Annotated in this window: 51 protein-coding genes (1 of these 51 running past the window's edge); 25 read left to right on the forward strand and 26 right to left on the reverse strand. The window is 66.2% G+C overall.

What is annotated here, in order from left to right; all coding sequences use genetic code 11:
• The 10 genes from ACUY1T_RS13310 to ACUY1T_RS13355 all read left to right on the forward strand — a co-directional run.
• A partial coding sequence (locus tag ACUY1T_RS13310) for an IS3 family transposase (protein WP_446023547.1) occupies window positions 1-493 on the forward strand: 493 nt, incomplete at its 5' end.
• Window positions 494-763: 270 nt separating this feature from the next.
• The gene (pqqA, locus tag ACUY1T_RS13315; RefSeq protein WP_010627037.1) at window positions 764-835 is read left to right on the forward strand and encodes a pyrroloquinoline quinone precursor peptide PqqA; all 72 of its coding nucleotides are present in this window, start codon (window positions 764-766) and stop codon (window positions 833-835) included.
• Between the two features lie 72 nt (window positions 836-907).
• Window positions 908-1,837: a pyrroloquinoline quinone biosynthesis protein PqqB gene (gene pqqB, locus ACUY1T_RS13320; RefSeq protein WP_446023549.1), complete on the forward strand. Its 930-nt coding sequence runs from the start codon at window positions 908-910 to the stop codon at window positions 1,835-1,837.
• A gap of 60 nt (window positions 1,838-1,897) precedes the next feature.
• Window positions 1,898-2,665: a pyrroloquinoline-quinone synthase PqqC gene (gene pqqC, locus ACUY1T_RS13325; protein ID WP_446023551.1), complete on the forward strand. Its 768-nt coding sequence runs from the start codon at window positions 1,898-1,900 to the stop codon at window positions 2,663-2,665.
• The gene (gene pqqD / locus ACUY1T_RS13330) at window positions 2,662-2,937 is read left to right on the forward strand and encodes a pyrroloquinoline quinone biosynthesis peptide chaperone PqqD (RefSeq protein WP_446023552.1); all 276 of its coding nucleotides are present in this window, start codon (window positions 2,662-2,664) and stop codon (window positions 2,935-2,937) included. The genes pqqC and pqqD overlap by 4 nt, the downstream gene beginning before the upstream one ends.
• Window positions 2,934-4,073: a pyrroloquinoline quinone biosynthesis protein PqqE gene (gene pqqE, locus ACUY1T_RS13335; RefSeq protein ID WP_446023554.1), complete on the forward strand. Its 1,140-nt coding sequence runs from the start codon at window positions 2,934-2,936 to the stop codon at window positions 4,071-4,073. The genes pqqD and pqqE overlap by 4 nt, the downstream gene beginning before the upstream one ends.
• A 147-nt stretch (window positions 4,074-4,220) precedes the next feature.
• Window positions 4,221-5,384 carry an alcohol dehydrogenase-like regulatory protein ErcA gene (gene ercA / locus ACUY1T_RS13340; RefSeq protein ID WP_446023556.1) on the forward strand — a complete coding sequence of 388 codons (1,164 nt, stop codon included), beginning with the start codon at window positions 4,221-4,223 and terminating at the stop codon, window positions 5,382-5,384.
• A gap of 22 nt (window positions 5,385-5,406) precedes the next feature.
• Window positions 5,407-7,143: a NahK/ErcS family hybrid sensor histidine kinase/response regulator gene (locus tag ACUY1T_RS13345; RefSeq protein WP_446023558.1), complete on the forward strand. Its 1,737-nt coding sequence runs from the start codon at window positions 5,407-5,409 to the stop codon at window positions 7,141-7,143.
• A gap of 119 nt (window positions 7,144-7,262) precedes the next feature.
• Window positions 7,263-8,453, forward strand: coding sequence for a nitric oxide-sensing protein NosP (gene nosP, locus ACUY1T_RS13350; protein WP_446023559.1), 1,191 nt, complete (start codon window positions 7,263-7,265; stop codon window positions 8,451-8,453).
• Entirely contained in the window at window positions 8,443-11,001 is a 2,559-nt protein-coding gene (locus ACUY1T_RS13355) for a NahK/ErcS family hybrid sensor histidine kinase/response regulator (RefSeq protein ID WP_446023561.1), read from the forward strand. Before nosP ends, ACUY1T_RS13355 begins: the two co-directional genes overlap by 11 nt.
• Before the next feature lie 37 nt (window positions 11,002-11,038).
• On the opposite strand, the gene ACUY1T_RS13360 is transcribed toward ACUY1T_RS13355, so the two are convergent.
• Both ACUY1T_RS13360 and ACUY1T_RS13365 read right to left on the reverse strand, forming a co-directional pair.
• Complete coding sequence (locus ACUY1T_RS13360) at window positions 11,039-11,719, reverse strand: response regulator (RefSeq protein ID WP_446023563.1); 681 nt, start codon at window positions 11,717-11,719, stop codon at window positions 11,039-11,041.
• A 4-nt stretch (window positions 11,720-11,723) separates the two neighbouring features.
• A complete protein-coding gene (locus ACUY1T_RS13365; protein WP_446023565.1) occupies window positions 11,724-12,347 on the reverse strand; it encodes a rhodanese-like domain-containing protein in 624 nt (207 codons plus the stop codon).
• 132 nt (window positions 12,348-12,479) lie between these two features.
• Between ACUY1T_RS13365 and ACUY1T_RS13370 the strand changes: the two genes are divergently transcribed.
• From ACUY1T_RS13370 to ACUY1T_RS13380, 3 genes are read left to right on the forward strand one after another with little or no spacing between them, the layout of a single operon-like run.
• Window positions 12,480-13,466, forward strand: coding sequence for an ABC transporter substrate-binding protein (locus ACUY1T_RS13370; RefSeq protein ID WP_446023567.1), 987 nt, complete (start codon window positions 12,480-12,482; stop codon window positions 13,464-13,466).
• Window positions 13,463-14,224, forward strand: coding sequence for an ABC transporter permease (locus ACUY1T_RS13375; RefSeq protein ID WP_446023569.1), 762 nt, complete (start codon window positions 13,463-13,465; stop codon window positions 14,222-14,224). The genes ACUY1T_RS13370 and ACUY1T_RS13375 overlap by 4 nt, the downstream gene beginning before the upstream one ends.
• Complete coding sequence (locus ACUY1T_RS13380; protein WP_446023571.1) at window positions 14,217-14,873, forward strand: ABC transporter ATP-binding protein; 657 nt, start codon at window positions 14,217-14,219, stop codon at window positions 14,871-14,873. Before ACUY1T_RS13375 ends, ACUY1T_RS13380 begins: the two co-directional genes overlap by 8 nt.
• A 6-nt stretch (window positions 14,874-14,879) precedes the next feature.
• On the opposite strand, the gene ACUY1T_RS13385 is transcribed toward ACUY1T_RS13380, so the two are convergent.
• From ACUY1T_RS13385 to ACUY1T_RS13405, 5 genes are read right to left on the reverse strand one after another with little or no spacing between them, the layout of a single operon-like run.
• Window positions 14,880-15,686, reverse strand: a complete 807-nt coding sequence (locus ACUY1T_RS13385; protein WP_446023573.1) for an ABC transporter permease — start codon at window positions 15,684-15,686, stop codon at window positions 14,880-14,882.
• Window positions 15,683-16,411: an ATP-binding cassette domain-containing protein gene (locus ACUY1T_RS13390; protein WP_446023575.1), complete on the reverse strand. Its 729-nt coding sequence runs from the start codon at window positions 16,409-16,411 to the stop codon at window positions 15,683-15,685. The genes ACUY1T_RS13385 and ACUY1T_RS13390 overlap by 4 nt, the downstream gene beginning before the upstream one ends.
• On the reverse strand, window positions 16,408-17,391 hold the full coding sequence (locus ACUY1T_RS13395) for a YVTN family beta-propeller repeat protein (RefSeq protein WP_446023577.1): 984 nt from the start codon (window positions 17,389-17,391) through the stop codon (window positions 16,408-16,410). Before ACUY1T_RS13395 ends, ACUY1T_RS13390 begins: the two co-directional genes overlap by 4 nt.
• 33 nt (window positions 17,392-17,424) lie before the next feature.
• Window positions 17,425-18,609, reverse strand: coding sequence for an ABC transporter substrate-binding protein (locus ACUY1T_RS13400; RefSeq protein WP_446023579.1), 1,185 nt, complete (start codon window positions 18,607-18,609; stop codon window positions 17,425-17,427).
• Window positions 18,610-18,639: 30 nt separating this feature from the next.
• A complete protein-coding gene (locus tag ACUY1T_RS13405) occupies window positions 18,640-19,119 on the reverse strand; it encodes a copper-binding protein (RefSeq protein WP_446023580.1) in 480 nt (159 codons plus the stop codon).
• A 298-nt stretch (window positions 19,120-19,417) separates the two neighbouring features.
• Between ACUY1T_RS13405 and pedF the strand changes: the two genes are divergently transcribed.
• The 6 genes from pedF (at window position 19,418) to exaC (ending at window position 26,762) form a co-directional block, all read left to right on the forward strand.
• Window positions 19,418-19,876, forward strand: coding sequence for a cytochrome c-550 PedF (gene pedF, locus ACUY1T_RS13410; RefSeq protein WP_446023581.1), 459 nt, complete (start codon window positions 19,418-19,420; stop codon window positions 19,874-19,876).
• 312 nt (window positions 19,877-20,188) lie between these two features.
• Complete coding sequence (locus tag ACUY1T_RS13415) at window positions 20,189-21,169, forward strand: substrate-binding periplasmic protein (protein WP_446023582.1); 981 nt, start codon at window positions 20,189-20,191, stop codon at window positions 21,167-21,169.
• Between the two features lie 5 nt (window positions 21,170-21,174).
• The gene (locus tag ACUY1T_RS13420; RefSeq protein WP_446023584.1) at window positions 21,175-21,984 is read left to right on the forward strand and encodes a quinoprotein dehydrogenase-associated SoxYZ-like carrier; all 810 of its coding nucleotides are present in this window, start codon (window positions 21,175-21,177) and stop codon (window positions 21,982-21,984) included.
• 2 nt (window positions 21,985-21,986) lie between these two features.
• Window positions 21,987-22,931: a quinoprotein relay system zinc metallohydrolase 1 gene (locus tag ACUY1T_RS13425; protein ID WP_446023585.1), complete on the forward strand. Its 945-nt coding sequence runs from the start codon at window positions 21,987-21,989 to the stop codon at window positions 22,929-22,931.
• A gap of 275 nt (window positions 22,932-23,206) precedes the next feature.
• The gene (locus ACUY1T_RS13430) at window positions 23,207-24,985 is read left to right on the forward strand and encodes a PQQ-dependent methanol/ethanol family dehydrogenase (protein ID WP_446023586.1); all 1,779 of its coding nucleotides are present in this window, start codon (window positions 23,207-23,209) and stop codon (window positions 24,983-24,985) included.
• 256 nt (window positions 24,986-25,241) lie between these two features.
• Complete coding sequence (gene exaC / locus ACUY1T_RS13435; RefSeq protein WP_446023588.1) at window positions 25,242-26,762, forward strand: acetaldehyde dehydrogenase ExaC; 1,521 nt, start codon at window positions 25,242-25,244, stop codon at window positions 26,760-26,762.
• A gap of 164 nt (window positions 26,763-26,926) precedes the next feature.
• On the opposite strand, the gene ACUY1T_RS13440 is transcribed toward exaC, so the two are convergent.
• From ACUY1T_RS13440 to ACUY1T_RS13450, 3 genes are read right to left on the reverse strand one after another with little or no spacing between them, the layout of a single operon-like run.
• Complete coding sequence (locus ACUY1T_RS13440) at window positions 26,927-28,180, reverse strand: MerC family mercury resistance protein (protein ID WP_446023590.1); 1,254 nt, start codon at window positions 28,178-28,180, stop codon at window positions 26,927-26,929.
• Window positions 28,181-28,199: 19 nt separating this feature from the next.
• Window positions 28,200-28,457, reverse strand: a complete 258-nt coding sequence (locus ACUY1T_RS13445) for an anti-sigma factor family protein (RefSeq protein WP_446023591.1) — start codon at window positions 28,455-28,457, stop codon at window positions 28,200-28,202.
• Window positions 28,454-29,077 carry a sigma-70 family RNA polymerase sigma factor gene (locus ACUY1T_RS13450; protein ID WP_446023593.1) on the reverse strand — a complete coding sequence of 208 codons (624 nt, stop codon included), beginning with the start codon at window positions 29,075-29,077 and terminating at the stop codon, window positions 28,454-28,456. The genes ACUY1T_RS13445 and ACUY1T_RS13450 overlap by 4 nt, the downstream gene beginning before the upstream one ends.
• A gap of 254 nt (window positions 29,078-29,331) precedes the next feature.
• Here ACUY1T_RS13450 and ACUY1T_RS13455 point away from each other — a divergent pair, with 254 nt between their 5' ends.
• The 3 genes from ACUY1T_RS13455 (at window position 29,332) to ACUY1T_RS13465 (ending at window position 31,173) form a co-directional block, all read left to right on the forward strand.
• Complete coding sequence (locus ACUY1T_RS13455; protein ID WP_446023595.1) at window positions 29,332-30,123, forward strand: methyltransferase domain-containing protein; 792 nt, start codon at window positions 29,332-29,334, stop codon at window positions 30,121-30,123.
• 36 nt (window positions 30,124-30,159) lie between these two features.
• Window positions 30,160-30,597, forward strand: coding sequence for a cupin domain-containing protein (locus tag ACUY1T_RS13460; RefSeq protein ID WP_446023597.1), 438 nt, complete (start codon window positions 30,160-30,162; stop codon window positions 30,595-30,597).
• A 156-nt stretch (window positions 30,598-30,753) separates the two neighbouring features.
• On the forward strand, window positions 30,754-31,173 hold the full coding sequence (locus ACUY1T_RS13465; protein ID WP_446023599.1) for a secondary thiamine-phosphate synthase enzyme YjbQ: 420 nt from the start codon (window positions 30,754-30,756) through the stop codon (window positions 31,171-31,173).
• 8 nt (window positions 31,174-31,181) lie between these two features.
• Here ACUY1T_RS13465 and dauA read toward each other — a convergent pair whose 3' ends face one another.
• Together dauA and betT are read right to left on the reverse strand one after the other, a co-directional pair.
• Window positions 31,182-32,927 carry a C4-dicarboxylic acid transporter DauA gene (gene dauA, locus ACUY1T_RS13470; protein WP_446023601.1) on the reverse strand — a complete coding sequence of 582 codons (1,746 nt, stop codon included), beginning with the start codon at window positions 32,925-32,927 and terminating at the stop codon, window positions 31,182-31,184.
• Window positions 32,928-33,063: 136 nt separating this feature from the next.
• A complete protein-coding gene (gene betT / locus ACUY1T_RS13475) occupies window positions 33,064-35,109 on the reverse strand; it encodes a choline BCCT transporter BetT (RefSeq protein WP_446023603.1) in 2,046 nt (681 codons plus the stop codon).
• Window positions 35,110-35,597: 488 nt separating this feature from the next.
• Here betT and ACUY1T_RS13480 point away from each other — a divergent pair, with 488 nt between their 5' ends.
• The 3 genes from ACUY1T_RS13480 (at window position 35,598) to ACUY1T_RS13490 (ending at window position 38,838) form a co-directional block, all read left to right on the forward strand.
• On the forward strand, window positions 35,598-36,809 hold the full coding sequence (locus ACUY1T_RS13480) for a TRAP transporter substrate-binding protein (protein WP_446023604.1): 1,212 nt from the start codon (window positions 35,598-35,600) through the stop codon (window positions 36,807-36,809).
• A 116-nt stretch (window positions 36,810-36,925) separates the two neighbouring features.
• Complete coding sequence (locus ACUY1T_RS13485) at window positions 36,926-37,522, forward strand: TRAP transporter small permease subunit (RefSeq protein WP_446023969.1); 597 nt, start codon at window positions 36,926-36,928, stop codon at window positions 37,520-37,522.
• Entirely contained in the window at window positions 37,519-38,838 is a 1,320-nt protein-coding gene (locus tag ACUY1T_RS13490; protein WP_446023606.1) for a TRAP transporter large permease, read from the forward strand. Before ACUY1T_RS13485 ends, ACUY1T_RS13490 begins: the two co-directional genes overlap by 4 nt.
• 75 nt (window positions 38,839-38,913) lie before the next feature.
• On the opposite strand, the gene ACUY1T_RS13495 is transcribed toward ACUY1T_RS13490, so the two are convergent.
• The 14 genes from ACUY1T_RS13495 to ACUY1T_RS13560 all read right to left on the reverse strand — a co-directional run.
• Entirely contained in the window at window positions 38,914-39,573 is a 660-nt protein-coding gene (locus ACUY1T_RS13495; RefSeq protein WP_446023608.1) for a hypothetical protein, read from the reverse strand.
• An 85-nt stretch (window positions 39,574-39,658) separates the two neighbouring features.
• Window positions 39,659-40,378: a response regulator gene (locus ACUY1T_RS13500; protein WP_446023610.1), complete on the reverse strand. Its 720-nt coding sequence runs from the start codon at window positions 40,376-40,378 to the stop codon at window positions 39,659-39,661.
• Between the two features lie 12 nt (window positions 40,379-40,390).
• Window positions 40,391-41,815, reverse strand: a complete 1,425-nt coding sequence (locus ACUY1T_RS13505) for an ATP-binding protein (protein WP_446023612.1) — start codon at window positions 41,813-41,815, stop codon at window positions 40,391-40,393.
• The gene (locus ACUY1T_RS13510; RefSeq protein ID WP_446023614.1) at window positions 41,812-44,919 is read right to left on the reverse strand and encodes an efflux RND transporter permease subunit; all 3,108 of its coding nucleotides are present in this window, start codon (window positions 44,917-44,919) and stop codon (window positions 41,812-41,814) included. Before ACUY1T_RS13510 ends, ACUY1T_RS13505 begins: the two co-directional genes overlap by 4 nt.
• A complete protein-coding gene (locus tag ACUY1T_RS13515) occupies window positions 44,916-46,169 on the reverse strand; it encodes an efflux RND transporter periplasmic adaptor subunit (RefSeq protein ID WP_446023616.1) in 1,254 nt (417 codons plus the stop codon). Before ACUY1T_RS13515 ends, ACUY1T_RS13510 begins: the two co-directional genes overlap by 4 nt.
• Window positions 46,170-46,332: 163 nt before the next feature.
• Window positions 46,333-47,388, reverse strand: a complete 1,056-nt coding sequence (locus ACUY1T_RS13520) for a LacI family DNA-binding transcriptional regulator (protein ID WP_446023617.1) — start codon at window positions 47,386-47,388, stop codon at window positions 46,333-46,335.
• A 94-nt stretch (window positions 47,389-47,482) separates the two neighbouring features.
• A complete protein-coding gene (locus ACUY1T_RS13525) occupies window positions 47,483-48,589 on the reverse strand; it encodes an ABC transporter ATP-binding protein (protein ID WP_446023619.1) in 1,107 nt (368 codons plus the stop codon).
• 68 nt (window positions 48,590-48,657) lie between these two features.
• Window positions 48,658-50,268 carry an alpha-glucosidase family protein gene (locus ACUY1T_RS13530; RefSeq protein WP_446023621.1) on the reverse strand — a complete coding sequence of 537 codons (1,611 nt, stop codon included), beginning with the start codon at window positions 50,266-50,268 and terminating at the stop codon, window positions 48,658-48,660.
• A gap of 78 nt (window positions 50,269-50,346) precedes the next feature.
• Window positions 50,347-51,189, reverse strand: coding sequence for a carbohydrate ABC transporter permease (locus ACUY1T_RS13535; RefSeq protein WP_446023623.1), 843 nt, complete (start codon window positions 51,187-51,189; stop codon window positions 50,347-50,349).
• A complete protein-coding gene (locus tag ACUY1T_RS13540; RefSeq protein WP_446023624.1) occupies window positions 51,189-52,166 on the reverse strand; it encodes a carbohydrate ABC transporter permease in 978 nt (325 codons plus the stop codon). Before ACUY1T_RS13540 ends, ACUY1T_RS13535 begins: the two co-directional genes overlap by 1 nt.
• Window positions 52,167-52,183: 17 nt before the next feature.
• The gene (locus ACUY1T_RS13545) at window positions 52,184-53,449 is read right to left on the reverse strand and encodes an ABC transporter substrate-binding protein (protein WP_446023626.1); all 1,266 of its coding nucleotides are present in this window, start codon (window positions 53,447-53,449) and stop codon (window positions 52,184-52,186) included.
• Between the two features lie 175 nt (window positions 53,450-53,624).
• Window positions 53,625-54,551, reverse strand: coding sequence for a lysine exporter LysO family protein (locus tag ACUY1T_RS13550; RefSeq protein WP_446023628.1), 927 nt, complete (start codon window positions 54,549-54,551; stop codon window positions 53,625-53,627).
• A 96-nt stretch (window positions 54,552-54,647) separates the two neighbouring features.
• Window positions 54,648-55,337 (reverse strand): hypothetical protein, encoded by a 690-nt coding sequence (locus ACUY1T_RS13555; protein WP_446023629.1) that lies wholly within the window; start codon window positions 55,335-55,337, stop codon window positions 54,648-54,650.
• Between the two features lie 94 nt (window positions 55,338-55,431).
• A protein-coding gene (locus ACUY1T_RS13560) for a nicotinate phosphoribosyltransferase (RefSeq protein WP_446023631.1) crosses the window boundary here: on the reverse strand, window positions 55,432-56,537 show its 3' portion. Its footprint extends 244 nt past the window's final position; only the last 1,106 of its 1,350 coding nucleotides appear in the window; the start codon falls outside the window, past its right edge; the stop codon is at window positions 55,432-55,434.

The raw sequence follows: 56,537 nt of genomic DNA on the forward strand, positions 1-56,537 counted from the left end.
TGAGCGATGGGCCACCGATCTGACACACGTCTGGTGTGGCAAGGATCGACGGGGCAGCCTGGCGGTGATCATCGATTGCTGCACGCGGGAGATCCTCGGCTGGCGATTATCGGACAATGGCAGCAGTAAGACAGCCGAGGCCGCGCTGGAAGAGGCCCTGGTGCATCGATTCGGCGCCTTGGGCCGAATTCATCAGCCCCTGGCACTGCGGTCCGATAACGGCCTGGTCTTCAGCAGTCGCCACTACACAGGCACGGTGAAGGCCTACGGACTGACGCAGGAGTTCACGACGCCGTACACACCGGAACAGAATGGGCTCGTAGAGCGCTTCTTCCGCTCCCTGAAGGAGGAGTGTATCTGGCTGCACCGGTTTGAGTCGCTGGGACAAGCCAGGGCAGTGATCAACCACTGGATCCGGTACTACAACGAAGAACGGCCACATCAGTCTCTGGACTATGTGGCACCCCGAGCACACCCTGCATTAGCTGCATAGGGTGTGCAGAAACTAGGGGGTCATTACATTGGTGAGCCCTACAGGGCTCGGCTCAGACAGCTGTCATGACTTGCCTGCGCCTTGGCCGCTGAGGCCATGACGTTATGGCAAATCACGCCCCTTGCCCCCCCGGCACAGAACCTGGGCCCAATGAAGGGCCGCTTCTCCTTCCAAAGTACAGCCCTCTGGCAGGGCCTCGGATGCTTTACTGGGCCTGCACCGCTGCCACGCGGCACGGTTGCCACTCACAAGACCAACAGGAGAGATGCCATGTGGACCAAGCCCAGCTTCCGTGACCTGCGCCTCGGCTTCGAGGTCACCCTCTATATTGCCAACCGCTGATCGTTCTACCCGGACCGTTCTACCTCTGAGCGGGGCCCAACGGCCCCGTTCGGGTTCAAGGGAGGGGAAGTCATGCAGGTATTGATACTCGGTTCGGCGGCCGGGGGCGGTTTTCCCCAGTGGAACTGCAACTGTGCCAACTGTCGTGGGGTGCGCCTTGGCCGTGCCAGCCTTCGCCCCAGGACCCAATCCTCGATTGCCATCAGCATGGATGGCGAGCGCTGGCTGCTGTGTAACGCCTCGCCCGACATTCGCGCCCAGCTCAATGCCTCTCCGGCGCTCTTCCCCAGGCGTGGCCTGCGCGACACCGGCATCGCCGAGGTGCTGCTGGTGGATGCGCAGATCGATCACGTCAGCGGGCTGCTGACGCTGCGCGAAGGCTGTCCGCTCGACGTCTGGTGCACGCCCAGCGTGCATGACGACCTCTCCAGCGGCTTTCCGCTGTTTCCCATGCTGTCCCACTGGAATGGTGGGCTCAACTGGCGTGAGATTCCCTTGTCGGACGACAAGCGGCGTTGCACCTTCCAGGTACCGAGCTGCCCGGAGCTGGAAATCACCGCGCTTTCGCTGCACTCCAATGCGCCACCTTATTCTCCCCGCCGTGGCTCGCCGGCCGTCGGCGACAACCTGGGGCTGCTGTTTCGCGACAGACTGACGGGCGGCTCGCTCTTCTATGGTCCCGGCCTGGGGCAGCCGAGCCATGAGGCGAGGGAACTGATGGCCAAGGCCGACTGCGTGCTGGTGGATGGCACCCTGTGGCACGACGACGAGATGGGGCGCCTTGGCATCGGCCACGCCACCGGACGCGAGATGGGCCATCTGGCGCTGGCCGGGGAGAGCGGCATGATCGCCGAACTCGATGCACTGCCAGAGACGACGCGGCGCATCCTCATCCATATCAACAACACCAATCCGGTGCTGGACGAAACCTCAGCCGAGCGCGCCGTGCTGGACCGGCACGGCATCGAAGTGGCCCACGATGGCATGCGGCTCACCCTGTAGCCATCCGCTGGACTACCGACAACAACAAGCAGGCACAACAAAGCACTAGGGGGACTCGCCATGAACGCCGTGCACACACTGCCGTCCGCCACACTCACGCCCGAGGCCTTTCGCCAGGCCCTGATGGCCAAGGGTGCCTATTACCACATTCACCATCCTTATCAGGTCGACATGGCCGAGGGGCGCGCCACGCCGGAGCAGATCCGTGGTTGGGTGGCCAACCGCTTCTACTACCAAGTGATGATCCCGCAGAAGGACGCCGCGCTGCTGGCCAATTGTCCGGACGCCGCCACCCGCCGCCGCTGGATCCAGCGCCTGCTCGACCATGACGGTCGCGATGACGATGCCGGCGGCATCGAGGCGTGGCTGACCCTGGGCGAGGCGGTGGGGCTGACCCGCGACGAGCTTTGGGCGCAGCAGCACGTCTTGCCTGGCGTGCGCTTCGCCGTCGACGCCTATGTCAACTTCGTGCGCCGGGCGAGCTGGCAGGAGGCGGCGATCTCCTCGCTGACCGAGCTGTTCGCGCCCCTGGCGCACCAGAGCCGGCTCGACACCTGGCCGGGCCACTACCCCTGGATCGATGAGGCCGGCTACGGCTACTTCCGCAAGCGCCTCAAGGAAGCGCGGCGCGACGTCGAGCACGGCCTGGAGGTGGCGCTCACGGTGTGCACCACCATGGAGACCCAGCAGCGCGCCCTCGATATCCTGCAGTTCAAGCTCGACGTGCTGTGGAGCATGCTCGATGCCATGACCCTGGCTTATCAGCTCGACCGGCCGCCCTACCACAGCGTGACCGACCGGGCCGTATTCCACCGGGGGCTGGCATGAACGCCCAGGTGGTGCCCGCTCTGCGACCCGGCTGGCGGCTGCAGTGGGAGGAGGCCCAGGGGTGCCATGTGCTGCTCTATCCCGAGGGTATGGTGCAGCTCAACGGGAGCGCTGGCGCGATCCTGGCCCTGGTCGATGGCCAGCGCCGCCAGGCGGACATCGTCGCGATGCTGGAGACGCACTTTCCCGAGGCGACCGGCATAGGTGACGACGTGGCAGAGTTTCTCGACGAAGCGCAGCGGCAAGGCTGGCTGGCAGCGGTGACGCCATGAGCGAGCGGCATGGTGTCGAAGCGATCGGTGCCCCCCTGTGGCTGCTGGCCGAGCTGACCTATCGCTGCCCGTTGCAGTGCCCCTACTGCTCCAACCCACTCGACTTCGCGCGCTACTGCGACGAACTCGATACCGACGCCTGGATCGACGTGCTGCGTCAGGCGCGGGCAATGGGCGCCGTGCAGCTTGGCTTCTCGGGCGGCGAACCGCTGGTGCGGCGCGACCTGGAGACGCTGGTCGCCGAGGCGAGGCGGCTCGGCTTCTACACCAACCTGATCACCTCCGGCGTGGGGCTGGATGGTGCCCGGATCGAGGCGCTGCGCGAGGCGGGGCTGGATCACATCCAGATCAGCCTGCAGGCGGCGGATCCCGAGATGGCCGCCGCCGTGGCGGGTTCGGCCAAGGCCCATGCCGGCAAGCTGGCCATGGCCCGCGCGGTCAAGGCGGCCGGCTACCCGATGGTGCTCAACGTGGTCCTGCATCGCCACAACATCGATGACATCGACCGGCTGATTGCCCTGTGCGACGAACTGGATGCCGATGCCGTGGAACTGGCCAGCTGCCAATACTACGGTTGGGCCAGGCTCAATCGTGCCGGCCTGCTGCCGAGCCGGGCCCAGGTCGAGCGCGCCGAGGCGGTCACCCGGGAGTGGCGCGAGCGCCTGGCTGCGCGAGGGCGCAACATGCGCTTGCTGTTCGTGGTGCCCGACTACTACGCCGAGCGTCCCAAGGCGTGCATGGGCGGCTGGGGAGCGATCTTCCTCACCGTGGCGCCGGACGGCGCAGTGCTGCCGTGTCACAGTGCGCGCGAGCTGCCCATTCGCTTTCCCAGCGTACGCGACGCATCGCTGAAGGAGATCTGGTACGTAAGCGAGGCCTTCAACCGCTTTCGCGGCGATACCTGGATGCGCGAGCCCTGTCGCGGCTGCAGCGAGCGCCACCAGGACCATGGCGGCTGTCGCTGCCAGGCCTATCTGCTGACCGGCGACCCGGCGGCTGCCGATCCGGTATGCAGCAAATCGCCGCGTCGCGACCTGATCGATCAGGCCTGTGCCGAGACAGCCCTAGAGCAGCCGGGGGGCGAGGCGCTGGTGCCGCGGCAGGCGAGGAACTCGCGCACCTTCTGGCACGGCTGAGAGGGTACACGACCAAGGGCGAAGGGCACCGCATCGGAGCAGCTCTTACCATGACCATAATGCGCCCGCGCTAGGCGACGATATAACAAGACACCGCTGATCTCGGCCGTACCTCGCTGCCGGGAAGCGTCGAGCGGGAGAACCTGCATGGCATCCAGTATCACCGAGCTGCGCAAGTTCGTGGCTCCCGAGATCATCTTCGGCGACGGCGCTCGCCGTGCCGTGGCCAACTATGTGGGTACCTTCGGTGCCGAGCGGGTGCTGCTGGTATCGGACCCCGGCGTCGTTTTGGCCGGCTGGGTCGAGGAGGTGGAGGCGGACCTGGCGTCCCAGGGCATCGCTAGCCAGCGATTCGTCTCCGTCTCGCCCAACCCCCGGGCCGAAGAGGTGATGGCGGGGGCCGCGGCGTATCGCGAGATGAGCGCCCAGGCCATCGTGGCCATCGGCGGCGGTAGTCCCATGGATTGCGCCAAGGGCATCGGCATCGTGGTTGCCCATGATGGCCATATCCTGGATTTCGAGGGCGTCGACACCCTGCGGTTGCCGATCCCGCCGCTGATCTTCGTGCCTACCACGGCGGGCACCTCGGCGGACATCTCCCAGTTTGCGATCATCTCCGATCAGCAGCGACGCATGAAATTCTCCATCGTCAGCAAGTCGGTGGTGCCGGACGTGTCGCTGATCGATCCCCAGGTCACCCTCACCATGAGCCCCTTCCTGACGGCCTGCACCGGTGTCGACGCCCTGGTGCACGCCATCGAGGCCTTCGTCTCCACCGGCAGCGGGCCGCTCACCGATGCCCACGCCCTGGAGGCCATGCGCCTGATCAACGGCCATCTCGTCGCGCTGGTGGCAGACCCGCAGAACCTCGAGCTGCGCTCCCAGGTGATGCTCGGCAGCATGCAGGCGGGGCTGGCGTTCTCCAATGCCATCCTCGGGGCGGTGCACGCCATGTCGCACAGCCTGGGCGGCTTCCTGGACCTGCCCCATGGGCTGTGCAACTCGCTGCTGCTGGAACATGTGGTGGCCTACAACTTCGAGGCCGCCCCGGAACGCTTTACCCGCATCGCCGAGACGCTGGGCATCGATTGTCGTGGATTGACTGGTCGACAGGTGCGCGCCCGGCTGATCGATCACCTGGTCGAGCTCAAGCGTGCCGTGGGGTTGACGGGCAGTCTCGGCAGGCTGGGCGTCAATACCAGCGACGTGCCCTTCCTGACCCGCCACGCCCTCGAGGACCCCTGCATCCTGACCAATCCGCGGCGCTCCGGCCCGCGAGACGTGCAGGTGGTCTTCGAGGAGGCGATGTGATGCGGGGCCGGGTGGGTATCCGATGAAGAAGGTGACCGATCCCGACGGCTACTCGGTCAGCCAACTGCTGGGGCTTGGCCAGCAGTCGGCGCGCAAGAGCTATTACCCCGAGCTGACGGCGCGCATGGCCGAGCTCGAGGCCGAGCGCAACCGCTACAAGTGGCTGTTCGAGAATGCCCTGCACGGCATCTTCCAGGCCTCGCTGGGTGGGCGCCTGCTGGCCGCCAACCCGGCCCTGGCGGCGATGCTGGGCGATGCCGACGTGGCGGCGACGCTGAACCGCTGTGCATCGCTCGAGGCGCTGTTCGCCGAACCCGGGGAGGCGCAGCGGGTGGCGTCGCTATTGCGCCGGCAGGGTCACCTGCAGGGGCACACCACCTGGCTTGCCGGAAGCGACGGCCGGCGGGTGCCGGTGGCCCTGACCCTGCTGCGCAAGCCGGACCAGGGCGAGGAGATCCTGGTCGAGGGATTCGTCGCCGACATCACCGAGCGCGAACGGGCTCGCCAGGAACTGCTGGCGCTCAATGCCCGCCTCGAGGCGCGCGTGCGCGAGCGCACCCAGCGCCTGGAGCAGCTCAATGCCGACCTGGCCGGCGAAGTGGCCGAGCGGCGGCTGATGGAAGAGCAGCTGCGCGCAGCCCGCGACCTGGCCCAGGAGGCCAACCGCAGCAAGGATCGCTACCTGGCGGCGGCCAGCCACGACCTGTTGCAGCCGCTCAACGCGGCGCGCTTGCTGGTGTCCACGCTGCGCGAGCGGGAACTCGATGGCGACAGCGGCCGCCTGGTCGACAGCATCCATCTCTCCCTGGAAGGCGCCGAGGAGCTGCTCACCGACCTGCTCGACATTGCGCGGCTCGACCAGGAGCGCATCCAGCCGCAGCTGGAGTGCTTTCCTCTCACGCGCCTGCTGTACGGCCTGGTGGCCGAGTATGCCCCGCGTGCCCAGCGCAAGGCGCTGCGCTTTCGCTGGGTGGAAGGCCGGGTGTGCGTCAACAGCGACTTCCGCCTGCTCGGCAGGGTGCTGCGCAATCTGCTCTCCAATGCCTGCCGCTATACCGAGTCGGGCAGCGTGCTGCTGGGCGTGCGGCGCCTTGGCGATGCCGTTTCCATCGAAGTTCACGACAGCGGCCCCGGCATCCCCGCCGATCAGCTCAAGGCGATCTTCGAGGAGTACCACCAGCTCAACGCCGAGCGGGCCCGGCATCGCCAGGGGGTGGGGCTGGGCCTGGCCATCGTCGAGCGGATCTGCCGGCGCCTGGGACTGGCGGTGACGGTGAATTCGACGCCGGGGCGCGGCTCGCGCTTTGCCGTACGGGTACCGGTCTGCACGCCCGTGCCGATGACGTACAGTGCCCCTGAAGTCTCGCCGCTCGAGTGCCCTTTGCAGGGCCGACGTATGCTGGTGGTGGACAACGACAGCCGCATTCTGCTGGGCATGCAGGCACTGCTCGAGCAATGGGGAATGGCGTGCCGTACGGCCCACGATCTCGAAGAGGTACTGGCGCAGCGGCTCGCCGCGCCCGACGTGCTGGTGGTCGACCTGCACCTGGACGGCGGCGAGACGGGCGATCGCCTGGTGGAGAAGCTGCGCCGGCACTGGCAGCAGCCCACGCTGCCGGCGGTGGTGGTCACCGCGGATCGCTCCGAAGCCTGGCGGCGAACCCTGGCCGACAGTGGCATTCCGCTACTGCACAAGCCGGTACGGCCGGGCAAACTGCGTGCCGTGTTGAGCCAACTGCTCGGGCGTGAGCGGCACTGAGGCCGGTCTACGACTTTGGTCCTGCCCCTATGGATTCGCATCGACACTCAAGTGCTATGTTGCTGCTTTGGGCCAGGGCGTAAACTGGAAACAAGATCCTGGATTGAGAGAGGCCAGCCATGCAAATGCCGTTAGCGGTCTCGGAAGTGGATGCCGAAACCTCGCCGTATTCGCCCCTGCGCGTGGCCCAATCCTCCGCTCACGATCCGGAACTGGCCGCCCAGTACCTGGCCAGCCAACTGCTGAACCCCTACCTCGAGGGGGTGTTGTTCTTCTGCTCCGCGGAGTACGACCTGCCGGCCCTGGCCGCTGCCCTTGAGGCCCACCTGGGGGGCGTGAAGCTGTGCGGCTGTACCACGGCGGGGGAGCTTGGCGTCGATGGCTATTCGCGCGGCTCCATCGTGGCGGTGGGCTTCGATAGTCGCGCCTTTGCCCTCGACTACCGCTTGATTCATGAGCTGGACCGCTTCACGTTGCTCGATGCCCAGCGCATCACCGATCAGTTGATGGATCACTGCGTGCGCTCGGGGGTGGCGCCGCTCAAGGGGCATACCTTCGCCATGACCCTGCTCGACGGCCTTTCGGCCTGTGAAGAGCAGGTGCTGCTGACCCTGACCTCGGTGCTGGCCGGCATTCCCCACTTCGGCGGTAGCGCCGGCGACGACAACCGCCTGACCGGGACGCATGTCTACGGTGAAGGCGCCTTTCACGACCAGGCGGCGGTCGTGCTGATGGTCAATACCGAGCTGGATTTCGAGGTGCTCTCGACCCACCACCTGCGGCCACGCGCCGAGAAATTGGTGGTGACCGCCGCCGACCGCGAGCGGCGCAGGGTATTCGAACTCAACGCCGAGCCCGCTGCACTGGAGTATGCGCGACTGGTGGGTTGCCCCGTCGAGGCGCTGACTCCGGAGGTGTTCGCCCGCCATCCGCTGGCCGTCAAGCTCCACGACAAGACCTACGTGCGTGCCATCCAGGGCGTGAATCCCGACCTCAGCCTGAACTTCTATTGCGCGGTGGAGACCGGCATCGTGATGACCGCCATGCAGGGTACCGACCTGCTGGCGGATCTCGGCCGCGAGATCGATACCATCGCCGAACGGCTAGGGCCTGCCGAATGCATTCTCGGCTGCGACTGCTTCCTGCGCCGCCTGGAGCTCGAGCAGGATGGCCTGCAAGCGGCCGCCAAGGCGTTCTACCGGCGACAGCGTATCCTGGGTTTCAATACCTACGGCGAACACTGCAGCGGCCTGCATCTGAACCAGACCTTCAGCGGGGTCTTCATCGGGCAATCCCGTCGTGGTCACTGAGCGTGAGCGCGAACTGGAGCGCCAGGTCGCCAAGCTCCAGCGCATCAATGCGGCGCTGATCGAGCGCGTCGAATCGAGCAACCTGCCGCGCACCGCGCCCTACGCCGCCTTCGAGCATGCCGCCCTGCTGGCCGAGCAGGTGCGCGAGCGCACCCTCGCACTCAACCAGACCCTGCACGAACTGCGTGCCAGTAACCGCCTGCTGGGCGAGGCCCGCAAGCGCGCCGAACAGGCCAACCAGTATCTGGTCGACGCCATCGAAAGCATTACCGATGCCTTCGTGCTGTTCGGTGCCGACCAGCGTATCCAGCACTTCAACAGCCGCTTCGCCGAGTTCTGGCGACCGGCAGGTATCGAGGTTCAGGCCGGCATGACGCTGGAGGAGCTTCGCCGGCTGGCACTCACCTCGGGGCTGGTGATCAACGAGCAGCTGAAGCAGCGCCAGGGGCGCACCATCTACCAGCTGCACGACGGCCGCTGGGTGCAGGTCAACCAGCGGCCGATACGCGGCGGGGGACGCGTGGTCCTCTACGTCGACATCACCGAACTCAAGCGCCATGAGCACGCCGAGCGCGAGCATGCCCTGGCCCAGAAGTCGCGGCTGCTGCAGGCCACGCTCGACAGCCTGTCCCAGGGCGTGGCGGTGATCACCCACGGTGGGCTGCTGGAAATGCACAACCAGCGCTTCTCGCAGCTCACCGGACTCGACGAATTGACGCTGCCGGTTCCGCTGGCGGCACTGGGTGCCACCAGCGAGCTGGTGGACCCCACGGATGCGCAGACCGTGCTGCCGGCCTGCGAGCGTCGCCTCAGCGATGGACGCGTGGTCGAGGTACGCGGCCACCCCATGCCAGGCGGTGGCCAGGTGCTCACCTATACCGACATCACCGAACGCATTCGACAGGCCGAGGCGCTGGCTGAGCGGGAGCGCTGGATTCGAACCATCACCGATCAGGTACCGGCGATGATCGCCTACCTGGACCGTGAATTGCGCTACGTCTTCACCAACCGCGTCTACGAGGAGTGGTACGGCTGGCCCCACGACCTGCTGCTGGGCTCGTCGCTGGGCGACCTGCATTCGGCGGAACACTGTGCGCGGCTGATGCCCTATCTCCAGCGCGTACTGGCGGGGGAGCGCATCAGCTTCGAGCTGCCCGAGCAGAACGCCAGCGGTGAGCAGCGCGTGTTGCTGCGGGCCTACGTGCCGCACCGCGACAGCGATGGCAGCGTGATCGGCTTCTTCGTGCTCATCCGCGACATCACCGAACAGCGCCGCACCTCCGAGGCCCTGCACCACGCCTACCAGAACCTCGAACAGCGGGTCCGCGAACGCACCGCGGAGCTGACCCGCGTCAACGCCCAATTGCGCGAGGAGATCGAGGAGCGCCTGGCGGCCGAGTGCCAGCTACGCGATGCCAAGACCGAGGCCGAGGCAGCCAATCTTTCCAAGACCAAGTTCCTGGCGGCGGTCAGCCACGACCTGCTGCAGCCGCTCAATGCCGCCAGGTTGTTCGTCGGAGCGCTGGTGGAGCAGGAGATGTCGGCGGCCAACCTGGAGTTGATCCAGCAGGTGGGTCACTCGCTCAAGGACGTGGAGACGCTGCTCGGCACCCTGGTCGACATCTCCAAGCTGGATGCCGGCGTGGTCAGTCCCGAGGTGACGCCCTTCGCCATCCGCGAGCTGCTCGATGGCCTGGCCCGCGAGTATCGCCAGGTCGCCGCCAGCGAAGGACTCGGCTTCCACTACGTTCCCTCATCGGCGATCGTCAGCAGCGACATCTCGCTGCTGGCCCGGGTGATCCGCAACCTGCTCAGCAACGCCGTGCGCTACACGCCCAGCGGGCACCTGCTGCTCGGCTGCCGGCGCCGCCGCGAAGGGCTGGAGATCCAGGTACTCGATACCGGTTGCGGTATCGCCGAGGAGGAGCGTGAACTGATCTTCCAGGAGTTTCGGCGGCTGCCGTCGGCCGTCTCTGCTCGGGATCGCGGCCTGGGACTCGGGTTATCCATCGTCGACAAGATTTCACGCATGCTGCAGCAGCCGGTGCGGGTGCGGTCGCGGGTCGGGCATGGCACGTTGTTCGGTGTGCTGCTGCCCTATGCGCAGCGTCTCCAGGCCGGCGAACCCCGCACGGCGGGACCCAGCGGCGCCGGCCGGGAGCTTGCCGGCCGGCGGCTGTGGGTGGTCGACAACGACCCGGCCATCTGCCTGGCCATGCGCCACCTGCTGGAGCGCTGGGACTGCCGGGTGGTGGTTGCCGAGAGCGAGGAACGCCTCGCCGAGCGGGTCTGCCTGGCCAGCGGCGACAGCGATGCCCTGATCGTCGACTACCACCTGGACCATGAGCGCAGCGGCCTGGCCTTGGCTCAGCGCATCAACGCCATGCGCGAATCGCCGCTGCCGGTGCTGGTGATCACCGCCGACCACAGCCGTGAGCTGCGCCAGCAGGTGCGCGAGCTGGGTTTCCAACTGCTCAACAAGCCGGTCAAACCACTGCGGCTACGCACCACACTGCAGCAACTGTACGCACCACACTGCAGCAACTGATGGCCGATGCCCCGCACGAAGCGGCCGAAGGGGACGTTCAGGGCCTGCGCAGATAGCGGCTGAAATCGATGTCGCTGGCCGAGAGGATGGCCTGGACCCGGTTGCTCACCCCCAGCTTGCGCAGGATCGCCGAGACGTGGGCCTTCACGGTGGTTTCGGCGATGTTGAGGTTGTAGGCGATCATCTTGTTGGACTCTCCGCGGGTCATGTGCTCCAGCACCTGCAACTGCTTGCGGGTCAGTGTCTCGAGCTGTTCCGCGGTGATGGTGCGCTCGTTCGGTTCCTGGGGGCGGGTGCTGCCGGCGCGCATGATTTCGGAGGGCAGGTAGATGTTGCCCTCCAGTATCTGGGCGATGGCCTTGATCAGCTGCTCCTTGGGCGAGGACTTGGTGAGAAAGCCTACCGCGCCGCAAGAGACCGCCTGCAGCATCACGTTCTTGTCCTCCTCGGCGGAGATGATCGCCACCGGAATGGTGGGGGCCTCGTTGCGCAACTGGATCAACCCGGTCAGCCCGCTCATGCCGGGCATGTTGAGATCGAGCAGGATCAGGTCGAGGTCCTCCTCGTCGGCGGTCACGGCCAGCGTCGCCTCGAGGTTCTCCGTCTCCAGCAGCTCGCTGCCGGGGAAGCCGTCGCCGACCACGCGTGAAATGGCATCACGGAACAGCGGATGGTCGTCGGCGATCAGGATTCGGTAGGTGGGGGCGTGCTCTTCCATCTTGTTATTGTCCTCGTGGCAGAGCCTTGTCGGGCTCGAAATGATAAGCGGCAAAAGGCGGTGGGCGAGGAGAAACGACCTCCAGCGGCAGGCCGGCGGCTTCCCAGCTGTCGATCCCATTACGATACCAGTAAAGTCGTTGAAAGCCCGCCTCGGCCAGGCGCTTGACGGCGTTCCACGAGAGCCAGCAGTCGGAGCGGCAGAGCACCACTACCGGGCGGCTCATGTCGCCGCCGCTGGCGCTTGTGACCGTATCGAGCAGGTAGCCCACCCAGTCGTGGCGGCTGTAGTACCAGTCGTCGTCGAGATGGCCGAGCCCCGTGTTGGGCAGCCACAGTGCTCCAGGTAGCGAGCGGTGAGGCTCGGTCTGCAGGAAGCGGCCGTCACGGAAGGTGAGATTGATCACATCGATCGCCAGTGCTGGTGGCGTCGCGCCCAGTAGGGCGCGTACCTCCTCGGTATCCACCGTGACGGCCCCGGGCGCCGACTGCGGTGTGGGGCTGCGATAGCGGTCGATGCGATAGCCGCGTTCCGAGAACAGCAGCGCATCGCCCGCTGGCGCTGCGACGGCGGCCGAGCCGAGAGTCGCCAGGAACATGACGAGCAGATGGCGTGGTGCGATCCTCATGCGAAGAAATTCCGTGGTCTCATGTCGCTATGGGACCGCCTTTTGGCGTGGTCCGGAATTGCACCTTTGTAGCGAAGCGTGAAGCACGAAAGTACTATTCTGCCGCGATGCAGGGGCGCCTAGGCTGACGACATGAGCCTACGCACCCTGCCAACGCTCCCGCTGCTGCTGCGCCTCGCGCTCTTCGTGCTGCTGCTGGGGGCTGCCGATTCCCTGCGTGCCGAGCTGCCGACGCTGCGGCTCAGCGTGCTGCAGTTCGGCACCGCGCACTGGGAACTCGACCATCTCGAGCGCCACGGTCTCGACGAGGCGGCGGGCTTCGATCTCGACGTGCGCCTGGTGGCCAACCTGCCGGCCTCGCGCATCGCCGTTTCCAGCGGCGACGTGGACGGCGCCGTGGTCGACCTGACCTGGGCCCAGGCGCGCCATGCCGCCGGGCAGTCCTACCGTTACCTGCCCTATTCCTCCCAGCTGGGCGACGTGCTGGCACCTCCGGGGGCGGCCATTCGCGACCTCGAAGACCTGCGCGGCAAGCGCATCGGCGTGGCGGGTGGCCCCGACAGCAAGAGCTGGGTGCTGCTGACGCGGGCGGCGCAGGCCGAGGGCGTTGCGCTCGAGCGCGAAGCCGAGGTGCAGTTCGGCGCACCACCGCTGCTCAGCCAGGCGCTAAGGCGCGGACAGCTCGACGTGCTGGTGACCTTCTGGCACTTTGCCGCCGAGCTCACCGCCGCCGGCGAGGCGGAGGTGGCGCTGCCCATGGCGTCGCTGCTGGCGCGCCTGGACATCCCCACGGGGCTGCCGATCCTCGGCTATGTCTTCCACGATGGGTGGGCGCGCGACCATGAAGCACTGGTGTCGCGCTTCGCCGAGGCCGTGGCGCAGGCCAAGCGGGAACTTCGCGATGAGCCGGAGCACTGGGCGACCCTGCGCCCGTTGATGCGCGCCAGCGACGACGCCCACTTCGAGGCGCTGCGCCAGGGTTACGTGCAGGGCATCCCCGAGCCGCTGGACGCACAGCGTATCCAGGCCCTGCAGCGATTGCTGGTGCTGACCGGGGTCGAACCGGACGCTGTGATGCCCGCGTCGCTGTTCGTCCAGGCCGCGGGAGTCGGGCGGTGAGGTCATCACCGCTCGCCTGCTGGGTCGTCCTGCCCCTGCTGGTGGCCTTCTGGGGGCTGCTGGCCTGGCAGCTCGACTCCTCGCTGCTGCCTTCGCCGCTGGCGGTGCTGGACACCCTGCAGCGGGAGGCAGCCAGCGGCGAACTGCAGCGCCATCTGGCGATAACCCTGCAGCGGGTGGCGATCAGCTTCGGCCTGGCCATGGCGCTGGGCGCCCTGATCGGCATCGCCATGGGCCGGCTGGCGCTGGTCAACGCGCTGCTCGACCCGCTGCTGGTGCTGTTGCTCAACCTGCCGGCACTGGTGCTGATCATCCTGCTCTACGTCTGGTTCGGCCTGGTGGAGGCCGCCGCGATCCTGGCGGTGGTGATCAACAAGGTACCCAACGTGGCCGTTACGCTGCGCGAGGGTGCGCGTAGCCTCGACCCGCGCCTGGAGCAGATGGCCCGGGTCTACGACTTCTCGCCCACCAAGCGGCTGCTGCACGTATGGCTGCCGCAGCTGTTTCCCTACCTGATGGCGGCGACCCGCGGCGGGCTGGCGCTGATCTGGAAGATCGTGCTGGTGGTCGAGCTGCTGGGCCGTTCCGACGGGGTCGGCTTCCAGCTGCACCTGGCGTTCCAGGTCTTCGACGTGGCCGGCCTGCTGGCCTACAGCCTGGCCTTCATCGCCATCGTGCAACTGATCGAGCTGGTCGTCCTGCAGCCCCTGGAACGGCGTGCCTCGCGCTGGCGCCGCTCGGGAGTCGAGCATGCTTGAATTCGCCGTTCCTCCCGGGCACCCCGTCCTGGCGCCCATGACACTGCATATTGCCCGGGGCGATCGCATCTGCCTGCTGGGCCCTTCCGGCATCGGCAAGACCACGCTGCTCAATCGCCTGGCCGGGCTGGAGCCGGGCCAGCCACACCCGGCGCTACGTATCGGCTACCTGTTCCAGGAGCATCGCCTGCTGCCCTGGCGTACGCTACGCGATAACCTGCGCCTGGTCGGCGTGAGCCGCGACCAGGTGGTCCCGCTGCTGGCGCGGGTAGGGCTCGGTAACGTCGCCGACCTCTTTCCCGACCAGCTCTCGCTGGGCATGGCCCGCCGTGCCGCCCTGGCGCGCTGCCTGGCCATTCGCCCCGAGCTACTGTTGCTGGACGAACCCTTCGCTTCCCTCGACTCCCATCGTGCCGTGGAACTCCAGGCGCTGATCCGCGAGTTGCTGCAGCAGACGCCGCACATGGCCATGATCTGCGTGACCCATGAGGTGCGCGACGCCGCGGCGCTGGCCAATCGCGTCTGGTACCTGGCGGGCCGCCCCGCCCGCCTGCGACACGACGGGCTCCTTGGCGACACGCCTGCCGAGGTCGCCGTCCTGGCCCGGCAACTGGAGGTGTTGGGCCAGGAGGCATCGAGCCCCGCCTAGCCCCACCTAACCCAGGCGCGTACCCAGAATGCGCGTACGCTGCGGACGAAAGCCGCCGATCGCCAGCGTGGCCAGCGCCAGTGTCACACCGAGGGTGATGGCGATCGCCTCGCCGTTCCACTGTCCGTAGAGCGCGAAGCGCAGCGTTTCCACTGCGTGGGTGAAGGGGTTGAGCCGGCACAACTGGTAGATCCAGGGGCTCGCCTCCTGCATCCGCCATAGCGGATAGAGCGCCGAGGAGAGAAAGAACATCGGGAAGATCACGAAGTTCATGACCCCGGCGAAGTTCTCCAACTGCTTGACCCAGGTGGCGATCAGCAGGCCCAGGGCGCCCAGCATCAGCGCGGCCAGCAGCAGGGCGGGGAGTATCGCGAGATAGCCCTCCAGCGGCGGGCGCACGCCCACGCCCCAGCGGGCGATCAGCAGGAACACGTAGACCTGTACCAGCGAGACGCTGCCCATGGCCAGCAGCTTGGTCAGCAGCAGGAAAGGGCGGGGCAGGGGGCTGGTGAGCAGCACCCGCATGGAGCCCAGTTCCCGGTCGTAGACCATGGAGAGCGCTCCCTGCATGGAGTTGAACAGGATGATCATGCCGCACAGGCCGGGGACGATATAGGTCTCGTAGGTGGTGTAGGTGACGTAGGGCGGGTTGATCGAGACCCCCAACGCCATGCGGAAACCGGCGGCGAACACCACCAGCCAGAGCAAGGGACGCACCAGGGCACTGGCGAAGCGTGTACGCTGCTGCCAGAAGCGCAGCCATTCGCGCTGCTGCACGCCGATGAAGCAGTACCAGTAGTCGCGCGGGTTCATGCTACGGCCTCCCGGGTCAGGGTGTTGAAGGTCTCCGTCAGGCTGGCACAGCCGTGGTGACGGCAGAGCGCCTCGCCCGACTCGGCGGCCAGCAGCCGCCCACGGTGCAGGATCAGCACCTGATCCTCGGCTTCGATCTCCTCGATCAAGTGGGTGGCCCACAGCACGGTGAGCCGACGCTCCCGGCACAGTGCACGAACGTGTGCGTTGAGCGCCGCCCGGCTGTCGAGGTCGAGGCCGGCGGTGGGCTCGTCGAGCAACAGCAGCGCGGGGCGATGCAGCAGCGCCCGGGCGATCTCCACCCGCCTGCGGTGGCCGCCGTTGAGGCGGCGCACCGGCGTGCGGGCGTGCTCGACGAGCTGCTGGCGCTCCAGCTCCTCGTCGCAGCGCAATCGTGCCTGGCGTGGCGACAGGCCGTGCAGCGCCGCGTGGTACCTGAGGTTCTGCGTCACGCTCAGGTCCAGGTCCAGGGCGTTGTGCTGGAAGACCACCCCCAGGTCACGCATCACCGCGGCGGGTTGGCGCTTGAGCGAGCGACCGCCCAGCAGCAGGTCGCCCTGCTGCAGAGCCAGCAGCCGGGTCATCAGGCCGAACAGGGTCGACTTGCCGGCGCCGTTGGGCCCCAGCAGGGCATGAAAACCGCCGGAGGCCAGCGTGAAGCTGACCTCCTGCAGGACCGGATGACACCGGTAGCGGTAGCCGATGTCCCGGGCTTCCACGTTCATGACTCGTGCCCCGAAGTGATTTTCACGCCCCAGGGAAAGCGGCCCACGTCGATGGACTTGACCACTTCCAGCTTGTCGACGTCGATCACCGAGACGTCACCGCTGACGCCGTTGGTGGTGAGCAGGACCTTCTCGTCGGGGCTCAGCGTCACCTGCCATACCCGGGCGCCCACCAGCAGGTAGTCGAGCACCTCGTAACTCTGCGCATCCACCACCGCGATGTGGTTGGCCGGCCCCAGGGCGACGAAGGCATAGCGGCCGTCCGAGGTGAGCTGGATGCCCACCGGCTGCACGCGATCCTGGTTTACCCCGGGAATGCGGAAGTCGATGGTATGGATCTCCTCGAGGCTCTCGACGTCGATGACGTGCACCGTGCCGCCGATTTCCGCCGAGGCCCACAGCAGGGCGTCGTCGTGGGTGAATTCCACGTGGCGTGGGCGGGCGCCGATGACGATGTTCTTCTCGATCTCCAGGGTCTCGGTGTTGATCCAGTGCAGCATGTTCGAGGTTTCGCTGGTGTTCACCGCCCAGCGTCCGTCGTGGCTCACCCCCATTCCTTCCGGCTCGATGCCCACTTCGATCTGCGCCAGCACGCGCTTGGTCTCCACGTCCAGCACGGTGACCAGGGCGTCATCCTCGTTGGCGATGTAGAGATGACGGCCATTGGGGTGCAGGGCGAACTGCTCCGGATCCTCGCCGGAGGGCAGGGTGTCGATCACCTTGCGCGTAGCGAGGTCGACCACCTGAACGGCGTCGTCGTCGCTGGCACAGACGTAGAGCAAACGCTCGTCAGGGGAGAGCAGGATACCGCGCGGGCGCTGGCCGACGGGGATGGTGTCGACCACCTCCAGCGAGGCCATGTCGAGGACCGAGATGGTGTTGTCGCGCTCGTTGGAGACATAGGCCAGGCTGGCGGCCCACAGCGGCGTGGAGAGGCCCAGCAACAGACCGAGGGCGGCAAGGCGTGCGGCAATGTTCATGATCGACTCCTGTATATTGGCAGGGGAGCGGTGTCAGTCGCTCAGGCGGCAGCGGCTTTCCGGGCGGTCGTAGCCCAGGGTGTCGAGTTCGGTATGCTGGTGAAGGAAGCCCTCGAAGGGGGCCATGGCCACCAGGCCGTTGGGGTGGGCGAGGGGCACCGGCTGGCGCAGTTGCCCATTCCAGTCGCGAAAGCTGAGCGGCCGGCCCTTGAACGCGGCCAGTTCGAACCGGTTGCCGAGCAGGTAGTCGCGCAGGGTCTGCATGTCGGCGCTCTCGGTACGGGTTACCGCCTCGCCCACGGCGCGGATCGCCGCCCAGGCGGCATAGTCGGTGCCGGTCATGTGGCGCTCGGCCTGTTTCTGGAAACGGTTCTGCAACTGGGTCGCACCCCAGGCTTCCACGGCGGGGTGCCAGGCGTCCGCTGCCATGCCCTGGGTGCCGACCACCGGCCGCGGCAACCAGGTGTTGAAGGGCACGAAATCGCCGAAGTCGTTGCGCTCGTCGGCCACCACCACCACGTCGTAATCGGGCCCCTGGGTGAACAGCGGCAGCTCGGCGGAGGCATTGCGACGCATGTCGGCCTCGAAGGTCCAGGCCTTGTCGGCGACGACATTCAGGCCGAACTTCCCCGCGGAGCGGCGAAAGGCGTCGGCCCAGGCCTGGTCGTCGTCGGTCTGGCCGCTGATCAGGAATACCGAGCGCCAGCGCCGCAAGTTGAGCCATTGGGCCAGGGCATCGGTCAGCATGGCGTGGCTGGGGGCCGTGTGCAGCAGATAGGGCGAGCAGTCGTCGAGCCGCAGCGATACATCACGCGCACCGGCATTGAACAGCAGGGCGCGATCGCCGCTGATCTCGGCTGCCTCGCGCAGGGTCGCTGCCGGGCTATTCAGCACGACCAGCTCGATGCCGTCGTCGAGCATGGCGCCGAGGGCTTCCAGCAGCGCCTCTTCGCTCTCGGCGATCACGCTCTCGAGTGCATGGTGCTGGCCGAGGAAACGGCCGGTACTCAGGTTATCGCTGATCGCCAGGCGGGCACCCTGCAAGCCGGCATCCCCGGGTTCGGGGGTCAACTGGGCCAATGCCGGGCCACGGTCGGGCTGCCACTGCAGGTAGCCGTAGCGAACGTCGAGGCCTTCGGCCTGGGCCAGTGGGGCCAGCAGCAACCCACCCAGGGCCAGGCCGGAAACGATACCGCGCATCTGCCGGGGAACGTTCATGTTGAGTTCCTCATCGTGAGTGGGCAGCGGTCACTGCACGACGAAGGTGCCGGTCACGCCGCGCTCTTCCAGACCGGCACAGGCCCACTCATAGGTGCCGGGACGGATGGGCACGAAGAACAGCTCGGCCTCGCCTTCACGCTCGAATTCCAACTCGGTCAGGGTGGGCGCCTTGATCTCGACGTTGCCAACCTCGACCTTGCGCAGCCAGGCGTTCTTGAAGAAGCCGGGTGCTTCCCAGGCGCACGCCTGCATGCCGGTGGCCTCGATCACCAGCCGGTACGATTGGCCGGTTTCCAGTTGATGCTCGCGCACCGACACACCAAGCATGCTCTCGCCGGTGCCGATCACCAGACGCTCCAGGCGTTCCGGCCGGTTGGCCAGGTCGCCGGCCGCCAGGGCCGCGCCACTGGCGAGGCTGAGCGCCACGGCCAGCAGTGTCTTGAAGGCAGGACGACGCGGGACAGGGTTCGGCCGCGTCACGGCAGGGGAGGTGTGAGCAAGGGTCATGTTGTTGTTCTCCTTCGGGTTGCAAGACCGCTGGCCGCATGGCCATGTCGACCAGTTCAGCACTTACCCCCACTCCCTCCCATGACACCATGGGGTCCTTGTTCTCGTTCCAAGGGCGTAAGACGGTAGCAGTGGGGGAAGAGGGGACTAGTACCAAGGGAGGACGGTGAGGAGTCGGAAAGTGGCGATGCGGGGGCGTCGATGCGCTGCCTAGACTCGACTCAACCTGCCGTGGGCCAGGCGCATCGCGGCAGCCCAGGGTGAATCGTCACGACAACGTCAATAAGCAGGTGCCCCCATGAACCCCACGACTACCCCAGCCGTCTCCCTGACCGCTTTTGTCCGACGCACCGCCGTCGCTTCGCTTCTCGGCCTGTCGCTGGGTGCCGCCAGCGTTGCCCTGGGGCATGGCGATGTTACGCCGCAGGAGGTCGACACCCAGGGGCTGCCCGACCTGGGCGAGGCGCCCCTGATGGAGAACCCGTTCCGGCCAGGCAATCAGCACGCAGAGGAGCATGACACGGCCGTCGCCGTGGGCGAGCGCGGCTATGCCGGCAACTGCGCCGTCTGCCACGGCATCCAGGCCAAGTCGGGCGGCCTGACCCCGGACCTGCGCGAACTCGAGGAGTGGGACGACGAGTACTTCCTGCAGCGCGTGCTCAACGGCACCGAGCGGGGCATGCCGTCGTTCAAGGCGAATCTCGACCAGACCGCTATTTGGGCGATCAAGACCTATATCGAATCGGTGTCGCCCTGACGGAAACACTGCACAAATGCCTGCGCGAGCGAATCGCTGCGTTGCGCGGTGCCGAAGCGTCGGACCGTCGGAATCCTCACATATACCCCATATGCTCCGGTTGACTCGAAACCTTCGGTTTCTCGCTCCTTCGGAGCCATCCAGGGGATGTTTGTCGCTTCGCTCGGTTCTGTGCTCCGTGCGCCTTGCGACCCACAGGGGTGTGGGAAGTGCGTTGGTTCGTCGGGAACGAACCTAGCCGCTTCATCTCGCTCGTCGATTTGTTCAGCGTTTCCTGAGGTAAATCACACCAGCGTCGGGAGGGAGTGCATCATGTGGAAGGGTTTTGTCTTTGCGCTAACGCTGCTGTGCCTGGGGCCGGCCTGGGGCACGGAGCTCTCGACGGTGGCACTGCGCGTCGCCGCCGTCGAGGTGGCGGGTGGCGAGTCGAGCGCCGAGCTGCTGCGCCGCCCGGCGCTGCGCGATCTCGATGAGGTGGTGGCATCGGGCCAGCTTAACGTCGGGCTGTACGAGAGCTTTCCTCCCTATTCCTATCGCGACGAACATGGTGAGGCGCGCGGCATCGATGCCGCGATCGGCCGTGCCATTGCCGATGGGCTGGGCGTGGAATTCCGGCCGTTCTGGATCACACCGGGCGAGAGTCTGGGACGGGACCTCGGCAACAACGTTTCACGCGGCCACTATCTGCGCCCAACTCAGGTGGCCGACGTCATGCTGCGCGTGCCTTACGACCGCAACTTCTCCTACCTGCGCGATTCCACCGGCGAGTACATCAACAAGAGCGTGGTGATGTTCGGCCCCTACCAGCAGGAGCAGTGGGCCATCGCCTACGACGCCGGACAACTGACGCAAGCGCCCACCCTGGGCAGCTTCCGCCAGGCGCGCATCGGCGCCGAGTACGACACCCTGCCGGCGACCTACCTGACGGCGACGATGGGCGGCCAGCTGCGCGACAACGTGCGTCACTATCGCGATGTCGGCGACGCCTTCGCCGCCATGGAGCGAGGCGAGGTGGCGGGGGTAATGGCCATGCGCGGCGAGCTGGAGCACTTCGTGGCGCAGTTCCCCGAGCGTGACTTTCGCCTTGCCGATGCGCTCTTCCCGGGCATCTCCCGCCAGCAGTGGGACATCGGCATGGCGGTGCGCGACAGCCACCGCCAACTGGGCTACGCCATCGAGGCGATCGTCGACCGGGCGGTACGCGACGGCAGCCTGAACGACATCTTCCAGGCCCACGGTCTCGTCTATCGCACCCCCGACTTCTACGCCGAGATCCTCGGCTCGGCGGAGTGATGCCCATGCTGCCCATACAGTTTGGTAGGCCAGGGCGGTACGCTTGGCTCCTCGGCGTGGCGTACCTGGTGGCGACGGTTGCCAACGCCGCCCCGCCTGACGACCCCTACCGCTCGCCGATGTGGCACTACAACCTGGCCCGCTACCTGGGTGAGGGCGCCGACATCCGCCACAGCGACCAAGTAGTGCTCAAGGTGCCGCACTTTGCCGAGGACGCGACCCAGGTGCCGCTGACCGTGGATCTCTCGGGCTTCGAGCATGAGGTGGCGGAGGTCGTTACCTGGATCGATCTCAACCCGGTGCCGCATCTCTTCACCCTGCGACCCGAGGCGGCGGCCGAGGTGCGCACTGTCGCGTTCAACTTTCGTATCCAGCAGGCCTCCACCGTGCGCGCTGCTGTACGCGACGAACAGGGCCGCTGGCACGTCGGCAGCGCTCACGTGGAGGCTGCCGGAGGCGGCTGTACCGCGCCCAGCGCCGCCGCCAGCAACCCCGATTGGGCGGCCAGCATCGGCCAGATCCATGGCGCCCTGTTCTCTCCGCTCGGCGGCCAGGCCGGCACCCGCGTCAAGCTCCAGGTCATGCATCCCATGGATTCCGGCATGGTCGGCAATGTCCCGCGTTTCAATATCGAAGAGCTGGAATTGCGCAATGCCGCCAGCCAGGCGCGTCTCGCCAGCATGACGCTATCCGAATCGGCTTCCGAGAACCCGCTGTTCGTCTTCGACCTGGAGCACGAAGGGAAGGAGGTCGGCATCGCGCTGTGGATGCGCGACAACGGTGGCAACGTCTTCGAGAGTCGGCTGGGAGGCTGAGCATGCGCTACCCGATCCTGCTGTTCACCGGCCTTGTCTTCGGCTGCCTCGAAGCCTTGGCCGATGGCTATCGGTACCACCTGGAGCCGGTGGAAATCGCCCAGGGCGTATGGGTCATCGAGGGTTCAACGGAGGACTTTTCGCGCGGCAATGGGGGCAATATCGTCAATACTGCCTTCATCATTGGCGAGCAGGGTGTGATCGTCTTCGACACCGGGCCTTCACGACGCTACGGCGAGGAGTTGCGCGAAGTGATTGCCTCGCTGACCGAGCTTCCCATCACGCACGTCTTCCTTTCCCACCACCATCCCGACCACGTGTTTGGCAACCAGGCCTTCGAACCACAAAGGCTCCATGCGCTGGACGATACTATCACACTGCTCAAGGCCCAGGGTGACGATTTCGCCGAAAATCTCTACCGAGCACTGGGTGACTGGATGCGGGGTAGCGAAGTCGTACTTCCCACCCAGCGCGTCACGCCCGGCCGGATGACCGTTGGCGGCCGCGATATCGAACTGATCGCCATGAGCGGTCATTCGGGGGCTGACCTGGTGCTGATGGATCATGCTTCCGGCGTACTGCTGGCCGCCGACATGGTGTTCTACCAGCGCGCGCCGACCACGCCGCACACCCCGGGCCTCGATATCTGGCGAGAGGAGTTGTACGAACTGGAAGCCCTCGATTTTCGCTACCTGGTGCCCGGCCACGGCCCGGTGGTGGAAGGCACGGCTCCCTTCGAGCAGATGCATGACTACCTCGGCTGGCTGGACGATACCCTGCGCGAGGCAGCCCGCCAGGGGCTGACCGCAAGCGAAGTCATGGCGCTGCTCATTCCCGAGCGATTCGACGAGATTGCCGTCGCTCGCCATGAGCTGATCCGTAGCGTCAGTCATCTTTATGGGCGCTATGAACGCGAGGCTCTCGCATTGATTTCCGAGGGAGGGTGAGCTGACGAAGAGCTGATTTTTTCTACCGCTTCATGTCGCGCATGGCTTGCCATTCTACTTTCATTTTTTCAATGAAAGAGGATGGCTTTTTTCATTAAAGCGGACTTTTCGTGATCTATTACGTGAGGTAGTACGACCAAGAGAGGAGGATATGTCGTCCCTGTTGGCCATGGCAGCTCAGTCAACGATGGCACAGATTGAGAGGCGAGGCGCCGGTTCGAAGGCGCTGGAACCCGAATAACAACCGTTGACTCACTGCCCCTTCGGAGAGCGTCATGATCCAGCCAATTCCCTTCGGCAAGCTGGCCAGGCCTTTTGCCCTGACGACCCTTGCCGTCGCCGTTTCCACCCAGGTCCAGGCCGTCAATTTCGACGACATGCTCAACGATCACCTGACCACCGATCAGGTCGTCACCAACGGCATGGGGCTGCACGGCCAGCGCTACAGCCCGCTGACGACCCTCAATACCGACAACGTCCATCAGTTGAGGCCGGTGTGGGCCTTCTCCTTCGGTGGCGAGAAGCAGCGCGGCCAGGAGTCGCAGCCGTTGGTCAAGGATGGCGTCATGTACATTACCGGCTCCTACTCGCGTATGTGGGCGGTGGATGCCCATACCGGCGAGGAGATCTGGCAGTACGAGGCGCGCCTGCCCGATGGCATCATGCCCTGCTGTGACGTGGTCAACCGCGGTGCGGCCATCTACGGCGACAAGGTCTATTTCGGCACGCTCGATGCGCGCCTGGTGGCCCTCGACCGCGAATCCGGCAACGTGCAGTGGATCAAGCGCGTGGCCGACTACCAGGCGGGCCACGCGATCTCGGCGGCACCCATCGTGATCGACGGCAAGCTCATCACCGGGGTGGCCGGGGGCGAGTTCGGCGTGGTGGGTACCGTCTATGCCTTCGATGCCGAGACCGGGGACGAGCTGTGGACCCGGCCGGTGATCGAGGGCCACATGGGCTACGTCTTCGAGAACGGCGAGGCGGTCGAGAACGGCATCACCGGAGGCGAGGCGGGGCAGACCTGGCCGGGCGACATGTGGCAGCAGGGCGGCGGTGCGCCCTGGCTGGGCGGCTTCTACGATGCCGACACCCACAGCCTGTTGATCGGTACCGGTAACCCGGGGCCGTGGAACTCGCACCTGCGCCCCGGCGATAACCTCTACACCTCGTCGCGGCTGGCCATCGATCCGGATGACGGCACCATCAAGTGGCACTTCCAGGCCACGCCCAACGACGGCTGGGACTACGACGGTGTCAACGAGGTGATCTCCTTCGACTACGAGGAGAACGGCAGCCTGATCAAGGCCGCGGCCACCGCGGATCGCAACGGCTTCTTCTACGTGCTCAACCGCGAGAGCGGCGAGTTCATTCGCGGCTTCCCGTTTGCCGACAAGATCAGCTGGGCCGAGGGTCTCGACGAGAACGGCCGCCCCATCTACAACCCCGCGGGGCGTCCGGGCAACCCGGCCGAAGCCGAGGGCGAGCGAGGCGAGGCGGTGGAGGCGTATCCGGCCTTCCTTGGGGCCAAGAACTGGAACCCCATGGCCTACAGCCAGGATACCGGCCTTTTCTACATTCCCTCCAACGAGTGGATGATGGACATCTGGAACGAGCCGGTCTCCTACCGCAAGGGGGCGGCCTATCTAGGGGCCGGCTTCACCATCCGGCCGATCAACGACGACTTCATCGGCGTGCTGCGGGCGGTCGATCCGCGCACCGGCGAGGAAGTGTGGCGCTACGAGAATCGTGCGCCGCTGTGGGGCGGCGTGATGACCACTGCCGGCAACCTGGTGTTCACCGGCACGCCTGAGGGTTACCTGAAGGCGTTCGATGCCACCACCGGCGAGGAGCTGTGGGGCTTCAACACCGGTTCGGGCGTGGTCGGCACGCCGATCACCTGGGAGATGGACGGCGAGCAGTACGTCTCGGTGGCCTCGGGCTGGGGCGGTGCGGTGCCGCTGTGGGGCGGCGAGGTCGCCGAGGTGATCAAGAACTTCAACCAGGGCGGCATGCTGTGGACCTTCAAGCTGCCGCGAGAGTACGCGCAGTAGGCCCAGTCTGCCGGGTCCGAAGCGGGCCCGGCAGCCTACTACCAAAGGACTCCTTCGACGCCTCCAAGGGAGAATAGGGCACTCTCCCGCAGGCTATCTACACTGCGATCAAGGCCGGCCAACACCGCCAGGCGAGCCGGTCGAGCGGAACCAGGGCGCCACTCTCGGCACCCGTTCGCAATACCGAGACGCAGGGCGAACTGCAGCAATCCGCCACCCAGCTGAGCAACAACAACGCCATCCAGGAGCTAGCACCATGATCTACGCCAATCCCGGTCAGTCCGGTTCCGTCATCACCTTCGAACAGCGCTACGGCAACTACATCGGCGGTGAGTTCGTACCCCCGGTGAAGGGCCAGTATTTCGACAACGTCAGCCCGGTCAACGGCGAGGTGTTCTGCCAGATCCCGCGCTCCACCGCCGAGGACATCGACAAGGCGCTGGACGCCGCCCATGCCGCCGCCCCCGCCTGGGGCAAGACCTCTGCCACCGAGCGCAGCAACATCCTGCTCAAGATCGCCGACCGCATCGAGCAGAACCTGGAAATGCTGGCCGTGGCCGAGACCTGGGACAACGGCAAGGCGGTGCGCGAGACCCTCAACGCCGACCTGCCGCTGGCCGTCGACCACTTCCGCTATTTCGCCGGCTGTATCCGCGCCCAGGAGGGCACGGCGGCCGACATCGACGCCAACACCGTCTCCTATCACTTCCACGAGCCGCTGGGCGTGGTGGGGCAGATCATCCCGTGGAACTTCCCGCTGCTGATGGCGGTGTGGAAGCTGGCCCCGGCGCTGGCCGCCGGCAACTGCGTGGTGCTCAAGCCCGCCGAGCAGACCCCGGCTTCCGTGCTCGAGCTGATGAAGCTGGTCGGCGACCTGCTGCCGCCGGGCGTGGTCAACGTGGTCAACGGCTACGGCGCCGAGGCGGGGCAGGCGCTGGCCACCAGCAAGCGCATCGCCAAGATCGCCTTCACCGGCTCCACCCCGGTGGGTGCGCACATCCTCAAGTGCGCCGCCGACAACATCATTCCCTCCACCGTGGAGCTGGGCGGCAAGTCGCCCAACATCTACTTCGCCGACATCATGGATGCCGAGCCGGCATTCATCGAGAAGGCCGCCGAAGGTCTGGTGCTGGCCTTCTTCAACCAGGGCGAGGTGTGCACCTGCCCGTCGCGGGCGCTGATTCAGGAGAGCATCTACGACGCCTTCATGGCCAAGGTCATGGAGCGGGTGCAAAAGATCAAGCGTGGCAACCCGCTGGATACCGACGTCCAGGTCGGCGCCCAGGCCTCCCAGGAGCAGTTCGACAAGATCATGTCCTACATGGACATCGCCCGCGAGGAGGGCGCCGAGTTCCTCACCGGTGGCGACAAGGAGAGCTTCGACCCGGCCTACGACAAGGGCTACTACATCCAGCCGACCCTGCTCAAGGGCAACAACAAGATGCGCGTGTTCCAGGAGGAGATCTTCGGCCCGGTGGTGGCGGTGACCACCTTCAAGGACGAGGCCGAGGCGCTGGCCATCGCCAACGACACCGAGTTCGGCCTCGGCGCTGGCGTGTGGAGCCGCGACATCAACGTTGCCTTCCGCATGGGTCGCGGCATCCAGGCCGGCCGCGTGTGGACCAACTGCTACCACCAGTACCCGGCGCATGCCGCCTTCGGTGGCTACAAGAAGTCCGGCGTCGGTCGCGAGACCCACAAGGTGGCGCTGGAGCACTACCAGCAGACCAAGAACCTGCTGGTGAGCTACGACATCAATCCGCTCGGCTTCTTCTGAGCTGCTGAATCACCCTGCCGCCCGGCCCGGCCCGGCCCGGCCTGGCCGGGCGGCACTTCGGCCCCTGGCCAATCGCTCGAGACCCAGGCGATGCCGCCGAGAAGAAGGGGGGCGACTTGGCCAACTGAAACGAATGCTCTCTCGTCGCCAATCGCTGGCGGCTTTCAGGCGCGACCCAAGTCGCGCTTTTTTTCTTCGCTATCCTTCACCCCCAGAACATTGGCTTCATGCCGTCGGCGCTGGCGGAGATCCCACGCCACGGCGGCGGCCAACAGCACGAAGCCGCTCAGCTCCTGCGCCATGGAGTAATCGACGAACAAGGCATGGAGGATGAGCAGCGAACCGACAGCTCCCACCAGAGTGGGCCAGGGAGTACGGTGCCGACGCATGCCGGCAGCCACGCTGGCCAGGGTGACCAGCGCCAGGGTGGCAATGGCGCCGGCCCAGAGCCCTTCGTCGAGGGCCAGGTGAATGCCCAGCAGTGGCAGCAGGACGACCAGCGCCAGGGTGCCGTAGCAGCTCAGTAACGCCAAGATGAGCGCCAGCATCCCGAACAGGCCACGGCGATACCAAAGCCGTAGCCAGCGTCGCGGATCGAGCCGCCGACGCCAACGCTGGGTCCAGGCGGGACTCGTAGCACCGCGGCGCATGCCGATTTCGACCGAGTGAGCACCGAAGCTGGCGGCGATCTCGCGGGTCTGAGGGCTGGGGCTCAGGGCGAAGTAGTCATGGCTGTCGACCACGCTGATGTCTTCGAAACCGGCTTCCTCGAACAGTGCCAGCAGCTCCTCCTTCACCGTGGCACCCACCACACACTCGACCCACAGGCGCGGGTCCTCGTGACAATCCACCGACACCGGGCGATGGATCACCACATCGGCCAACTGTACGCGCCCGTGTGGCTTGAGTACGCGAAACATTTCCTTCACAGCGCGGCGCTTGTCCGGTACCAGGTTGAGGGCGCCGTTGCTGGTGATGCTGTCGATGCTGGCATCGGGCAGTGGCAGCTGTTCGGCGGAGCCCTGCACCACGGCGAGCCCCTCGATGCCGTGGCGTTCGGTGGCCTGCTGGAGCCGGCGCGTCATGGCCGCGGTCAGGTCAAGAGCAATGACCCGGCCCTGGGGGCCGGCCAACTGGCGCGCGATCAGCGCATCGCCGCCTGCTCCGGCACCGATGTCGAGCACCCGGTCACCGCGACGGATGGCCTCCGCGCGAAAGGGATAACCGACGCCGGCAAAGGCATCGCATATCTCGGAGGGCAGCGCAGCCAGACGCTCGGGCGGATAGCCGAGGCGCCGGCTGGCCTCGCTGCCGACGGGAAAATGAAAGGGGGAGGCAGGGGAATCCGCCACCGCCGTATACATCTCCTGCACCGCAGCCAGGATCTGCGGACGGGAGTAACCTAGGATAGCCACCATGAGGCGTTCTCCTCACGGGTCAGCGGGTGGTGTCGGACTCGTCGAAACGATCGAGCAGGGTCCGAATGCGCTGGTGCAGCCGTGGCGGGGCCTTTGCCGTACCAGTGGCCACTACCCTGGCCCGTAGTCGTCGTTCGAATTCGGCGCGTGTGAAACAGTCGCGGCAACGACTCAGGTGCCATTCGATATTGGCCGTCTGCCGCGGGTCGAGCTCCCGGTCGAGGTAGTCGAAGAGACGCTCGATGACTTCTTCGCAGCTCATGGCTTTCGGGGTCATCTCTGCGCTCCTCCGTCTCCCTGGCCGAACGTCATGCCTGCCTCCCTGGCTTGCTCCCACAGCGACTTCTGCAACTGGGAGCGCGCCCGGCTCAAGCGCGAGCGTACGGTACCGAGCGGGACACCGAGCAGGCTCGCGACTTCTTCATACGTATAGCCCTGCACCTCGACCAGCACAATCGTCACCCGATAGGCATCGGGCAGGGCATCCAGTGCCCGCTCCAGGTCCTCCTGCAGCAGGCCGTTGAAAAACTGCTCCTCGAGGCTGCCCCACCACAGCAGGAAAGGCTGATGCAGCTGCTGGAACAGCGTGAAGCTGGCGCTGTCGAGTTCGCTGGGCTCGGTGGTCTCGCCCGAGCAAGCCGGTGGACGGCAGCGCCGCTTGCGCCATTCGCTGATGAAGGTGTTGGTGAGGATATGGAACAGCCAGCCTTCGAAGCGCTGGGGATCGCGCAGACGATCGAGCTGCGTCCAGGCCTTGGCCACCGTCTCTGCCACGATATCCTCGGCGTCGGCGGGGTGGCGAGTGAGCCGCAGCGCCGTGCCGTAGAGGCGGTCCATCAGCGGTGCCAGGCGCTGCTCGAACCACTCCCGCCGGCTGGCGGTTTCGTCGAAACGCATGGTGGCCCCCGTGGCGTCCCGGTAACGGGCGCGTGGCTGCAACCGTGGATGGCAAAAGAGTGAACCTGCCAACGACATGGCGACACCTCTTCGAGCATGGTCCGCTCGCCCTCGCTGGGCAAGTGGCTGGGCATGGCAGGGACGCAGCAACGAGACTTTCGGTTCCCGTCGGGAACTCTTTGGCAGAGGGCTGCGTCCTGGCGCACACGGCACCGCTCGGTGTCGTCGTGAAGTCGAATGAGGAGGGAGCAAACATGACCATCACGGCACCACTTTCATCCACCGGCGTGGATCGGCAAGAACTCGAATCCCGGGTCAAGGCGATGTATCACGATGTGGCCGAATCGCCGCAGGGCGACTTCCATTTCGAGATGGGTCGAGCCCTTGCCGAAAGGCTGGGCTATGACCCGCGCGCGCTGGACCGCATCCCCGCCGCCGCCATCGAATCGTTTGCCGGCGTTGGCCATTTTCTCGATCTGGCCGCCATTCAGCCCGGCGAGACGGTGCTCGACCTGGGCAGCGGTTCCGGCATGGACAGCCTGTTGGCGGCACTGGCGACCGGGCCTGGCGGTAAGGTGCTGGGGCTCGACATGACTGCCGCGCAGCGCGACAAGGCCACGCGGCTGGCGCGCGAGGCGGGTTTCGGTCAGGTCACTTTCCATGACGGCTACATCGAGGCGCCGCCCTTTGCCGACGCCAGCGTCGATGTGGTGATCAGCAATGGCGTGATCAACCTGTCGGCCGACAAGCCGAAAGTCTTTGCCGAGGCGGCACGGGTCCTGCGGGCCGGCGGGCGGCTGGCGCTGGCCGACATCGTCACCGAATCGGCCCTGCCCGAGAGCGTCTCCTGCAATGCCACCCTGTGGGCCGCCTGCATCGGCGGTGCCCTGCAGCAGGACGACTATCGTGCGGCCATCGAGGCGGCGGGCCTCGTCATCGAAACCTGGCGCGAGCATCCCGAGTACCGTTTCCTGACCGACTCGGCGCAGAAAGCCAGCGGTACCTACGGGGTCAAGAGCATCTCGCTGCTAGCCGTCAAGCGCTGAGCACGAGGCCTTCACATCGCAGAGGAGTGACGCGACATGAAAACAATCATCACACCGATCGCACTGACCGTTGGGCTGGTTGCGGCCATCCCCATCGGTGCATTCGCCCAGGACGATGCCCTGCCGGCAGGGTTCGAGACCGAAGCGGTGCTGAAGACGACCGAAACCCGAGACGGCGATGCCATCGCTTGGCCCGACGGAGCGCCGGAGATCGTCTCCGTGATCGGCACCATCGAGCCTGGCGGCCGGACGCCACTGCACCAGCACCCGGTACCCGCCTACGTCTACGTTCTCGAGGGTGAGGTCGAGCTGCGCACCGAAGGCGGCGACCCGTACACCTACCGTACGGGAGAGGCCTACATCGAGGCGCTCAACCGGGATCATCAGCTCTTCAACGTGACCGATAGCGAGGCCAGGGTCCTGGTGGTGTTCGCCGCGGCCCAGGGCCAGCCCACCACGGTGGCAAGCGAATAACCCCCTAGGTGCGGTTGCGCGGAGTCAAGGCGACTTCGTACAACCGCACCGTCCGGTACAGAGCCGGCGTGACTCGTCGGGGATGGGGACGGTGCGCCTTGCGATGGCGAGGCAGCACGCTAGCATGGCGGGTAATCCCTCACAAGGAACTCGACCATGTGGCATCAGCAGGAACTGCGCCTGGCACCGCGTTCGCGCGGCTTTCATCTGATCACCGATGAGGTGACGGCAGCCGTCACCGAGTTGCGTAACGTGAGCGTAGGGCTGCTGCACCTGCAGCTATTGCATACCTCGGCCTCGCTGACGCTCAACGAGAACGCCGACCCCGACGTGCGCCACGACCTCGACGCCTTCCTGCGCGAGCGCATCCCGGGGGACCTGCCCTATTTCCGCCACACCCTGGAGGGGCCGGACGACATGCCCGCTCATGTCTGCTTCAGCCTGCTTGGCACCCAGCTTACCCTGGCGGTGCGCGATGGACGCCTGGCACTGGGCACCTGGCAGGGTATCTGGCTCGGCGAGCATCGTGACCACGGCGGGGCGCGGCGGCTGATTGCCACGCTACAGGGCGAGTAGCGGACCCATCAGCTAGCCATGGCGGCCAGCCAGCGCTCGGCCAGCCGCCGGGCCTGGGCCAGGTGACGCACGGCGGACAACTGGCCCGGCTGGCGCCTGACGCCGGCACGCCTGAGTTTGAGCACCATGCGCGCCGGCATGCCGATGAAGATCAGCCCCACCTGGCGCGCGCGCAGCTCCTCGGCCAGCGATTGCAGGGCGACGATGGCCGTGGCATCCAGGCTCGGCACGTCGCGCATGTCGAGCATCACCACGCGCACCTCTGGGTCCACCACCCGCAGCGACGACACGGCCTTTTCCGCGGCGCCGAAGAACAGCGGGCCGTTGACGTCGTAGAGTGCCACCTGGCGGGGCAGGTCGCGGCTCTCGTCGTCGCTGCCGGGTTCGAGGCGGCGGGCGTGGGTCAGGTGGGCCATGCGGCGGATGAACAGCGCTGCGGCAAGGCCGATGCCCACCGCCACCGCCAGTACCATGTCGAACACCACCGTGAGCAGGAAACAGATCACCAGGATCGCCACGTCGCTGCCCGGTGCGCTCTTCAGGGTGTGTACGAAGTGGCGCGCCTCGCTCATGTTCCAGGCGATGATGAACAGCAGGGCGGCAAGCGCGGTCATCGGTACCAGGGCGAGCACGCCGGCCAGCGCCACCACCGCCAGCAGCACCACCAGCGCATGAACCACTGCGGCCAGCGGTGAGAAGGCGCCGCTGCGAATGTTGGTGGCCGTACGGGCAAGCGCCGCGGTGGCGGTAATGCCGCCGAAGAAGGGTGCGGCGATGTTGCCGAGGCCCTGGCCGATCAACTCGGCGTTGGGGTCGTGGCGAGTGCGTGTCAGCCCGTCGGCCACCACCGCGCAGAGCAGCGACTCGATGGCCGCCAGCATGGCGATGGCCAGCGCCGGGCCGAGCAGCTCGCGAATCAGGACGAAGTCCACCGTGAGCGGAGCCCCGTCCGCACCCGGCAGGCGCCAGGGCAACAATAGCTCGGGAGCGAAGGGTGGAATGCCGCTGCCCGTCTGGCCCTGGTATTCCCAACTGAAGCGCGAGGCGATGGTCTCGATCTCGACGCCCAGCGGGGTGACGGCGAGTGCCGCCAGCGTGCCCACCGCCAGGCCGACCAGCGGCGCCGGCACCGGCAATTTCAACCGAGGCCACAGAACCAGCGTGGCCAGCGTGAGCAGCCCGATACCGAACTCGGCCGGGGCCAGCGTGGGCACGGCGCGGACGATCTCCGCCAGGTTGTGCAGCGTGCTGTCGCCGAGCGCGACGCCCTCGAGCCCGAGGAAGTCGGGCAGCTGCAGCAAGGCGATCACCACGGCGATGCCCGCCGTGAAGCCGAGCACCACCGGGTAGGGCACGAACTGGATCAGGTTGCCCAGCCGCGCCAGCCCGAGTGCCACCAGGATCAGCCCCGCCATCAGCGTGGCGATCAGCAGCCCACCGAGGCCATGGCTGGCGACGATGGGAAACAGGATCACCACGAAGGCGGCGGTGGGGCCGGAGATGTTGAAACGCGAGCCACCGGTGAGCGCGATGATGGCCCCCGCCACTATGGCGGTATACAGGCCGTGCTGGGGCGGCACGCCGGTAGCGATGGCCAGCGCCATGGAGAGTGGCACGGCGACGATACCGATGGTCAGGCCGGCGAGCAGGTCGCGCTTGAGTTCGGCCAGGCCATAGCCAAGGCGCCAGGCCGCAAGCAGGGCACTGCAGGGGAGGGGTGGCCGATAGCGGGGAGAGCGTCTTGAGCGAGACATGGCGGTACCGAACGCTGGGCAAGGTAACGGTAACGTTACTCCTGCATGTTGCGCTGCCACAAGCCGGCCAAGGTCGATAACGCATGAAAACGGCGGTACCCGGTGGGTACCGCCGTGGCAGGACAGGACCCGTCGATCAGATCGGATTGACAGCCTGCGGTGGTTCGCCCACTGCGCCTGGCATGGCCTGCACCTGTCCGTCCTCGTCGGCCAGGGCGAGGAAGTGCAGGTGGCGTTCGTACTCGGAGAGCACGTCGGCGATCACCTGGCCGCGGGTGTAGCCGTTGAGGTCCTGGCCGGTGCCGCCCTCGGCCAGATAGACGTCCAGTCGCACGTAGTAGTCGTCATCCACCGGCAGGAAGCTCGGCGTACGCATGCGGTGCGGACACACCTGATAGACGAAGCTCGCCGCATTCTCCAGATCCACCTGCAGGGTCAGGCAGGGTAGCGACTCACCCTCGAGCAACTCTTCGGTCACGTTGGCCTCCTGGCCACGGCTCTCCAGTTCCTGGGCGAACTGGGTCAGCGCCGGGCGAATGGCGTGCTCGATGGTAGCCTCGGCACCTGCACGGTTGGAGATGTCCAGAGCGCGGTCGAGGCGTTCGCGCCAGTCGCCGCCCGGTGCGGTGCCTGCGATGCGGCGGCGTGCCTCGGCCTTGCTGCCCTCCAGTTTGAGCGCCTTGTACATGCCGAGCATGATGGCAAATATCACCAGCGAGAAGGGCAGGGCGGTGATCACCACTGCGCTCTGCAGCGCCGCCAGGCCACCCGCCATCAACAGCGCCACGGTTACCAGGCCGATCATTGCCGACCAGAAGATGCGCAGCTTGATCGGGGCGTCATGGTTCACGTCCGACAGGATCGAGGTGAAGTTTGCCAATACCAGCGCACCGGAGTCCGCCGAGGTGATGAAGAACACGATGCCCAGCACGGTGACCACGGCCGCGGTGAGGCCGACCCAAGGATAGTATTCGAGCAGTGTGTACATGGTGGTCTGCGGTGTATTCAGAGCCTGTTCGCCGAGCTCGACGACTCCCTGGTTGGCCACCAATTCGATGCCGCTGTTACCGAATACCGACATCCACACCATCATGAACGCCAGCGGAATGCCGAGGGCGCCGGCGACGAACTGGCGGATGGTGCGTCCACGCGAGATGCGGGCCAGGAACAGTCCGACGAACGGCGTCCAGGCGATCCACCAGCCCCAGAAGAAGATCGTCCACCACATCTTCCACTCGTTGGCCTCGTCGCCAGCGAAGGCGTAGGTATCGAAGCTCTTGGAGACGAAGCTCGTGAAGTAGTCGCCAGCGTTGTTCACCGCCATGTCGAGCAGCTTCAGGGTATGGCCCTGGAACAGCACGAACAGCAGCAGCGCGAGCGCCAGCAGCATGTTGAACTCCGACAGCCGGCGAATGCCCTTCTCCACGCCGCTGACCACCGAAATGGTGGCGAGCACTACCACCAGCACGATCAGGATGACCTGCACCGACAGGCTCTCGGGCACGTCGAACATGTAGTTGAGCCCGTAGTTGAGCTGCATCACGCCGATGCCGAGGCTGGTGGCGATGCCGAACACGGTGGAGACCACGGCGGTGATGTCCACTGCGTTGCCGATGGGGCCATGGATGCGCTTGCCGAGCAGCGGGTAGAGCGCGCTGCGAATGGCCAGCGGCAGGCGATGGCGATAGCTGAAGTAGGCCAGCGCCATGCCCATCAGCACGTAGAGCCCCCAGCCGGAGAGCCCCCAGTGCATGAAGGTCTGGACCACGGCGGCGCGCATTGCTTCCTGGCTTTCTGGCGCGAGCTCCGGCGGCGCCAGGTAGTGGGCGACCGGCTCGGCGACGCTGAAGAACAGCAGGTCGATGCCGATACCGGCGGCGAACAGCATGGCCGCCCACGACAGCGTCGAGAATTCCGGTCGCGAGTGATCGGGGCCGAGGCGGATGCTGCCGAAGCGTGACATGCCGATGGCGATGACGAAGACCAGATAGGCCAGTACCGCCAGCATGTAGTACCAGCCGAAGGTTTCACTGACCCAGGCCAGGCCGGCATCGAAGAAGGCGCCGGCCTGCTCGGTGAAGGTCATGGTGAGGACGAGAAAGACCAGGATGCCGGCCACCGAACCGTGGAACACCACGGGATTGAGCCGGTCGCGCCGCTCGTTGGATAGGCTCTGCGTCATGCGGGAGAACTCCTTTCCGAGTGAATGCACCTTCCCGCCTGCTCCTTGCCGAGACGTGCTGAGGATTGTTCCTCACAATCGAAAGCACGCCGGAGGACTGCCCCATGTTTCAGACCTGACAAGACCGTCGACGACTGTCGAGGCCGAGAGAATCGCGTAGATGCCGCGGGGGTGGGTAACGGTGTCAGGGCTGACGACTTCAAGGCGGAAAGTCGCTCTTATTGTTGAATGAACGTTCAAATAAAATACGCGCTTTGCCCAAGGCCTTCAACCCTGCGTTAACAGATTCGGCTAGAGCGTTAATTGAACATAGGAAGCAGCGCTTGCGCCTGCGCTTACTCCAGCTATACCTGATGTAACCGACTGCGTCTCAGGGAAGGGTGAACGCTGCACCAAGCATCGGCAGGGAGGCTTCGGGATGACTGTGCGACCGGCCCGCGTCGGCTCGGCAGCCAGAAGTACAACGATAATAGTTTCCGGAGTATCTAATGGCTCAAGACAAGAACACGCCCGCGGTACAGGCCGAAGGGCAAACCGCCAGCAACAGCCAATCCACCAACAGCCAATCCACCGACACCTCGCGGCGCCGTTTCCTCACCGGTTCGGCAGCCGCGGTGGGTGCCGGTGCCGCGGCCGCGGTGGGCTTTCCCAGCATTGCCGTTGCCCAGACCACCACGCTGCGCTTCCAGAGTACCTGGCCCAACCAGGATATCTTCCACGAGTTTGCGGCCGACTACGTGCGCATCGTCAACGAGATGTCGGGCGGCCGCCTGCGACTGAACCTGCTACCGGCTGGCGCCGTTGTCGGGGCGCTGCAACTGCAGGACGCCGTCATTTCGGGGGCGCTCGACGGTGGCCACGGGGTGACGGCCTACTGGTACGGCAAGCACAAGGCTTTCTCGCTGTTCGGTACGCCGCCGCCCTTCGGCTGGGACGCGCACCAGTTCCTCGCCTGGTACTGGACCGGCGGCGGCATGGAACTCTACACGGAGCTGCTCGAGAGGCTCGAGTTGCCGCTGGTCGGCTATCTCACCGGACCGATGCCGACCCAGGCGCTGGGCTGGTTCAAGGAGCCGATTCGCAGCGCCGAGGACCTGCGCGGGCTCAAGTATCGCACCGTGGGGCTGGCCGCCGACCTGATGCGCGAGTTCGGTGCGGCGGTAACCATCATGGGCGGTGGCGACATCGTGCCGGCCATGGACCGCGGCCTGCTCGACGGCGCCGAGTTCAACAACCCCTCTTCGGATCGCCTGCTCGGTTTTCCCGATGTCAGCAAGACCTGGATGCTGCGCAGCTACCACCAGGACTGCGAATCCTTCGAGATCATCTTCAACAAGACCAAGCACGACAGCCTGCCCGAGGAGTTCCAGGCGATCCTGCAGTACGCCGCCAAGGCGGCCTCCTCCGAGATGTACTGGAAGGCCATGGAGCGCTATCCGCGCGATCTTCAGGCCATGCGCGAGCAGCAGGGGGTGCAGACCTACATCACGCCCGATTCGGTGCTACAGGCCCAGCTCGAGGCGTGGAATACGGTGATCGAGAACGAATCGCAGGACGAGTTCTTCAAGAAGGTGGTCGATCACCAGCGCGAATACTGCGAACGGGTAGTGGGCTATCACCTTGAGCACACCACGCCCAAGGAGCCGGCCTACGTGCACTTCTACGGTAAATCGCCCACCGACACCTCCACCATCCTGTGAGCCGTCGGGCCCTGCCGGGCCCGGCCAACCATATGGCCCCGGTGCAGGACGTTGCCGGGTTTCGTGTCCGTCCCTGCGCCGCCCTGGTGGGTGGCGCAGGGAGGTGAGAGGTGACCATGCGTTTCGTGTTCTTCATCGACCATCTCAGCACATGGGTGGGCAAGGCCTTCGCCTGGGCGATCCTGATCCTGACCTTCGTGGTGAGCTATGAGGTCTTCATGCGCTATGCCATGAGGTCGCCGACCACCTGGGCCTATGACACCAGCTACATGCTCTACGGCACGCTGTTCATGATGAGCGGGGCCTATGCGCTGGCCCACAACGCCCATGTACGCGCCGACGTGGTATCGCGCTACTTTCCCGCCCGTGTGCAGGCGGGCTTCGAGCTGGCGCTCTATCTGCTGTTCTTCTATCCCGGCATCCTGGCACTGGTGTGGAGCGGCTGGGACTTCTTTGCCGTCTCGTTCCGCCAGAACGAGCACAGCTCCTTCACACCCGGTGGGCCGCCGATCTGGCCCTACAAGTTCGTGATACCCGCTTGCGGCGCCTTCCTGGCGATCCAGGGCCTGGCCGAGGTGACCCGCTGCATCCTGTGTCTCAAGCACGGCAAGTGGCCGCGACGCCTGGAGGACGTCGAGGAGATAGAGATTCCCGTCAACAAGGAGGCCGAGATCAAGGCCGCCCAGCAAGAGCCAGGAGACAAGCAGCCATGAGCGAGCCGGAAATCGGAATCCTGATGCTGGGCATGCTGGTCATCCTGATCATGCTCGGCTTCCCCATCGCCTTCACGCTGATCGCCATGGGCATCGGCTTCGGCTATTTCGCCATCGGCGATATCATCTTCCCGCTGCTGGTGCAGCGTGCCTACGGCGTGATGTCCAACGACGTGCTGATCGCCGTGCCGCTGTTCCTGTTCATGGGCTATATGGTCGAACGGGCCAACATCCTCGATCGCCTGTTCGGCAGCCTGCAGCTCGCCGCGCGGGGCATGCCGGCCTCGCTGGCGGTGGCGAGCCTGATCACCTGCGCGCTGTTCGCCACCGCCACCGGCATCGTCGGGGCCGTGGTGACGCTGATGGGGTTGCTGGCGCTGCCGGCCATGCTCAATGCCGGCTACGACAAGCGCATGTCGAGCGGCGTGATCTGCGCCGGGGGCTGTCTTGGCATCCTGATCCCGCCGAGCATCATGCTGATCCTCTACGGGGCGATGGCGGGGGTCTCGGTGGTACGCCTGTATGCCGCGGCGCTGATCCCCGGGCTACTGTTAGCCGGGCTCTACATTCTCTACGTCATGGGGCGGGCGATGATCAATCCGAAGGTCGCGCCCAAGCTGTCGGCGGAGAAGCTAGACGTACCGCTCGGCGAAGTCTACTGGGGGCTGCTGACCTCGTTCGTGCCGCTGTTCGTGCTGATCATGTCGGTGCTCGGCGCTATCCTCTTCGGCCTGGCCACACCCCACGAGGCGGCCGGCATCGGCGCGCTGGGCGCCATGATACTGGCGGCGGCCTACCGTCAGTTGACCTGGCAGCGGCTCAAGGAGGCGGTGTTCCTCACCGCGCGTACCAGCGCCATGGTGTGCTGGCTGTTCGTCGGTTCGTGGATATTCTCTTCGGTGTTCTCGCTGCTCGACGGTCACTCGCTGATCGAGCACTGGATCAGCGGGCTGTCATTGACGCCGTTGCAGTTCCTGCTGCTCGCACAACTGATGATCTTCATCCTCGGCTGGCCGCTGGAGTGGACCGAGATCATCATCATCTTCGTACCGATCTTCCTGCCGCTATTGCACATGTTCGGCATCGATCCGCTGTTCTTCGGCGTGCTGGTAGCGCTCAACATCCAGACCTCGTTCCTTACGCCGCCCATGGCGATGTCGGCCTTCTACCTCAAGGGCATTGCGCCCAAAGGCATACAGCTGGGCGATATCTTCATCGGCATCGCTCCGTTCCTGCTGATGGTGTTCGTCGCCATGTTCATTCTCTACATGGTGCCGGGCATCGTGTTCTGGCTGCCGGGCGTGCTCTATAACTGAGCCCTCTGGCAACGGGAAACGCAGCGGGCCCGGCACTATGCCGGGCCCGCTGCGTTTCCGCCTTGGTGATCAATCTCAGTCACGCTGGCGTTCGCCATGATGCTTGCCGTGGCCCCTGTGGTGGCGGGGCTGCATGAAGGCTTCGATGGCGGCGATCTGCTCTTCGGTCAGCACCTCGCCGAGGGCCTCCCGATGCTCGTCGCGCAGCGACTGCCATGCCTCGCGGCGCTCTTCGCGTGAGTCGAACTCCTGGCCGCGCAGTTCCTGCATGTCGGCATACAGGGATTCGCGCAGTTCGGTCAGGCGCTCGCGCTCCTCGTCCGAGAGTTCCCAGCTATCGACCAGGGTGGTCAGGCGTTCCTGCATGACCTGGCGGCGATCTCCACCACGCTCGGCGTGGTGCTCCTGGCGCATCTCGCGCTTGGCCTCGCGCAGGGCTTCGCGCTGCTCTTCGTCGAGGATCTCGTCCATTCGCTCGCGGTGCTGCTCGTGCAGCTCGCGCAGGGCCTGCATGTGCTCGCCATGGGCTTCTTCCAGGGCGCTGCGGGTCTCCTCGTCGAGTCCGGCGCGCTCGAACAGTTCCTGGCGGCGCTCCTCGAAGCGCTCATGACGCTGCTCGTGCCAGCCGCCATCGCTCTTGGCGGGGGCGGCGACGGCTGCCAGCGACATGGGCGCGATGGCCATGGCGAGCAGGGAGGGAATCAGCAGGTTTCGGGTGGCGTTGAAACGCAGCATGGGGGCACTCCTTGGCTTGGGTTGATGCTTGCAGTGTCGTACAGCCCTGTGCAACCAACTTGCAGCAAACGTGAAAGAAGCAAGGTCACTCTTCAGGTTGGTACTTATAGCCCACTCCGTAAACCGAACGGATGATCTCGCGTTCGGGCCAGACCTCACTGATCTTGCGACGTAGTTTCTTGACGTGGCTGTCGACGGTGCGCTCGGAGACGATGCGATGATCGCGGTACATGCGATCCATCAGCTGGTCGCGGGTAAAGATGCGCCCGGGCGCCTGCATCATCACCTTGAGCAACTGGTACTCCACTGCGGTGAGCCCCAGATCCTGACCGTCGGCCAGCGCCCGCCAGCCCTCGTCGTCGAGCGCGAGCTGGCTGCCGCTGACCGAGGTGGGGTCGCGCAGTGCCTGGCTGCGGCGCAGCACCGCCTTGACTCGGGCCACCACCTCGCGCGGGCTGAACGGCTTGCAGATATAGTCGTCGGCGCCGAGCTCCAGGCCCAGCAGGCGGTCCACTTCTTCGACCCGTGCGGTGAGCATGATGATCGCCACATCAGGCCAGCGCTGACGAATCTCCCGGCACAGGGTGAGTCCGTCGATGCCGGGCAGCATCAGGTCGAGCAGCACCAGCGCCGGCAGTTGCTCGTCGACGTGCTGCTTCTGTAGCCAAGGCAGCACCTGGTCACCGTGGTCGATATGCCGGGTGGCGAAACCGCTGCCCTCCAGGTAGTCGGCAACCAGGCGCGCTATCTTGGGTTCGTCCTCGACGATCAGCAGGGTGTCGCGTGGGGCTTCGGTGTCGTGCATGGGCGCCTTTCCTCATGGGGTCCGTTCTTCGGCATCCAGGGCTGGAAACTCGATGGTCCAGCATAACCCACCCAAGGGGGAGGGGGAGGCCTGCATGGTGCCACCGTGGCTCTTGACCAGGGCGCTGGCAATGGAGAGCCCCAGGCCGCTACCGCCGCTGGCGCGGCTGCGTGAGCCTTCGACCCGGTAGAGTCGTTCGGTGAGTCGGCCAAGTGCGGCCTCGGGCACACCCGGCGGGCTGTCCTGCCAGATCACTCGTACCTGGCCCGGCTCCTGGACCAGACGGACCTCGAGCAGTCCCGGCGAAGTGGTATAGGCGCAGCTGTTGTCGAGCAGGTTGGTCCACAGCTGTCTCAGGCGCCTGTCATCGCCACGGATCCAGGCCGGCCCCTGGATCGAGGTGGAAAGGGCCATGCCGCAATCGTCGAGCCAGCCACTGGCCACTTCGAGGCGCGAGGTGAGGCTCGCCGCCAGGTCGAGCGGTGCGAGCTGTACCTCGAGTGCTCCGGCATCGCTCTGGGAGAGCAGGCGCAGGTCGGCCACCAGGCGTTCTAACTGGCCTACCTCCTGCGAGAGAGAGTGCAGGTTGTCCTGATTGAGCGGACGAATGCCATCCTGCATGGCCTCGATCTCGCCGCGCAATACCGCCAGCGGCGTGCGCAGCTCGTGGGCGATGTCGGAAACCCAACGATTGCGGGCCTCGCGGCTGGCCTCCAGGGTGGCGGCCAGCATGTTGAAGTCGCGCGCCAGGCGCGAGAGTTCGTCGCGGCCGCGTTCCGACAGACGGGTACTGTAATCGCCCTCGATCAGGCTGCGGGTGGCGAGTGCCATGCTGCGCGTGCGCTGCCCCAGCCACCAGGCCAGGCCGCCGGCCAGCAGCAGCGAGGCCAGGCCCAGGGCGGCGACGATGATGCCCAGGTTGCGCTGCTGGCGGGACAGGAAGATACGGTCCATACGCGCCATCAACTGCTGCGGCGGGCGGTAGCCGAGGGTGCCGACCCGTTGGCCCTGGTACTCGATGGGTAGCCAGTGCAGCTCGGCGGCCATTTCGCGATCGTCCGGGGGCAGGCCGATCACCGGCAGCCCCTCGGCATCATGCAGCACGAAGTCGCGGGCATCGCCCAGGCGACGCTCGATGCCGTGGGGCGGCCGCTCGCCGGGCCACAGCTGCTGGCGCACCAGCCGCTCCCAGGCCGGCGGCGAGTCGCGCAGCCACTGCCAGCCGTCGCGGCGCGCCCACTCCTGGCCCAACCCTTCGGCCAGGGTCTCGGCGCGGCTGGCCTGGGTGGTCTCGAGGTACTCGAGAAACCCGCGGTCGAGGCTGCGCGAGACCGACAGGAACACCAGCCCGGCGATCACCACGTTGACCGACAGGATGATGACGAACAGCTTGACGCCCAGGTGCGAGAAGGGCGGGCGGGGGAAGCGTGGCCTCATCGAGTCGGCTCCTGGGTAGGGTGGGCGTTGGTCAGGTGTCCCCATCGTTCACGCAGGCCTTCCAGCATCAGATACAAGCAGGGTACCAGCACCAGCAGGATCAGAGTGGCGAACAGCATGCCGAAGCCCAGCGAGATGGCCATGGGGATCATGAAGCGGGCCTGGCGCGAGGTCTCGAATATCATCGGCGCGAGCCCCAGGAAGGTGGTCATGGTGGTCATCAGGATCGGTCGCAGGCGACGGGTCGCCGCGGCGACGATCGCCTCGCGGGCGCCGAACCCTTCACGCCGCCGCCGGTTGGCATAGTCGATCAGCACCAGGGCGTCGTTGATCACCACGCCGGAGAGCGCCAGCATGCCCATCAGGCTGATGACCGAGAGACCGAAGCCCATGATCGCGTGGCCGGCCATGGCACCGATGATGCCGAAAGGTATCGCCGCCAGTACCAGCAGCGGCTGAAGATAGCTGCGAAACGGGATCGCCAGCAGGGCATACAGCGCGATCAGCGTCAGCCAGGTGGCCTGACTCAGCGCCGAAACGTTCTCGGCGGTTTCCTGCTGACGGCCGCCCAGGGTTAGCTCGAGCCCCGGCCAGGCGACCCGCAGGGCGGGGAAGACCTCCGCCTGCAGGGTAGTCACTACCTGGTTGATGCGGGCGTCGCTGTCGGTGTCGGCGGTGACGCTGATCTGGCGCCGGCCATCGAGCCGCTCCAGCGTGGTGGCGGCGCGGCCGAGATGGATCTCGGCGATCCGCGCGAGCGGTATCTCCAGGCCCTCCGGCGTGCGGATCGGCAACTGGTAGAGATGCCCCAGGCTGTCGCGCTCTTCGCTTGGCAGGCGTACTGCGACGCTGATCTCGTGGCGCCCGACGAACTGCTCGATGGCGGTGACGCCCTGCAGTGGGCCGCGCAGTTGGGCGGCGAGGTCGGCGCCGGTGAGTCCCAGCGCGCGGCCCTCCGGCGATAGCCGCAGTTCGAGCTGTGGCTTGCCGTCGGCCAGACCGCTGTCGATATCGGTCAGCCCGTCGAACTCGGCCAGCTCGTCGGCCAGCCGCGTGGCGGCGGCTTCCAGCGCGCGGCTGTCGGGGTGCGACAGGCGCAGGGTGAGCCCGGCACCGGCCCCCGGGCCGCCGAAATCCGACTCGAAGCGCACGGCTTGGGCACCGAGAATGTCGCCGGCTTCCTCGCGCCAGGCTCGTGCCACTCGCGAAGGGGGCCAGGCGTCGAGGCTTTCGCGGGCGAGGGTCAGGCGTACGGTCAGGCGGTCGCCGTCGATTTGGGCTCGGGTATTGGCGAAGCGCGGGCCGGCATCGCGTTCGGTGAGCGCCATGGCAGCGTCGAGCAGGTGGTCGCGAATCCGCCGATCATCGGCGATGGGGCTGCCTACCGGCAGGGTCACCGTGGCCTGGACCCGGTCTGACTCCACCCGTGGCATCAGCGAGAAGCCCATGCGGCCGCTCATGCTCCAGGCGATGGCCAGGGTGAGCACGGCAATGGCCAGGCTGACGGTGAGCAGGCGCAGGTCGAGGGCGCGCTGCAGGAAGGGCTCGAAGCGCTGCTGGGTAAAGTGGGCAAGGCCGCCCTGCAGGGTACGGCGCAGGCGATCCAGCGGCCTGAGCCAAGGGCTCGGCTCGCGGCCGCCGGCGCGATGGGCCAGATGCCCGGGCAGGATGAACAGTGCCTCCAGCCACGACACCACGAACACCGTGACCACCACCAGCGGGACGACGGCGAAGATCATGCCGAGGAAGCCCGGCAGGAACAGCAGCGGCAGGAAGGCGACGATATTGGAGAGAATGGCGAAGGTGATCGGCACCGCCATTTCGCGGGCGCCGCGTACCGCGGCCTCACGCAGCGAATGGCCCTGCTCGCGGTAACTGTGGATGTTCTCGCCGACCATGATGGCATCGTCGACCACGATGCCCAGCGCAATGATGAAGGCGAACATCGACATCATGTTTATCGATACCCCGAGCCAGGGCAGGAACAGCATGGCACCGAGGAAGGCGGTGGGAATGCCCAGCGTGACCCAGAACGCCAGGCGCGCTTCGAGGAACAGCGCCATCAGCACCAGCACCAGCGCCAGGCCCAGCCAGGCGTTCTTGAGTAGCAGGTCGAGACGGTCGCGATAGATCTCGGAGCTGTCCTGGGACACACTCAGGCTGACCCCTTCGGGCAGGCCGGCACGCAGCCGATCGAGCTGAGTCTGCACGGCGTCGGAGATGCCGATCGGGGTCTGGTTGCCGATCTGGTAGACCTCCAGGCTCAGCGCAGGCGCACCGTTGTAGAGCACCTCGCGGTCGCTTTCGGCGAAGCCGTCGACGACACGGGCGACATCGCCCAGGTGCAGCTGGCCGCCATCGGTGGTTCCTACCAATGGCAGCTCGGCGAACTCGCGTGCTTCGTCGCGCCGGCCCTGGTAGCGCACCAGCCACTCGCCTTCCGCCGTTGCCAGCCGGCCGCTGGCGAGATCAAGGGCCTCGTCGGCGATACGCGCGGCCAGGCCGCGGTGATCGAGGCCATGCCGATGCATGGCCTCGGCATCGAGCAGCACCTGGATCTCGCGCTCGCGACTGCCGGAAAGCTCGACACGCGAGATACCGGGAGCGGCCTGCAGCTCGGCGCGCAGCTCCTCGGCGACGTCGTGCAGCAGCCTCTCATCGGCCCAGCCGTGTACCTGCAGGCTCATGACGCTGCGCGAGCGGCCGGCCAGGCTGAAGCGCGGCGGGTCGGCGGCGGCAGGCAGGTTGGTGATGGCATTGATCGCCTGCTGAATGTCCTGGTAGGCGCGCATCACGTCGACGCCGTCGATCAGGCTCAGTGAAACACGTCCGGCACCCTCGTTGGCGGTGGCGGTCATCTCGTCGATACCGTCGACATCGGCCAGGGCCGCTTCCATGGGCAGCAGCAGGCTGCGCTCGACCTCCTCGGGCGTGGCGCCGGGATAGCCGATCGCTACGTGGACGATCTCCAGTTCGAACTCGGGAAAGACCTCTTTCTTGATCGCAAGCGATGCGAGCAGGCCGCCGGCAATCAGCAGCACCATCAGCAGGTTGGGGGCGACGCCGTGATGTACCATCCAGGCGATGGGGCCGCGGCGCATCATGAGCGGGGCACCTGTTGCTCACCGGCCGGGCGCTCGCGGTCGGCGATGCGTGGGCGCAGGCGCATGCCCTCGCGCGGCTGGCCGAGCTGGGAGGTCACCACCCGCTCGCCCTCCTCGAGGCCGGCGCCGACCAGGACGCGCGTCTCGCCGCGGTGCACCACCTCCACCGTACGTCGACGCAGTCGCTCCTCATCATCGAGCACCCAGAGCATGTCCCCGGGGCGCAGGGCAGCGGCAGGCAGGGCGAACAGGCCATCGCGGGGGCGAGCATCGAACTCCAGGCGCACCACGTCGCCCAGGCGCAGGGCCGGCGCGTCACTCTCCAATCCCAGCGGATCGTCCACCGCCACCAGCAGCTGAGCCTGGAGGCCCTGTTCTTCCAGTGTCGGCAGCATGGCGATCACCTCACCATGACGCGCTTCGCCGCCGGGCCAGGTGCGTGTCGACAGGCTCACCGAACTGCCCGGGCCTGCGTCGTCGGCGGCTTTCAGCCAGCCCAGCGCCTCGCCGGGCAGCGAGACGCGTATCCAGAAGCGCGAGACGTCGACTAGGTGGACGACCTCGGTGCCGTTGGCCACCATGCTGCCGGCACCCAGCAGCCTGGCCTGGACCATGCCACGCCAGGGTGCTGCGAGCGTGGCGCGCTCCAGCTCCAGCCGGGCCCGGTCGCGGGCGGCCCGGGCCCGCTCCACTTCCGCCTCGGCCTGACGCAGTTGCGGTTCACGCAATACCAGGGCACGGCGCTCGGCGGTCAGCTCGCGTCCAAAGCTGCGGTACTCGGACTCGGCACGCTGCTGCTCGCCGCGCTCCATGGCAAGCTGCGCCTCGGCCTGTGCCAGCGTGGCCTCGGCCTCGCGCAGGTTCAGGCGCAGGTCGGCATCGTCGAGCCGTACCAGGGGGCTGCCGGCTTCCACCACGCGGCCGGGCAGGGCCTCGGGCGTGAACTCGAGCAGTTCGCCGGCGACCCGGCTGGCGAGGCGTGCCTCGCGCTCGGCAACGACCCGACCGAAACCGTACAGCGCCGGGGCGGCCGCCTGACGCTGCGCCAGCACCGTGTCGACCAGGGCCGTCGGCGTTTCCACTGGCGCACGGCGTTCGATACGCGGTGGCTGCGAGACCAGCCACCATGCGCCGGCTGCCCCAGTGGCCAGCACCAGCACGGCGAGCAGCGCGCCGAGGGTGAAGCGGCCACGCTGGCGCACGTCTGCGCCGCGGAGAGTGGGCATGGAGAGAAGAGAGGAGGCTGGCATCGAGGGCTCGCGACGGACTGTGGGCCCAGGCAGCATCGCGCAAGGCGATGCAGCCAATGGTCACGAAACGTGCAAGCAGTGTGCAAGCGATGCCGGTCGGGGCTAGGATCCTGTCGGATTTGACCGAATCTCTCAGTAGATCAGCGTTAAGTCCGATAGGCTCCTAGGGGCAGGTTTCGCCCAGGATCAGCTCGGTGCCCAGCAGGCGTGAATGGCCCGGCTCCAGGCCCAGGATCATGCGTGCTGCCAGGCGCCCTTTCTCGCCGCTCTCCTGGCGAATCGTGGTCAGCCGCGGCGCCCGGTACTGGCCTTCGGCGATGCCGTCGAAGCCGATCAGGCAAATGTCCTCGGGAATACGCAGGCCACGGCTTTCGGCCAGGGTCAGCGCAGTCAGGGCGATGCGATCGGACATGCACAGCAGCAGGTCGGGGCGTTCGCCGTCGGGTAAGTCGAGAATCTCCTCAATGACCGGGGCGCATACCTCGAAGGTATTCTCCTCCACGTTCCACATTGGTATTCGCCCGGGGGTGAAACCATGCTGGACCAGGGCGCGATGGAAACCGGCCAGGCGCGAACGGGTGATGGTGAGCTCGGCCGGCAGCAGGGTGTATGCCGGATCGATGCGACCGTTGCAGGGTTCGCGTGTGAGGCGCAGATTGACGATGGCTGGACGTCGGCGGGGCATGGCCGCCAAGGCGTGACTGGCGATCTCGAAACAGGCCGGCTCATTGTCGACGTGCACCGAAGGGTGGCCTGCCACGTTGAAATCGACCGCCACCAGCGAGGCGTTGAGCGGAAGCGAATCGAACAGCTCCTCGGAAGGCATCAGGCCGTAGACGATGAAGCCGTCGGCCATGCTCGCCGAGTCGATCAGCTGGCACTTGGCCTGGCGCGCGGAGAGCAGCAGCAGGGTATGGCCCTGGGTGTCGAGTACCTCGGCAACGCCCGAGAGGAACTCGCTGGAGACGGCGTCGTTGAGGCTGTACGTAAGGCTTTCGGCCAGGATCACCGCGATGATGCGCGAGCGTCCGGTGCGCAGGCTGCGCGCCTTGGCGTCGGGGCCGCGATAGCCCAGCCGCTTGGCCTCGGCGAGGATGCGCTCGCGCAGGTTGGGCGAGAGCTGGTCCGGCCGGTTGAAGGCATTGGAGACGGTGGCGGTGGAGACGCCGAGCTCGCGGGCCAGATCCTTGAGAGTGATACGGCGGGCCGGTGGCGACACGGTGGTTTCCCTGCTAATGAGTATGGCCCAAGGATACCGCCCCGGCCGCGGCCGGGACAGCCCTGCCACCTGTTTTCATGGCGACGCCGTAGTGTCAGGCCACGGCGCGTGCCGCCTTGACCGGCAGCGCGCGGTCGTTACCGTCGAACAGGTGGACGTGCTCGGGATCGGGGGCCAGCGCCACGCGCTGGCCGATCCGCCACGAGGTGGGTGCTTCACCGCGCTGGATCAACAGGGTATCGCCCTCCTTGGGTTCGAGATAGACGTAGACCTCGTTGCCCAGGTACTCCACGTTGACGATCTCGAAGCTCTCGCTGCCCTGGGCTTCGGTCAGGCGCAGGTGCTCGGGGCGGATGCCCAGCATCAGGCTGTCCCCTTGGGCATGGCCCGAGGCGTCCTGGGGCAGGGCCAGCTCGGCCAGCCCGGCGGCGCTGATCCGGCAGCCGGTGGCATCGGCGCCGACCAGGCGTGCCGGTAGGAAGTTCATCGTCGGCGAGCCGATGAAGCCCGCCACGAAACGGGTCGCCGGGCGTTGGTAGAGTTCCTGCGGGCTGCCCACCTGTTCCACGCGACCGCCGTTGAGTACCACGATCTTGTCGGCCAGCGTCATCGCCTCGACCTGATCGTGGGTGACGTAGATCATGGTCGAGCCGAGGCGCTTGTGCAGGCGGGCGATCTCGTTGCGCATCTGTACCCGCAGCGAGGCGTCGAGGTTGGAGAGCGGCTCGTCGAACAGCAGGATACGCGGCTCGCGGGCCATGGCGCGGCCCATGGCGACGCGCTGGCGCTGGCCACCGGAGAGCGCCTTGGGCTTGCGCTCGAGTAGCTCCTCGAGCTGGAGGATACGGGCGGTCGCCATGACCCGTTCGTGCACGGTCTCCTTGGCGGTTTTGGCCAGCTTGAGGCCGAAAGCCATGTTCTCGTACACCGTCATGTGCGGGTAGAGCGCGTAGGACTGGAACACCATGCCCACGCCGCGCTCCCGCGGCGGCAGCTCGTTGACTACCTGGTCGCCGATGGAGAGTTCGCCGTCGCTGATCGACTCCAGGCCGGCAATCAGGCGCAGCAGGGTGGACTTGCCGCAGCCCGAAGGGCCGACGAAGACCACGAACTCGCCTTCTCCTATCGCCAGGTCCACGTCCTTGATGATGTGGGTGCTACCGAAGACCTTGTTGATCTTGTCGAGAGTGACGCTTGCCATTTGACCCATCCTCGGCCGTACTCGGCCGGTCGTTGTTGTTCAAGACAAATACGTTGTCTGAAAATCGGCTAGAGGCGGAAGTACGCCGCCTGGTACGGCGGCAAGTGCAGCGTGCCGCCGCTGACCTCGTACTGGAAGCCGTGTTGCTGCAGCGCCTCGCGCACCTCGGGCAGCGTGGCGGTCTGGGGCTGGCCGGTGAGGTTGAAGACGCACAGCAGCCTGTCGCTGCCCCGCTGGCGGGTGAACGCGACCAGCGCTTCGCCCAGTTCGACCAGGGCCATGTCGCCGTCGAACAGCGCAGGGTGCTGGTTGCGGAAGCGCAGCAGTCGGCGGGTGGCGTTGAGCATCGACTCTGGATCGTCCTGCTGGCGAGCCACCGACAGCGGCAGGTGCGGCTCGGCCACCGGCAGCCACGGTTCGATGGCCGAGAAACCGGCCAGCGGCGTATCGTCCCAGGGCATCGGCGTGCGACAGCCGTCGCGCCCCTTGAAGTCGGGCCACAGCGGCAGGCCGTAGGGATCCTGGAGGCGCTCGTAGGGAACGTCGGCCTCAGGCAGTCCGAGCTCCTCGCCCTGGTAGAGGCACACGCTGCCGCGTAGCGAGAACAGCAGCGCCAGTGCCACCCGAGGATAAGCGAAGGCGCACTCCTCGCTGCCCCAGCGAGTGGCGCTGCGCACCACGTCGTGGTTGGACAGCGCCCAGCACGGCCAGGCGTCGCCGGCGAACTGCTGGAAACGCTGCAGCACACCGCGAATGTACTCCGGCGAGCGCGGCGAGTTGAGCAGGTCGAAGGTATAGGCCATGTGCAGCTTGTCGCCGCCCGACGTGTATTCGGCCATGCGCTCGAGGGGGGTGTCGTCGCCGATCTCGCCTACCGTGGTGGTGCCGGGATACTCGTCCATCAGACCTCGCAGCTCACGCAGGAACTCGACATTCTCGGGTCGACTGATGTCGTACACGTGGCGCTGCCAGGTGTAGGGGTTCTCCTTGGGGGCGCCCATGGTGCGGGTGGCATCGATGGTCAGCGCCGGGTTGCTGCGCAGGTGCTGGTCGTGGAAGTAGAAGTTGACCGTGTCGAGGCGGAAGCCGTCGACCCCCATCTCCAGCCAGAAGCGCATGTTGTCGAGCTGGGCGGTGCGCACCTCGGGATTGTGGAAGTTGAGGTCCGGTTGGCTCGACAGAAAATTGTGCAGGTAGTACTGCTGGCGCCGGCTATCGAAGGTCCAAGCCGGGCCGCCGAAGATCGACAGCCAGTTGTTGGGCGGCGTGCCGTCCGGGTTGGGCTCGGCCCACACGTACCAGTCGGCCCGCGGGTTGGCGCGGTTCATGCGGCTCTCCTGGAACCAGGGGTGCTGGTCCGAGGTGTGGCTGATCACTTGGTCGATGATCACCTTGAGGCCGAGTGCATGGGCACGTTTCAGCAGCGCCTTGAAATCGTCGAGGGTGCCGAACAGCGGGTCGACGTCGCGGTAGTCGCTGATGTCGTAGCCGAAGTCGCGCATCGGCGAGGTGAAGAAGGGCGACAGCCAGATACCGTCCACGCCCAGCGAGGCGACGTAGTCGAGCCGCTCGGTGACACCCGGCAGGTCGCCGACGCCATCGCCGCTGCTGTCCATGAAGCTGCGCGGGTAGATCTGGTAGATGACGCCGCCGCGCCACCAGAAGGTGTTGTCTTGCATGAGTTTCCCTTGTTCAAACCTGATTGAAGCATTTTCAGCGAGTGCGCGCCGCAGAGGGTCAGCGGCGTCGCATCCCGTTCAACCTTTCACCGCGCCGGCCGTCAGTCCCGAGACGATGCGGCGCTGGAAGATGATCACCAACACCACCAGCGGCACCGTGACCACCACCGAGGCGGCCATGATCGGGCCCCAGGGCAGCTCGTAGGCGCTGCCGCCGGAAAGCAGGGCGATCGCCACCGGCACCGTGCGCTGGCTGTCGGTCAGGGTGAAGGTCAGGGCGAAGAGAAACTCGTTCCAGGCGGCGATGAAGGCGAGCAGCCCAGTGGTTGCCATGGCCGGCCACATCAGCGGCAGGAACACCTTGGTGATGGTCACCCAGGGCGTGGCGCCGTCCATGATCGCGGCCTCCTCGAGTTCCATGGGCAGCTGGCGCATGAAGGTGGTCAGTACCCAAACGGTGAAGGGCAGGGTGAAGATGGTGTAGCTCAGGATCAGCCCGCCCGGGTTGTTGTAGAGGTTGAGTGCACGGATCACCTCGAACAGCCCCGACAGCACCGCCACCTGCGGAAACATCGAGACGCCAAGGATGACCAGCAGCACCGTGGTGCGGCCGCGGAATCGCACACGGCCCAGGGCGTAGGAAGCGGTGATGCCGAGCAGCAGGGCGATGAACACCACGCTGGTGGCGACCAGGATCGAGTTGAAGATCGCCTGCACGAAGCTGCGCTGGGAGAAGATCTGCACGTAGTTGGCAAGTGTCGCACGCGTCGGCCACAGCTCGACCCGGAACAGCTCGCTCGACGGGGTAAATGAGGTCTTGATGGCGTAGTAGAACGGGAATACCGCCACCACCACGACGAAGGCCACCAGCAGCCAGAAGCCGAGGCGCCCGGTGAGCTTGGAGAGTTGGCGCGAGGTCATCACTCACCTCCCAGTTGCAGTTGCTTGCGGCCCAGGTAGAGATAGGCGATGGTCGCCAGGGCGATGATCAGGAACAGCAGCGTGGAAGCGGCACTGCCGTAGCCGACATCCTGGAATTCCACCAGCTGTTGGCGCGCATAGATCGACATCGACATGGTGCTGGTGGAGTTGGAGGTCAATACGTAGATGACGTCGAACACGCGCAGCGCATCGAGCAGGCGGAAAATCACCGCCACCATCAGCGCCGGGGTGATCAGCGGCAGCGTGACCTTGAAGAACACCCTGACCGGATGGATGCCGTCTACCTCGGCGGCTTCGTAGCAGTCCTTGGGCAGCATCTGCAGTGCGGCCAGTACCAGCAGGGCGACGAACGGCGTGGTCTTCCATACGTCGACCATGATCACCGCCCACATCGAATAGGCGGCATCGGCGGTCCAGGCGATGGGGCTGGCGATGATGCCAAGTGCCATCAGCAGGTGATTGATGATGCCGAACTGGTCGTTGAGCATCCATGCCCACATCTGCGCCGAGACGATGGTGGGGATCGCCCAGGGAATCAGCACCGCGGCGCGTACCAGGGTGCGGCCCTTGAACTCGGCGTTGAGGATCAGCGCCACGATGACACCGAACACCACTTCCAGCGATACCGAGACCACCGAGAAGTAGACGGTGTTCCATACCGCCCGCCACCAGATGGGGTCGGCCAGCACGCCGAACCAGCGCCCGTCGTCGTAGACCAGATAGTTCTCCAGCCCGATGAACAGGGTGTTGCCCATGTCCGACAGCGAGGCGTCGGTGAAGCTGAAGTAGAAGGTGCGCAGCAGCGGCCAGCCGGCCACCATGGCCAGGGTCACCAGCATCGGCGCCAGGAAGGTCCAGGCGGCTCGCACCCGCTGGCGACGCACCTTGGTGCTGCGATAGGTCGGCGGCAGGGGGCGCGCCGGGATCGGCGCGCTTTCGGTCACGGGAGTCGACATCTCGGGCTCCTGAGGGGTTACCAGTTGCGGCGCTTGATGCGGGCCAGCTCGCCTTCGAGGTCGCTGACCGCCTGCTCGCCGCTCTTGCTGCCGGAGAGCACGTCGTGGGTGGCACTGAAGAAGACGTTGCTGACGCGACCGTAGGCATCGCCGGTGGGGGCCGACGGACGTGCCACGGCGTTGACGAAGGTCTCGTACAGCTCGCCGAAGAAGGGCACCGCCTCGAGCACCTCGTCGTCCTGGTAGAGCGACTCGAGAGTCGGGTTGTAGGCGCCCTCGATGGCGCGGCGTTTCTGCTCCTCCTCGCCGGCGAGGAAGGCCACCAGCTCGGCGGCGAGTTCGGCATTCTCACTGTAGCGCGATACTGCCAGGTTCCAGCCGCCCAGCGTGGCGGCCGAGTTGCCATCACCGCTGTAGGGCAGTTGGGTCACGCCCACCTTGCCGCGCACCTCGCTGCCTTCGCTCTGGGCCAGCGCCCAGGCGTAGGGCCAGTTGCGCATGAACACGGCATTGCCGCCCTGGAACACGCCGCGGGCCTCCTCCTCGGTGTAGTTGAGCACACCGTTGGGGGAGATATCGCCGATCCAGGACGCGGCAAGGTCGAGGGCGGCGGCTGCCTGCGGGTTGTCGATGGTGATCTCGCCGTCGCCATCGACGAGGGTACCGCCGCCGTGGCTGGCTACCCATTCCAGAGCGTTGCAGGTCAGGCCTTCATAGGCGCGGCCCTGGAACACGAAGCCGTGCATGCGGTCGTTGCCCGCCTCGCGCTCGGCATTCTGGATCTCACGGGCGATCTCGGTCAGCTCCTCCCAGGTTTCGGGAGCCTCGTGGCCGTACTGCTCGAGCAAATCGGTGCGGTAGTAGAGCACCCCGGCGTCGGTGAACCAGGGCATCGCTACCAGGCGGTCGTCGATGGTGTTGTTCTCGATGATGGCGGAGAAGTGACCTTCGCCAGCGTCGTCGCCCAACACCTCGCGCAGGTCGAGCAAGTGGTTGGCGAGCAGGCCCGGCCACACCACGTCGATCTGCATGACGTCGATGTCGGTGGAGTTGGCGGAGAGAATCTGCTGATAGAGCGACAGGCGCTCGGTGGAGGAGTTGGGCGTCGAGACCACGTCGACGCTATGACCGGTCTTCTCCTCCCACGCCCGCACGCCCTGCTGGCAGAGCTGGAGCTCGGCGCCCACTGCGCCGCAGGAGATGGTCAGGTCGGCGGCCTGGGCGTGGCTGAAGCTGGCGGCTCCTGCCACGACGAGGGTAGAGATCAACGACTTCTTGAACATGAAGGGTATCCTTGTCGGCTTGTTGTTATCGGCGGCTGCTTAATAACTTAAACGATTAAGATCGCTCGGCGCCCAGTTAGCCGTTTCTTGGTTACGAGTTCAACCTAGACTTTCGGCTAATGGGGCGATGCGGCACGGCTGACGTTCATGAGCATAGCGAGGTCGTGTCTCTGCTTCACAGCGACAGGAAGAACAGGATCAGCGGCGGCGACAGCAGCGAGAGGATGAAGCCGCTGACCACGGCGATGGGCACGCAGGCGACCCCGCCATGCTGCTGAATCACCGGCAGGGTAAAATCCATGGACGTGGCGCCACCATAGCCGATGGCCAGCGGGGCGTGGCGGCGAATGGTGAGCGGAATCAGAATGAAGGCCAGCAGTTCGCGGGTCAGGTCGTTGAAGAAGGCCACGCCCCCGAGCAGCGGGCCGAGCTGATCGCCCACCAGGATCGCCGAGAGCGAATACCAGCCGAAGCCGGACGCCAGGGCCAGCCCCTCGTTCCAGTGCAGCGCCAGGAGGGGAGCGGCGAGCAGCCCACCGACCAGCGAGCTGATCGCCAGTGCCGTGGCGATGGCCAGGCCGTGGCGGTTGAGCAGGATCTGCTTCAGCGGCATACCCGAGTTGCGCAGCTGGCAGCCGATCAGCGCCAGCAGCACGTAGAGCACCCATTCGGCCCACTGCTCGGCATGGCGGAAGATGACGTCGCCGCCCAACCAGGCGAGCGTGAGCCCGAGTAGCACCCCACCGGCCACCACCGCCACCAGCGACAGCGAGCCGAGCAGCGCAGCCAGCTTGGTCGTGGGGGCGTTCGCCACCACCGGGGAGGGGCCCATGCGCAGGCCCAGCCGGCGCGACAGCCACCACAGGGCGACCAGGTTGCAGGCAGTGATCACCGCGAACAGCTGCAGGGCTTGGGTACCCATGCGCGACAGTTCACGGCCGAGTTCGTCGAGACCTGCCAGGCCGATGCCCATCAGTAGCAGAATGACATAGACCGAGGCGTTGACGCCGCGGTTGATTCCGGCCATGACGCCGGAATGGCGAACCGGTACCAGATAGCCGAGCATCAGCGGCAGCAGCACGATCAAAAGCCCCGACAGCATTGCGATTCCCTTCACCGAGGCCGCCCATGGCGGCGAAAACTGCCAACTTTATCAGCCTTTTGCTCGTTGTGCCGCGGGGAAAGTCGTCAAGGCGCCTTATCGGGACTCCGAAGACAGTGAAGTCAGGGTGAGACGGGTCGTGCGCTCGCCGTCGCGGTGATAGTCCACCGCCAGTAGCAGGCCGGGGTATTGGGGATGGAAGTGGAACAGCATCTTGCGCTCGGGCGTTTCCGGGTCGTTCACCTCGACCTTGACCGCCTCGAACTCGCCAGCGGGAAGGCTCAGCACCTCTGCCCCCAGCAGCCGATAGTCGAGGGTTTCCTCGCGGCCACGATGGTCCTGATAGACAAGGCGGCAGGCGTCGTTGCCACAGCCGCCGTTCAGTGCACGTCGCGAGAGTTCGATCAGGGCCGCCTGTCGGTCGGGCAGGCCGGCCAGCTCGTTGCCAGCCAACCGATAGCTGCTGCCTACGCCCAGCAGCGAGTAGCCACTGGCGTAGTTCACCGAGCGTACCCCATCCGGCGTGACGATGAAGCGGCTGCGCTCGTTGCCGCGGGCCACGGCAATGGCGGCCTGCATACGGCTCTGCCAGTGACCGCTCTCCCGGGTCAACCGATGCTCGATGGTAGCATTCGGCCAGCCCTTCACCTCCAGGCGATAGCTGGCGCTGAAGGGCTGCAGGAGGACTTCGGGCTCCGGAACGGCAGACATGGCCGGGCCGGGAATCCAGGCCAGCAGCATGATCAAGAACGGTAGACGGGCAAGCGCTCGCAGGGGTCGGTTCATGTCGGGGCACCGCTTGGCTGAAAGATGTCAGTAGCTGTGAGCCCCCCGGAGCCGATGGGTTCCACGATGCACGGTTATTCCTCGGTTGCCCCAATCAGGGCGCCGCAAGACGCTGCAGGGCCTGGCTCAGCTCGACGGGGTAGTCGTCGTCCTTCTCCCGAGGTTCGAGGCGGCGCAGCCGTGCCGGCAGGCGCGCCAGGGCCTCCTGAACGCGTTCGCGTGCCCGGTCGGCGCCGGCCATGTGGGCGGCGTCGACCTTGCCGCCCTGCACCAGCGGCAGCAGCAGAGGGTCTGCTCCGGAGAGGGTTTCGTCGCGCCGGGCAATCACGTCGCCGACATAGCTGCCGTGCTCGTCCTGCCGGCGGAACAGCTGCTTGCGCCCGGGCAGGTTGACCTTGCCCGTGGAGTGCTTGACCCGCGGCGTACCGGCATATTCGACCAGCTTGTAGGAGAGATCGATCACCGGAGCATCGGCCGATACGCCCATCTGGGTGCCGACGCCGAAGGCGTCGATGGGCGCTCCCTCTTCGAGCAGCGTGGCGATCTTGTGCTCGTCGAGGCCGCTACTGGCGACGATCTTGATCCGCTCGTGGCCGGCTTCGTCGAGCAGCGCACGGGAGTGTCGGGCGAGCTCCCCGAGGTCGCCGGAATCGAGGCGGATGGCATCGACGCGCAGCTTCGGTTCCTCGCGCAGCAGGGCGATGACCTGGCGCACGCCCGCGAGGGTGTCATGGGTATCCACCAGCAGCGTAGTACCGGGAAAATGCCGGGCAAAGGCGCGAAACGCCTCGGTCTCGTCGTCATGAGCCAGGATGTAGCTGTGCGCCATGGTGCCGCTCAGGGGCAGCTCGTGACGCAGCCCACCCAGCACGTTGCTGGTGCCGGCAAGCCCCGCCGTGCGGTAGGCACGCACGCCGCGCACGGCGGCATCCACCCCATGCATGCGGCGCATGCCGAAGTCGATTAGCGGGCGGCCACTGGCCGCCATTACGATGCGTACGGCCTTGGAGGCCAGCACCGTCTCGAGCTGCACCAGGTTCATGAGCAGGCTCTCGACCAACTGCGCTTCGGCAATGGGGGCATCCACCTCCAACAAGGGCTCATTGGGAAACACTGGCGTACCCTCGGGCAGCGTCCAGATGTCGCCGCTGAAGCGCCACTCGGCCAGCCAGTCGAGAAAGTCCGGGTCGAACCGTTCTG

Source organism: Billgrantia sp. Q4P2 (genome assembly GCF_052806135.1).

Coding starts and splice junctions, on each gene's coding strand:
- ACUY1T_RS13545 (WP_446023626.1), bottom strand. CDS start 53,449: ATGTTCAAGAAGTCGTTGATCTCTACCCTCGTCGTGGCAGGAGCCGCC.
- pqqE (WP_446023554.1), top strand. CDS start 2,934: ATGAGCGAGCGGCATGGTGTCGAAGCGATCGGTGCCCCCCTGTGGCTG.
- betT (WP_446023603.1), bottom strand. CDS start 35,109: ATGACGCAGAGCCTATCCAACGAGCGGCGCGACCGGCTCAATCCCGTG.
- ACUY1T_RS13555 (WP_446023629.1), bottom strand. CDS start 55,337: ATGAACCGACCCCTGCGAGCGCTTGCCCGTCTACCGTTCTTGATCATG.
- ACUY1T_RS13400 (WP_446023579.1), bottom strand. CDS start 18,609: ATGAACGTTCCCCGGCAGATGCGCGGTATCGTTTCCGGCCTGGCCCTG.
- ACUY1T_RS13540 (WP_446023624.1), bottom strand. CDS start 52,166: ATGTCGACTCCCGTGACCGAAAGCGCGCCGATCCCGGCGCGCCCCCTG.
- ACUY1T_RS13460 (WP_446023597.1), top strand. CDS start 30,160: ATGAAAACAATCATCACACCGATCGCACTGACCGTTGGGCTGGTTGCG.
- ercA (WP_446023556.1), top strand. CDS start 4,221: ATGGCATCCAGTATCACCGAGCTGCGCAAGTTCGTGGCTCCCGAGATC.
- dauA (WP_446023601.1), bottom strand. CDS start 32,927: ATGTCTCGCTCAAGACGCTCTCCCCGCTATCGGCCACCCCTCCCCTGC.
- ACUY1T_RS13365 (WP_446023565.1), bottom strand. CDS start 12,347: ATGAGGATCGCACCACGCCATCTGCTCGTCATGTTCCTGGCGACTCTC.
- ACUY1T_RS13490 (WP_446023606.1), top strand. CDS start 37,519: ATGAGCGAGCCGGAAATCGGAATCCTGATGCTGGGCATGCTGGTCATC.
- pqqB (WP_446023549.1), top strand. CDS start 908: ATGCAGGTATTGATACTCGGTTCGGCGGCCGGGGGCGGTTTTCCCCAG.
- pedF (WP_446023581.1), top strand. CDS start 19,418: ATGAACCCCACGACTACCCCAGCCGTCTCCCTGACCGCTTTTGTCCGA.
- nosP (WP_446023559.1), top strand. CDS start 7,263: ATGCAAATGCCGTTAGCGGTCTCGGAAGTGGATGCCGAAACCTCGCCG.
- ACUY1T_RS13380 (WP_446023571.1), top strand. CDS start 14,217: ATGCTTGAATTCGCCGTTCCTCCCGGGCACCCCGTCCTGGCGCCCATG.
- ACUY1T_RS13395 (WP_446023577.1), bottom strand. CDS start 17,391: ATGAACATTGCCGCACGCCTTGCCGCCCTCGGTCTGTTGCTGGGCCTC.
- ACUY1T_RS13515 (WP_446023616.1), bottom strand. CDS start 46,169: ATGCCAGCCTCCTCTCTTCTCTCCATGCCCACTCTCCGCGGCGCAGAC.
- pqqC (WP_446023551.1), top strand. CDS start 1,898: ATGAACGCCGTGCACACACTGCCGTCCGCCACACTCACGCCCGAGGCC.
- ACUY1T_RS13390 (WP_446023575.1), bottom strand. CDS start 16,411: ATGAACGTGGAAGCCCGGGACATCGGCTACCGCTACCGGTGTCATCCG.
- ACUY1T_RS13495 (WP_446023608.1), bottom strand. CDS start 39,573: ATGCTGCGTTTCAACGCCACCCGAAACCTGCTGATTCCCTCCCTGCTC.
- ACUY1T_RS13505 (WP_446023612.1), bottom strand. CDS start 41,815: ATGAGGCCACGCTTCCCCCGCCCGCCCTTCTCGCACCTGGGCGTCAAG.
- ACUY1T_RS13485 (WP_446023969.1), top strand. CDS start 36,926: ATGCGTTTCGTGTTCTTCATCGACCATCTCAGCACATGGGTGGGCAAG.
- ACUY1T_RS13500 (WP_446023610.1), bottom strand. CDS start 40,378: ATGCACGACACCGAAGCCCCACGCGACACCCTGCTGATCGTCGAGGAC.
- ACUY1T_RS13430 (WP_446023586.1), top strand. CDS start 23,207: ATGATCCAGCCAATTCCCTTCGGCAAGCTGGCCAGGCCTTTTGCCCTG.
- ACUY1T_RS13510 (WP_446023614.1), bottom strand. CDS start 44,919: ATGATGCGCCGCGGCCCCATCGCCTGGATGGTACATCACGGCGTCGCC.
- ACUY1T_RS13480 (WP_446023604.1), top strand. CDS start 35,598: ATGGCTCAAGACAAGAACACGCCCGCGGTACAGGCCGAAGGGCAAACC.
- ACUY1T_RS13415 (WP_446023582.1), top strand. CDS start 20,189: ATGTGGAAGGGTTTTGTCTTTGCGCTAACGCTGCTGTGCCTGGGGCCG.
- ACUY1T_RS13465 (WP_446023599.1), top strand. CDS start 30,754: ATGTGGCATCAGCAGGAACTGCGCCTGGCACCGCGTTCGCGCGGCTTT.
- ACUY1T_RS13425 (WP_446023585.1), top strand. CDS start 21,987: ATGCGCTACCCGATCCTGCTGTTCACCGGCCTTGTCTTCGGCTGCCTC.
- ACUY1T_RS13525 (WP_446023619.1), bottom strand. CDS start 48,589: ATGGCAAGCGTCACTCTCGACAAGATCAACAAGGTCTTCGGTAGCACC.
- ACUY1T_RS13370 (WP_446023567.1), top strand. CDS start 12,480: ATGAGCCTACGCACCCTGCCAACGCTCCCGCTGCTGCTGCGCCTCGCG.
- ACUY1T_RS13360 (WP_446023563.1), bottom strand. CDS start 11,719: ATGGAAGAGCACGCCCCCACCTACCGAATCCTGATCGCCGACGACCAT.
- ACUY1T_RS13535 (WP_446023623.1), bottom strand. CDS start 51,189: ATGACCTCGCGCCAACTCTCCAAGCTCACCGGGCGCCTCGGCTTCTGG.
- exaC (WP_446023588.1), top strand. CDS start 25,242: ATGATCTACGCCAATCCCGGTCAGTCCGGTTCCGTCATCACCTTCGAA.
- ACUY1T_RS13345 (WP_446023558.1), top strand. CDS start 5,407: ATGAAGAAGGTGACCGATCCCGACGGCTACTCGGTCAGCCAACTGCTG.
- ACUY1T_RS13405 (WP_446023580.1), bottom strand. CDS start 19,119: ATGACCCTTGCTCACACCTCCCCTGCCGTGACGCGGCCGAACCCTGTC.
- ACUY1T_RS13450 (WP_446023593.1), bottom strand. CDS start 29,077: ATGCGTTTCGACGAAACCGCCAGCCGGCGGGAGTGGTTCGAGCAGCGC.
- ACUY1T_RS13530 (WP_446023621.1), bottom strand. CDS start 50,268: ATGCAAGACAACACCTTCTGGTGGCGCGGCGGCGTCATCTACCAGATC.
- ACUY1T_RS13440 (WP_446023590.1), bottom strand. CDS start 28,180: ATGGTGGCTATCCTAGGTTACTCCCGTCCGCAGATCCTGGCTGCGGTG.
- ACUY1T_RS13550 (WP_446023628.1), bottom strand. CDS start 54,551: ATGCTGTCGGGGCTTTTGATCGTGCTGCTGCCGCTGATGCTCGGCTAT.
- ACUY1T_RS13385 (WP_446023573.1), bottom strand. CDS start 15,686: ATGAACCCGCGCGACTACTGGTACTGCTTCATCGGCGTGCAGCAGCGC.
- ACUY1T_RS13420 (WP_446023584.1), top strand. CDS start 21,175: ATGCTGCCCATACAGTTTGGTAGGCCAGGGCGGTACGCTTGGCTCCTC.
- ACUY1T_RS13445 (WP_446023591.1), bottom strand. CDS start 28,457: ATGACCCCGAAAGCCATGAGCTGCGAAGAAGTCATCGAGCGTCTCTTC.
- pqqD (WP_446023552.1), top strand. CDS start 2,662: ATGAACGCCCAGGTGGTGCCCGCTCTGCGACCCGGCTGGCGGCTGCAG.
- ACUY1T_RS13455 (WP_446023595.1), top strand. CDS start 29,332: ATGACCATCACGGCACCACTTTCATCCACCGGCGTGGATCGGCAAGAA.